Here is a 57,671-nt window from a genome sequence, read left to right as displayed (position 1 = left end):
CGGGCGGGCGGACGAATCGGGGGAGGGACGGGCAGTCAGGCCGCCGGGTCGTCGAGATCGAGGCCGATCAGCGCCAGTGCCTCGCCGACGTCCTGGGTCATCTCGTCGCCGGCTCCGAAGACGAGACACAGGTCGTCGTGCAACGGCCGGAGTATCCGACGGGCCTCGGCCGCCTGTCCCTGGGCGAGCAGCAGCATGCCGATGTCGCGGCGCAGTTCGACGGCCTCCTCGCTGAGATCGCTGTCGACATTCCGTACGACGTCGAGGAGGCCACGCAGCGCGGCGAGCGCGTCGGTGACCTGGCCGATCTTGGCACGGCAGCGGGCCGCCTGGGCGCGGCAGGCGCGGGCCCGTTCGCCGGTGGGGCCGTCGGTGCGCGCGTAGGCATCCGCCAGCGCGTCGAACTCGGGCAGGGCGGCCCGGTAGTCCCCGCCGAGCAGCTGGATCGCGGCCCGGCCGGTCCGCAGCTCCAGGACCCTCCGGCTCTCCGAGCCGAGCGCACGGGCGGCGGGTTCGATGATCTCCCCGAGCACCTCGGCGGCCTGGGTGAACCGCTCCTCTTCCAGGAGCGCGTCGGAGTGCGCGTACGCCTCCTCGATCTCGGCGCGCAACTGCGCCGGTACGGGGACGGGCGCGGCGGGTCCGGCAGCCGGATCGGCGGCCACGGGCCCGGGGCGGCCCGCCCCCGCGCGGGCCCGGGGCGCGTACGGGTTGCGGAAGACTCCCGTCGGGTCCGGCGCCCCCGCCGGTCCCGCCTCGCCGGGTCCGGGCGCCCGGCCGGGCGGCGGCAGGAAGGGCCGCAGCCGCTCGTACACGTCCTGCACATCGGCGGGCCGTGCCTCGGGCGCCTTGAGGAGCAGGTGCAGGACAAGGTCCTCGAGCTCCTGCGGCACCTCGGGGCGCAGTACGCGCAGGGGAGTGGGCGCGGCGTTCACGTGCTGGTGCATCACCATGTACTCACTGTCCGCCGTGAACAGCAACCGCCCGCTGAGCAGTTCGTGCAGCACGCAGCCGAGGGCGTACAGATCGGTCTGCGGTGTGGTCCGCCCACCCCGCACCTGCTCGGGCGCCATGTACTGGTACGTGCCGATGGGCGTGCCGGTCGCGGTCAGCTTGGTGACATCGGTCCGCAGGATCGCCGCGATCCCGAAGTCGAGGACCTTCACCGTCCCGTCGCGGGCGACCAGGATGTTGCCGGGCTTGAGGTCGCGGTGGATGACCGGCACCTCGTGCGCGTACGAGAGCACGGTGGAGACCTGCGCCGCCACCGCCACCGCCCAGCTGACCGGAAGCAGCCGGTCCGGGGCGATGTACGCGGACAGCGACACCCCGTCCACCAGCTCCATGACCAGGAACAGCCGCTCGTAGGTGTCGTCGAGCACCGCGTCGTACACCTGCGGCACACCGGGGTGCTGGATGCGCGCGGTGATCCGCGCCTCGCGGCGGAAGCGCTTGGCGAACTCCTCCGCGAGCTGCTGCGAGCCGCCGACGGACTGCTGCCGGATCAGCTTCACGGCGACGGGCCGGTCGAGCACGGCGTCGTAGCCGCGCCACACGTCCCCCATGCCGCCGTTGTCGAGGGGCTCCAGGAGCTCGTACCGACCTGCGATCGGCTGCTGCTGCGGCACATTGCCCCCGTGTGTGCGTGTGCTGGCCGGTGCGCGCGGCTGGATGGACCGGCTTTCGGCAGGGTGAAGGGCAAGTGTCCCTGGTGAGGAGATCTTCAGTCCAGCGCCGGCGGTGCAGGAGTGTCCGGGACGCCTCTTTCCGGTCAGGTGGGTGGGAACGGTTCCCCGTGGTTGAATCCGCAAGGTTCATGCCGTTCCTGTCGGAGGTCGGCCGTACGCTGTTGTCGGAAATTGGGGGAGACGATGATTGACTACCGCAAGGCGAACGTACCGGTGTGGACGCTGGCGACCGGTGACGTACGGGTGCCCGCAGTGGTCGGGGACGAGCCGATGACGGCGGCGCGCCTGGCCGAACTGCGCAGTGCGCTGGCCGGCTTGGCGGACCAGCCGATTGCCACACTTGAGGCGCATCCGCTTCCCGGCACGCTGGACCGCAGCAAGGGCATGTCGCTCGACGCCGTCAGTCCCCTGGCGCAGCACCTGTCGCAGCTCATCACACAGTCGGCGCGCGGTTCCTCCGCGGCGGCCAGGGCGACCGCTTCCGGTGAGTGCCTGTTCCGCATGGTGGTCCCGGCGAAGGTGGCCGCCCAGTACGGACAGGGTGTCGTCCGTCCGATGGTGGCGAAGGGGGCGATCTGTGGCTTCCGCGGCCCCCTCGTGAATGCCACCACGGGCAAGATCGCCGCCGGCACGACGTTCGTTCCGGTCGGTACGGCAACAGCGGGCGCGGCCGGTGGCGCCGGTGCGGCGGCCGGCGTCGCGGTCGGCGGGAGCGTGGCGCTCACCGTGGCCGCGCCGCTCGTGCTCATGGCCGTGGCGGTGGGCGTGAGCGCGCACGTCGATCACAAGCGACAGCAGGCCATCGAGCACATCACGGAACTGCTGGAGCAACTGCACGAACAGAAGCTCGACGACGAGCACAGCGAACTCGACGGCTGCCGCGACGCCATCGACAAGGCCACCGCCCTTCTGCTCGACCAGGGCAAGCTCGGCCTCTCGCTGGGGCTGGACTCGGCGGTGCATGCCATCAACACGGCACTGGGCGCCGCTGACCGTCGCCTCGCCCGGTGGCGGAGCGCACTCGACAATCTGCCCGAGGGCAAGGCCGTGGAGATCGGCACACTGGCCAAGTCCTTCCCCGGTATCGACGAGGAAGGCGGCAGATTCCGCGCCCACCTCGAACTCGCCGCCCTGGCCATCGCGCTGAAGCGGCGCGTCGTCGTCCTTCAGGCCGTGGAGCACGCCCAGAGCGACCCCGACAACCTGTTCAAGAACTTCGCCGGCGCCCTGAAGAAGGACCAGCACCGCCTCGACGAACTGGAGTCGGGCATGACCGGTGTCCTGGAACGCCTTTCGACGCTGGAGCTGGGACGCCCGAGCGGTCTGCGGCCCGTCTTCACCAACGCTGAAGTCGATCGCCTGATGCGCGCGGCCAACCGGATTCGCAGGCTGGGTGACGGCGCCGCGGCCGACAGCCGTGCGACGGATGTGGCCATTGAGATCGCCCGCGAGAAGGACGGCTCGGTGGTCGTGTTCCCCGCCCTGTCCGCGTCGGTGTAGGCGAGCTCGCAGTACGCGGGTGGGTGCTCTGTCGGTGTGCCTGCAGTCGGATCACGTTGCCGTGATCCGGCTGCCCGACCTCCGGAGGGCGAACCCCAACTCGGCGGTAGCACGGTTGAGTTACTGGTCACACTCATGAATGCTTGCCGCATGGAAGATGACGGGGGCTACACGCGCAGAGAGCTCCGGCGACTGGATCCCGCAGTGCGGGCGGACGTCGTGCGCGTCCTGGACTGTGTCGTCCGAGAGCTCCCGTGTCTCTGGCGGCGTCGCAGGGGAGTGCGTCAGTTCATGGTGTTCCTCGACGGTCCGAAGAACGTGCGCATGGAGAGGTTGGCCCGGGGGGCGCTGAGCGCGTACGGGTATACCGACGAGTTCCACCGCTGGGCCGGCGGCGTCCCGCGGGCCAAGGCCGAGGAGCACGGCTGTGCCGCCCTGGTGCACGGGAACCGCATCCACGCGAGGTTCTGGCAGATCGGCCTCTATGGGGCGGCCCTCTTAAATCCCGACACCTCCGTCATCATCCGCATGGTCCACCGACATGTATCCAGGGACCTCCACTTCGGGTTCAGGTTCGACGTCAAAGGCCGGATCTTCCCGCGCCTCGTCTTCCCCGCCTGGGTGCTCGAGACCCTCGCCAACGCACGGCAGGACTGACCCGGGGCCGGGAACCGCGTGCTGTGACGGATGCGCGCGGCTGTCGAGCCGGCGCGTCGGCACCGGTTCCAGAACGGCCCAGACCGTCTTGCCGGGCCCGTCCGTGCACGGGTACCAGCCCCAGCGATCCGCCAGAGCGGCTACCAGAACGAGCCCGCGGCCGCTGTCGCTGTCTCCGTCCAGCCCGCCCGGCGGTTCGGCGAGGACCGGGATGCGTTCGCCGCGAGTGTCGGTGACCTCGATACGCAGAGCGGTGCCCTCGGCGGACACGCACAGCCGGAAGTCGCGGCCCGGGACGAGCCCGTGGCACACCGCGTTGGCGCTCAGCTCGGCGACGACGAGCGTCAGCGCGTCGTGCGTGTCGCTGCCGTACGGGATGCCCCACGCGTCGAACCGCTCACCGGCCAGGCGCCGGGCGAGGCGGGCACCACGAGGCGTGGAGCTGAAGCGCATCGAGAAGTGGTGCCACGGGAAGCGGTGTTGCGCGGTCGGAAGCGGGCGCACGGGGAGTGAGGGATTGCTGGTCATGACCCCAAGGTGGCCCTCAGTGGCGTAGCGTGACCAGGGGTGACGCGCCGTCGCGGACTGCTTGTACGCGGAGGCGGTCGGCGTGTACGTACGTGAGTGCGTGGGACAGGCGGTGGCGATGACGGTGGTACGGGGCGACGCGGAGCCGGGCACGGGCGCGGAGACCGGGGAACGTCCGGAGGGCGAGCCGGGGTCCGGGGTGATGATGGCGTTCGGACGGCAGCTGAAGCTGTTACGGCTCCGAGCGGGCCTGGACCGGACCGAGTTCGGCAAGCTGGTGGGCTACGCGGCCCAGTCGATCGCGTCGTTCGAGCAGGGGCGGCGGATCCCGCAGCCGGCGTTCATCGACAAGGCGGACCCGGTGCTGGACGCCGGGGGCTTGTTGCTGGCGTTGAAGGACGAGGTGGCGCGGGCGCAGTACCCATCGTTCTTCCGGGATATGGCGCGTTTGGAAGCGGAGGCAGTGGAGCTGTGTGCGTACGACACGCACATGGTCAAGGGCCTCTTGCAGACCGAGGAGTACATGCGCGCGGTGCTTGCCATGCGCCGTCCGCTGCTGGACGAGGCAACCATCGAACTCCGCGTCGCCGGGCGTCTGGCGAGGCAGGAAATCTTCAGCCGCTGGCCTGCTCCTCTCCTGAGCTTTGTGATGGAGGAGTCAGTCCTGCGGAGACCCCTCGGCGGTCGGGACGTTTTGCGAGGGCAACTGGAACAACTCCTGTTGTTCGGCCGGAACCGCAACGTAGAGATCCAAGTGATGCCGCTCGACCGGGAGGACAACGCGGGCGTGGACGGGCCGTATACGGTGATCACTCGCAAGGGCGGGGAGCAGTTCGTATATATGGAGGCCCAGGGGCGCAGCAACCTGCTGACGGATCGGGACGAGACGCGGCTGGCCGCAGCGCGCTATGGGATCATCCGGAGTCAGGCTCTCACTCCGCGAGAGACTCTGGGATTCATCGAGAAGTTGCTGGGAGATCTATGAACACCACCGATACTCCTGCCATGCGGGAGCTGGCTTGGTTCAAGAGCAGCTACAGCGGGGCCGAAGGCGGTCAGTGCGTAGAGATCGCCTGGCGCAAGAGCAGCTACAGCGGTGCGGAGGGCGGCGATTGCGTGGAAGTTGCCGCCGTACCCACCCACGTACACATCCGCGACTCGAAGCAGCTCAGCGGCCCCATGCTGACCGTTGGTCCAGAAGCGTGGGCCGGGTTCGTCGGCCTCGTCACCGGCTGACGCACACAACGACGGGAGGGTCCCGCCGCGGGCCGCGTAGGCGCAATGGCGGGACCCTCCCGTCGTCGTGTGCGGGGGACTACTCGTCCACATTCTCCTCGCGGCGGATCATCCGCCACGCCGCCCGGCGAGCACTGCGGTCCAGGCTGGACCGGAAGTCCTTGTCGGGGCCGAAGTACTGGCGCCCTATGCCGGCGGTCGTCTCGATGTGGTCGGCCATGTTGTCGGCGAAGGCGCGGTCGAAGACCTTGCCGAAGTTCGCCTCGTCGTTGACGACGGCCGCGGCCCGGACCTTCGGGTCCTCGGTCGTCTTCTTGAACGGCTTGCGGACGTCGTCCTCGGTGAACTCCGTGCCGAACTTGGCGTTGAACGCCTCGATCAGTTCAGACAGCAGCGACTTCTCCGCCTCCGCCGCACCGCCCGAGCCGTCGCCGAAGCCGGGGAGTTCGACGGCTCCCTCGGGTGAGAGCGACACGTCGTACTCGCCGGTCCTCTCCACCCGCAGGTGGCTGAGGTCGATCTCCCCTATGTCGACGCCGCCGTCCGCACGGCGGGGGAGTCGGTTGAGGAGGTAGCGGCCGTAGAGGTGCAACCGCTCCAGCTCGGGGTCGCGGTAGGGGACGATCTGCGCGAGGAAGCCGTACTTCCGCACGTAGTCGTTGAGGTCCGCGCGGAAGTCCTCGGCCGTCTCGACATCGTCGTCCTCCTCGCTCTCCAGGAGGGGCGTGAAGCGGGCGACGGCGGGGGAGAGAAGCCGGTACAGCTCGGCGTGCAGCTTCTCCCACTTCGCCTGCGAGCCGGCCGCCTTCTCCTTCGCCGCGAAGTACGCGGTGGCGAACTCGTCCATCTCCGACTCGGAGATGACCGGGGCCGACATGACCCGGCTCTGTGCGGTGTAGAGCAGGTTCGGGTCGGAGGGGAGGGTGTTGGCCTCCTCGAAGTACGGACGGAACGCGTCCTGGATGTCCTGCGCGTCGTTCACGAAGTCCAGGACCGCCAGGTCCGCCTGCGTCTTGCGGTCGGCGGTGCGGTTGAGACGGGAGAGCGTCTGAACCGCGGAGATGCCGGTCAGCGTCTTGTTGACGTACATGGTGGTGAGGAGCGGCTGGTCGAAGCCGGTCTGGTACTTCTCCGCGACGACCAGGATCTTGTACTCCTGCTGGCCCCGCCCGCCCGCGCCGACCGCCTTGTCGTCGGCCCGGGTGTACGCGAACGCCTTCGGCAGTGCGCTCTCCGGGATGCCGCCGTTCTCCTTTGACTCGGTCGTTTCGTCCGTGTCGTCACCGACCGTGAGCGAGCCAGAGAAGGCCACCAGGACGCCGAGGTCCGGGTACTTGGTGTCGTACTCCCTGTCCTTGATGTAGCTCTTGATCGCCCGCGCCATCTCCGCAGCGGACTGTCGTGAGGCGGTGACCACCATGGACTTGGCCCGCCCGCCGAGCCGACCTCGGGAGTGGGTCAGGAAGTGCTCGACGATCACCTGGGCGTGCTGGGTGACAGTGCTCTCGTGGGTGAGTGCGTACCGGGCGAGCAGCGTGTTGGCCTTGGAGGGGTCCACCTCACGCTCGTCCGGGTTCTCGTTCACCAGCTTCCAGTACGTGTTGTACGTGACGTAGTTCCGCAGTGGGTCGAGGATGAACCCTTCCTCGATGGCCTGACGCATGGAGTACGTGTGGAAGGGGCGGTAGGCCGCCTTGCCGTCCACGGTGTCTTCCGTGCCGAAGAGTTCGAGCGTCTTGGCCTTCGGGGTGGCGGTGAAGGCGAAGTAGGAGAGGTTAGCGGCCTGTGAGCGCTCCGCGGCCTTCTTCTTCAGCTTCTCGTCAAGCGTGACGGCCGTCGCGCCCTGCTCGTCCGAGTCGGAGTCCAGGCCGAGGTCGCGGAGAGCAGCCCGCACGGCGGTGGCGGCGTCGCCGGACTGGGAGGAGTGGGCCTCGTCCACGATGATGGCGAAGCTGGTGCCGCTGATCTCGGTCGGATTGCGCTGGATGTAGTCCAGCAGCGCCGGGAACGAGTGCAGGGTGACCGTCACGATCTTGCCGGTGTCGCGGGAGAGCGCGCGGGCGAGCTGCTCGCTCTTCGAACCGTGCTTCTCGTCGACCTTCACGACCAGGCCCTCGGTCTGCGAGAAGCTGCCGACCGTTTCGCGGAGCTGGGCGTCGAGGTTGCGCCGGTCCGTGATGACGATGACCTTGTCGAACACGGGTGAGCCCGGCTTGATCCGGCCGGTCGCGAGGGCGTCGGGGTCGAGTGTGCGGGGATCGGTGTCGGCGTGGAGGTCGCTCAGGCGGTGGGCGAGCCAGCCGATGGTGTTCGACTTGCCGGAACCGGCGGACGCCATCACGAGGTAGTTCTGGCCCACGCCGTGGATGGAAGCGTGGGTGGTCAGCTTCTTGACGACGTCCCACTGGTGGAAGCGCGGGAAGATCGTCGATTTGGTGGTCCCGCCGCCGGGGGTCTTGGTCTTCTGCTGGTGCACGTAACGCTGAAGCAGATCCAGCCAGTTGTCCCGCGCCCAGACCTGCTCCCACAGGTAGGAGGTGGCGTAGGTGCCATACGCGGTCGGGTCCGGGTTTCCGGCACCACCGGGCAGGCCGGCGCCGTTGGAGCCGGTGTTGAAGGGGAGGAAGCGGGTGTTCTTGCCCCGGAGCTGGGTGGCGACGAAGACGAGATCCGGGTCCACGGCGAAGTTGGCGATGACGCGGCGGGTGAAGATCAGCTCGGTGGGGTCGCGGTCGGTGCGGTACTGCTCCTTGGCGTGTTCGACGCCCTGCCGGGTGAGCGGGTTCTTCAACTCGGCTGTGGCGACCGGGATGCCGTTCAGGAACAGGGTCAGGTCGAGCCGGTTGTTCCAGTCCGCCTGCTTGGTGGCGTAGGCGAGTTCCCGTACGACGGTGAGGCGGTTGGCGCGGTAGCCGTCTAGCACGGAGTCGTCAGCGACGAGATTCGGCTTGAAGTAGGCCACGCGGAGACGGACACCCTGGTCCTTGACGCCGTTGCGGAGGACCTTGAGCAGGCCCTCTTCGCTGATGGCCTTGTCGAGCCGCTGGGCGAAGCCGCGCTGGGCGGCGTTGACGTCGTTGCCGTAGAAGGCGAGGAGTTCGTCCCACTCGTGGATCTGACTCTCGCCGAGGAACGTGAACAACTCGTTGGTGTCGAGGCCGAGGTCGGCCTGGTAGTCCTCGGGGCGTGCTTCGTGCCAGCCGCGCTCGGTCATGGCGGCGACGATGGCATCGCCGAAGGCGGACTCGCTGTGGATGGGGCTCATACCGATACCCCGTCCGTTACGTTGCGGCCGCTGGCGGTGGAGACGTCGAACTGGCCGGTTACGGCGGCGGTGATGAGGGCTTGGCGGCGTTCGTTTGCGACGCGCTGGAACCTTGAGATGACTTGTGTCGCTTGCTGTACCTCGGCAAGTTTCGAATCGAGCATCTGTACCGCCGAATCTTGCTCGGTGCGAGGTGGGAGATAGATTGGGAAGGATTTTAGTCCATCATTGTTAATGATGCGAATTCGTGAGTACTGCGCCCATTCCCTCAGTTCCCTTTCGGCAGCTCGAAGCTGCCATGCGATGAATCTGCCATTGACGCCAGGTGACGGAGAGAGTGCGGTTAGTTGCTGATTCCCGGTGGCTTCGTGAGGTAGATAGCCAACTTTGCCGAGAGATTCTCCGATTCCCGTTACGATCACGCTTCCGGCGGGAAACTTCGGCAGTCCACTGCTGTCGCGTGTCACTTTCTCGGCGCTATCGATCAACATCCATTCGTCGATGCTGGCAGGCGTGTACCAAGGGAGATCATTGTGTGCCACGGTATCTACCGTGGGGCGCAGATCGGCGGGTGTTGATCCTGTCTGCACGACTGAAATTGCGCGTCGCAATTGAACCACTCGCTGCTTGCTGCCGAGCATGCCGTTGACTGTGATGCGTCCGGACAATTGTGCAGATGCGTGTGCGAGGCTCTCGCGGATCAATGCCAGTTGTTCGCTCCGCAGAGTCGAGAGCCTGTCAATGCGCGCGGTCTCGGCGTCGAGGAAGTCGGCGATGCGGCGCTGCTCCTCCTGTGGAGGGATCGGTACCTGCACTTCCCGTACGACATCGAGATTGATGCGCGAACGGGTCGTTCCTCGGGTGAGCGTGCGGATCTGCTGCGAAATAGCTGACGAGCTGAGCGCCCAGGCGGCGTAGCGGTGTGTGAGACGGGATTCGTCAAGTCGGGCACGAAAGCAATCGGCTTTGACGATAGCGGGACCCAATGAGTGGGGAGCTAGGCAGGCTCGGCCAACCGGATGGTTGGTATCGCCGAGCCCTGCAATAATTAGGTCTCCCTCCTTGACCTCGTGACGACTCAGCTTTTTGAAGTACTCCAGCGGGATATACGCTTCGTCTGCATCGCGGAAGGTGGCTGATCCGATATTTCCGAGGCGAATTACTCGTGCCCCATTGTCTGAGTAGTGGCTGCTTGTGAGTGAGCTCCCGAACGGGCCATCCGTCAGGTCGTTGATGAATCGCCGAATTGGTACAATTGGGAAGGAACTTGCCATGACATCGGTCATTTCGTTACCTCACCCAGCAGTGCCTGGATCTCCGCCTCAAGCGCCTTCAACTCCGCGTCGATCTCCGCCAATGGCCGCGGCGGCTCATACACATAGAAGTGCCGCGTGAACGGAATCTCGTACCCCACCTTCGTCTTCGTGTGGTCGATCCACGCATCCGGCACATGCGGGTGCACCTCCCGCGTCAGGTACTCCTCCACGTCCTCACCCAGCGGCACGTTCTCGTAATCCCGAAGCTCCGCATCCGGCTCCGAAGCACCGCCCTTGAGGAGCTGCACCTCCCCCTCCGGATCCCGCACCCCCACCGCATCCCGAAACGCCTTGGCGAACGGCGCCCCGGCCGGCCCGGGAACACCAGCAGCCGCCATCGCGTCGCGCACCGCCACCTGAGCCTCGGACTTGGTCGCCCACTCCGAGCCCAGCAGCGGCCTCAACGCATCCCCGAGGACCGACACCTCAGCATCGGCCAGCATCTGGAACCGGACTTCCTCATCCTCCGTGAGCTTCCGCCGGGCCTTCGCCTTCGCGGCGAGCTCCGGCTCACGCGGCAGGAAGCGTTCCTCCGCCCACTTCTGCACCGGCTTCGACGCGAGCAGCGCGGCCAGGGTCTCCTCCGTCAGCTCGAACCGCAGCTTCAACGGGCGCTCCACCGTGATCCGCTGGTAGCCGAACGCCGTGTTGTCGAAGACCTTCACCTTGGCGTGCAGCGGGTGCTCCGCGTCCGCCGCCGCTGCCACCGCTTCCCCGTACAGGCGGGTGATGTCGCCGATGTGGTTCGGCTTGCCACCCGTACCGTCGCCCAGTTCCTTGCGCTTGTCGCCCAGCGACTTGCGCATCTTCACCCACTGGTCGCGCGCGTCCAGCAACACGACCTTGCCCTTGTGCTGGGCGTCCTTCCGGTTCGTCAGGATCCAGAAGTACGTGGAGATCCCCGTGTTGTAGAAGAGCTGGTCGGGCAGGGCGACGATCGCCTCCAGCCAGTCGTTCTCCAGGATCCAGCGGCGGATCTCCGACTCGCCCGAACCGGCCGCGCCCGTGAACAGGGGTGAACCGTTGAAGACGATCGCGATGCGCGAGCCGCCCCCGCCGTTCACGTCCACCGGCTTCATCTTCGAGATCATGTGCTGGAGGAACAGCAGCGAGCCGTCGTTGATACGAGGCAGGCCCGCACCGAAGCGGCCGGAGTCGCCGAGGTTTGCGTGCTCGTACTCGACCTCCTCCTTGACCTTCTTCCACTCCACGCCGAACGGCGGATTCGCCAGCAGGTAGTCGAACCTCTCGCGCTTGTGGCCGTCGTCCGAGAAGGAGTTGCCGAACGCGATGTTCTCCGGGTTCTGGCCCTTGATCATCAGGTCGGACCGGCAGATCGCCCAGGACTCCGGGTTGAGTTCCTGGCCGCTCACCTCCACTGTGGCGTCCTTGTTGTACGCCTTGATGTGGTCCTCGGCCGCGCTGAGCATGCCGCCCGTGCCGCAGGCCGGGTCCATGACCGTGCGGACGACACCGGGCATGCTGAGCGCGTCGCCGTCCGGGGCGATGAGCAGGCTGACCATCAGCTTGATGACTTCGCGCGGGGTGAAGTGCTCGCCCGCGGTCTCGTTGGACTGCTCGGAGAAGCGGCGGATCAGCTCCTCGAAGATGTAGCCCATGTTGTGGTTGGACACGGCTTCGGGGCGCAGGTCCAGGTCCGTGAACTTGCCGATGACCTGATAGAGCAGGTTCGCGCTGTCCAGCTTGCGGATCTGCTGGGCGAACTCGTACTTCTCCAGCACCTCGCGGGCGTTCGGCGAGAAGGCGCCGATGTAGATCTGGAGGTTCGTCGCCGCGTTGTCCGGGTCACCGGCGATCGACTTCAGCGTCAGGCTGCTCGTGTTGTAAAACGAGTGGCCCGCGGCACGTGGCAGGAAGTAGTCCGGGTCGAGATCCTGTTCCTTGCACCGGACGACCGCTTCCGCGACCTTCTCGCGCGTCGGCTCCAGGACGCACTCCAGGCGGCGCAGCACGGTGAACGGCAGGATGACCTTGCCGTAGTCGGACTGCTTGTAATCGCCGCGCAGGAGGTCGGCGACGGACCAGGCGTGGTTCGCCAGTTCCGTGTGCTTACTGCTGTTCAACGCGTTCCCTTCGATGGACCCGGACCGGCCGGGACGGTTGCGCTTCAGTGTGGTGGATGTGTGAAGGCGGCGTTGCCGTTCAGGCCAACGGGCCCTCGGGCGGCGGGCGCAGCGCCCCCGCCGTCAGGCCGGTGAGCAGCGCGTGGGCCGTGGCCTCGGCGAGCTCGGCGGTCCGGCGGGCGGCGGTGCGGAGTTCGTGGGCGTGGCGGAACGCGGCTCCGTAGCGGCGTTGTTCCTCCAGTGGGAGCAGCGGTACGCGCAGCCGGCCCGGGGAGACGTGCAGGATGGTGCTGCCTGTCGAGGCGCCGGCGATGTTGGCCTCGGCGCCCAGGAACCCCGCGAGGAACCAGGGGTCGAGCCGGGCCGGGTCCGGGCGGAGCAGGTGGATGTGGTGGCCGAGGAGGGCCTCGGCGTCCACCTCGTCCGCGACGCGGGCCATGAAGCCGTTGCCGCCGGCTACGCCGCGTACCAGCACATCGCCTGCGGCGACCATGTGCGCCGCGTCGGTACGCAGGTCCTCCGCTGTGCCCGAGGGGCCGGTGCCGCTGCTGATGTCGGACGCGGTGAGCACCGGGTGTTCCCCGCCGCCCCCGGCCGCGGTCTCACCGCGGCTGCCGGGGACAGCTGCTCGTAGCAGGGAGAGCGCGCCTCCTCGGGCGAGGTCGGAGACCGTCGCCGTGCGCCAGGCCCGGGAGGACTCGGCGACCGCTTCCCACGGGCCGACGCCCGCCGCGCTCCCCAACTGGGGGAGGGAGGCGACGAGCAGCGCGCGCCGTTCCTCCGCGCGCCCCGCTACCTCCGCCGGGTCGAGGTCGGCGGGGGCGGTGCGCACCTGCCGGGCCGGCGTGAGGTCGACGAGGTCGTCGACCAGGTCGATCGTCGGGACGGCGCGTGCCGTGCCAGGGGTGTCGGTGAAGGAGTCCGGGGCCTGCCTGTACGCGGACCAGTGGCTCAGGACCTCGGCCGACAACGTGTCCCAGTCCACCCCGCCGCGACGGCTCCGGGGCCGGGAGCCCGTGTCCTGCGGCGGCCCCGCAGCACCGTCGCGCTGGTCCCCGCTCACGTCCACGAACAGCACCGACGCACCGCCTGTGGCCCCCGGCTCCGGGCGTTGGAGCACCCACAGATGCAGGCCGATGTGCAGCGGCGCCGAGGCGCCGACGGGCAGGCCGACAACGGCGCGCAGCGCTCCGCTGCGTACGAGCTCCGCACGGATGCGGCGGCCCGAGGCACGGGTGGACGTGGCCGGCGGGAGCAGCATCGCGGCGTAGCCGCCGGGTTCCAGATGCGCGAGGGCGTGCTGCGTCCAGGCCAGCTCCGACTCGATCCGCGGCGGTACGCCGTAGGCCCAACGCTGGTCGTACGCGAGTTCCTCGTGCCCCCAGTCGCGGTCGCCGTACGGCGGGTTGCAGAGCACGCCGCCCACCCGCAGCTCGGGGAAGGCGTCGGCGCGCAGGGTGTCGCCCGCGCGGACGTTGACCTGTGCGTCGGGTGCCGCGAGCAGCAGGCGTACCGCGCTGCGCTGGGCCTGTACGGGCAGTGAGTCCTGGCCGTACAACTCCGTGGCGCCCCGGCGGGCCGCCGCCGCGAGCAGGCTGCCGCTGCCGCACGCCGGATCGAGGACGCGCGCCGTGCGATCCGGCAGCAGCCGGGCCATGAGGTCCGCGAGTTCGGTCGGCGTCCGGTACGTGCCGCTGGAGGCGGTGTCGTCCAGTTCGCGTTCGGCGAGGACATTGAGCGCGCTCTGCGCACCCTCGCCGCGGACGCACCGCACCAGGGCCCGGAGTGCGGCCACGTCGTCCGGACCGAAACCGGCGGCCTCGGCCTCGGGGACCGATCCGGCGAGCTCTGCCGCAGCCTTGTCGGCCTGGGCGATGACCTCGGAGTCGGGCAGGCCGTCGAGCGCGGCGAGATCGTCCGCGCTTCGGCGCGACGCCGCGAGGACGAGAGGGAACAGGCGGGCTGCCACGCCGGCCCCGGATCCGTGGAGCCGCAGGACGGTGCGCAGTTCCTCCGAGGGGGTGGCGGCGGACGACTGGCCGCGTGCCTCCAGCCATCCCCGTACCGCTTCCAGGTCATAGAGCGGACTGCTGTCGGTGCCGCCCGACGGCGCCGGGAAGTCGTCGTGCCGGCGGCGCCAGTTGCTGACGGTGGCACGCGTGACACCGGCGATCCGGGAGATCTCGGCGGCGGTCACCTGAGCGGGTGGCTGGGGCATGGGGTTCCTGGCCTCTCGGGAGTGAACAGTAAACACAGTACCGCGCTCGTCAAATCTCTCAAGGGGTTTGACAGTGCTTTCACTGGAGTGCTTATCTGATGGAGCTTCCGGTTGGCAGCGCGCTCCTCGCGGTGTGAACCGTCGGCGTGCCTGTTGCTCCTGGCTGCGCCGCAGTGCCGCGCCACGCACCGCTCCTCTGATCCCGAGGGAGACACCCATGCAGATCACCCTGCCGACCACGGTCGTCGAAGGAATCCAGCTCACCGTCATGCCGTTCCGGACCGACGCCGTGATCGGGACCATGTCCGTGGCGACCCTCGTCCAGCTCGTCCCCTCGCCCCGCCGTGAGGAGGACACGAAGACGCTCAAGGCCGCGTCCGGTGCCGTACGGCGCCACGCCGAACTCCGCTCCCTGGTGCAGCGGGCGCTGAAGTCCACGCAGAAGGGGAAGAACGTCGGCTCCTACGCCGAGTACATCGCCGACGGCGTGAAGGGCGAACTGGGCGCCGGCTGGTCCGCACCGCCGATCACCTTCTGGCACGCCGGCCCGCTCGCAGCCCTCAGTGACGAACTGCTGCCCGGAACGGGCCTGCGGACCCTGACCATCACGCCCGGCACCTGCGTCGTCGCCATCGACGGCGAGACGCAGACGACGGCCTGGCACGAGCTGTACGACGACCCCGGACACTACGGGCTCACGTACGCCGAACTCGCCACCATCCGCGTCCCCTTCGAGCTGTACGTGGATCTGTCGGTCGCCGACGCACGGCAGATCTTCTACGACCGCAACGTGCAGGGCGTCATCGTCGCCAAGAACCTGGCCATGTCCATGGACCAGCGGGACTTCGCGACCCGGCTCGCGCACCGCCTCGCCGAATCCGTCAAGGTCGAGGTCGACGACAAGATCGTCCCGTTCACGAAGCTCGTCAACGCCAGCAAGCGGCAGGTCGGCAAGACGGACCCGGAGGTCATCACGCTCTCCGCGCTGCGCGCCCTCGTCATCACCGCGATCTACGGGCGCACGGGACTCTCACGCTCGGCGGAGACCGTCCACGAGGACGAGCTTCCCGCCGGAACGGATGCCGAGCAGGTCGAGGGAAGCGTCGTCCCGTCACTGGCCCGGCTCATCTCCGACCACTTCCCGCACTTCGCCTCGCGCAGTGCCATCACCGCCCCGGCGGTGCTTGCGGGACTCGGCATCGCCGTGCACCACACCACCCCGTGGGCCGACCCGATGAACGCGCTCGGCGTCGAGGACCTGCACCGGCTTCTCGCCGACATCCGGTGGGACCGCGAGCCCCGCTACTGGCACGGCGTCGCCGCCAAGGCGACCGCCACGGGCCGTCTCAACTTCGCCGGCGGTGTGAGGGACTCCGGCGGCCGCGTCGCCGACGCGATCCTCTACCCCGCGACGCCCGGCTGAAGGACGCCAGCGGTGAGTTCGACGCGATCATCGCCAACAACAACCTGGAGGGGCCGGGCCGGGTGACGCTCAACAAGGGGGAGTACTTCCAGACGAACCGCTGCCAGGAGTGGAAGAAGGCCGGGTGACCCCGAGCGCCGGCCGCACGGCCGGGGGAACGGTGACGAATACATCAGGGGGAATCTGTATGGACGCGGCTGAAGAGCCCGAACTGGCGGTGTATCACCGCCATCTGAAGCGCCTGTTGTCGTCCGGCGACAGGGAGACCTTCCGGGCCCTCATGGCTCAGGCCCGGCACATCGTCAACAGGTCGTACGAGACGAGCCTCTACGACCACCAGCAGACGTTCCGCCTGCTCTGGCACCACCTGGACCACGTGGGTCACTTGAGCCGCATGAGCCAGGACGCCCGGAGCCGCCTCGCTTCGGGGCGTGCGAGCGCGGAGGAGAGCGAAGAGCTGGAGCTCTTCCTCACCCTCTACCGCCGGATCACGACGACCGACACGGACGATCGCGGGCCTTCCGGCAGCGGAAGGCGGAGGTAGGACCGGCGCTGCCACGGCCTGCTTCGCACCCGTACCCGCCCGACCGGCCCCCGTGCCACCTGCGCCCCCCGCTCCGCTCACGGACCGGGCACTTGCCCGGCCGACCCGTCACGGTAAGCAATGGATCCCTACGCCAAGTCGGCCTGGGCGGAGTGCGGCACCGAGCAGGGCCTGATGTCTCCGGATGAGTCGCCGGACGATGTGCAGCATTGCCGCGCCGACGGGCCGTTTCCCGTACTACGCCAACCCGAGCCGGGGCGTCCACATCATGTGCTAGGCATGTGGGCATGCAATTTTCCGCCCCCCTACCCCACGTGGACCTCACTGACGCGCAGTGGCGGCTCCTTGCGCAACTGGTCACCGCATCCCTGCGCGACCCGCGCGCCAGCACCGAAGACGCACAGGTCGCTACCGCACGAGGGATCGATCCTGAACAGATGCACGAGGATGTGCCCCTGCTGAGCTGGCTGAAACTGATGGAGCGGCGAGACGGCGAGCTGACGGTCACTGCCCTCGGCGTAGCCGTGCACTATCGGCGTCTCTCCGAGACGTCGGAGGTGCGCCTGAGCGAGGTAGCCCGGCTCGCCGAAGCGCATGAGTCGCAGGCCCCCCAGCTCACGCTGGCTGTCCGACGGCTCGCCCAGGGCTCCGTCACCTTCGAAGAGGCCCTGAGTAGCGCTGCTCGACGCCCGGCCTGAGCCGACGGCCGTCATGTGACATCGTCCGCCGAGAAGAGTCCGTCCATGGGTCGGTGCCGCGGCTTGCGACCGGATTCCGAGCCGAGCCGCACCCCTGCGGAAACCAGCTCGGCGTGCGTGTCCACAGGGCCCGCGAGGATGTCCATCAGAAGAGTGGCCTGTGCCGGACCGAGGTCGGTGATGCGGCGGAGTACGGAGAGCAACTGGATCAACTCTTTGGTCCACTCCGGCGGCCAGCTCTCCACATGGATGTCGTCCAGGGGACTCGTCCGCTTGCTGGTGGGCTTCGCTTTGCGGTAGCCGAACCACTTGTTCACGACTCTCATGCCGCCGACGTGATAGGTCCAGACCGACTCCGGTACCGGAGCGAAGGTCCCCTCGCCCACATGCAGCGTCTGCGTCTCGGCCTCATAGCGCATGCGCTCCGGAACGCCGCTGCCGATATGCGTGAGGTAGCGCACCTGGCGCTCGTCCCCGGAGGGGAACTCGACTGCTTCGGACGGGCGGCCGGCAGCGGGGTCGGCGAAGCGCTCGCCGTACGTCGAGGCCCAGAGGAGCTCCCTGCCGATGGCTGTGGCGCTGCGCCAGAGTCCCGGGTCACGGGTCAGCGGCAGACGTACTCCCGGAGTGAGCAGTTCCTCGGAGAAGCGTTCGGTGAACGCGCTTTGGCCGGTGACGGCAACGGTGTACGCGGCCAGATCCGCCGCCGTCACCGGTTCTGCGCCGAGCGTGCGGGTCAGGTGGGTGAGGAGGCCTTCGGCGACATTGGCGGACCCATCGGGGTGGAGAAGCGGCAGAATGCGGCCGCCCCGGCCGTTGAAGTGATGCGTGTCGGGTATGAGGTGCGTGGCCACGACGGCCGGACCCGAAGCGATCTCGTGCGACGACTGCTGGTTGAGGAAGAGCTGGCCTGGCTGGAGCGCGGCCCAGAGGTCCGGGCGGGGGCGGTCGAGGACGCGGTTGTCAGCGATGAGCCACTGTCTGTCGAAGCTGCGGAGCGCTGCGCGGATCAACTCCGGAAGTGGCTGCGTCTCTTTTCCGATGACAGGCGAGCGGTGTGACCTGCCGGGGAGGGGTTCCTTCTTGCTCGTCAAGGTGCGGTCACTGGTGCTCTTGAAAAGCTTGGCTTTGTCGCCTGGGTCGGATTCCCGGATCAGTGTCGCCCACCGCTGTCGCAAGGTTTCAGCTGTCGGGGCGCTCGTCCAGGAGCGATTAGAAGTCACCCCCAGCGTGCCCCAGGGGAAGACGTCGGTCAGTTCGGGAAAGTCATCCCAGCCGGATTGCGTCGCGGGGGCGAACGGCCGTACTCCCTCGGAATGGGCGTCCCGCCACTCCCCGTCGTCCAGCTCGACCTCGCGTAACTTCCGGAACTTCTCCTCCCGCCTGCCCGACACCGAGCGGTAGTGCACCAGCGCCGCATCACGCGCGCCACCCGCCGCCGCGCTGCGGACGAACACGCAGATGGCCAGCGGCTGAGCCACCCCTGGGAACACACGTGTGGCGACATCCGGGCGCTGTCCCTCCGGCGAGAGGTTGATGATCCAGCCCTCGTCGCATGTCCGGCGCAGATACTCCCGCATGCCTCGTCCACCGGGGCCGGTCGTCCAGCCGGACGGGCTGATAAAACAGACCACTCCGTGCCGGTCGGTCTCGTGGGCGTCGAACACCTTCCAGGCAGCCCAGCGCCAGAAGTAGACGTACATGTTCTTGAGCACATGCTCGTACCGGCCATTGCCTGCCAGCCGGAAGTCGTCGAGCAGCGGCGCCTCGTGGCTGCCGTTGCGCTTCTCGACCCAGCCACCGCGGTTCTCCGCCTTGTCGTCGTACGGTGGGTTTCCGATGACGACGGTCACCGGCGTGTTCGCCTTGATGCGGTTGGCCCGGCGCCGGGCCTCGGACAGTGCGTCGTACGAGTACAGTTGCTCCTCCTCGACGAAAGGATTGTCGAGGGTGTCGGTGACGAAGAGGTTCATCCCTCCCTCGGGCACCGGCGTCCGGTGATGCTTCAGGAGGTCGGAGGTGCGGAGTTCCGCGACGGCGAACGGGCCCATCTGCACCTCGAAGCCGCAGAGGCGTGAGGCGAGCCGGGCGATGGCGTCCGGGGCCATAGCCGGTCCGTAGCGGTCGGCGGCCTGCTCCGCCACGCGCTCGATGATCGTGTGCAGGTACGTGCCGGTGCCCATGGCCGGGTCCACGATGCGCACGTCGTCCTCACCGAAGCCCGCCTCCCGGCCCAGACGGGTGCGCAGCACGTCTTCCGTGAGTCGGACCATCTCCTCCACCACCTCGTGCGGTGTGTAGTAGGAGCCGCTCTTCTGGCGAAGCGCCGGGTCGTAGACTGTGAGGAACTGCTCGTACAGGTGGAGGTAGGCGTCCCGGTTGCCGGCCCGGATGGCGGGCCAGTCCACGCCCGTGATCGTGCGCTGCAGCAGTTCGAGCGTCACCCGGAAGCGGTCGTTGACGTTGTCCGTGAGCAGTTGGAGCGCCCGGCCCATGAGGGCGTGGTCGGCGTCCAGACTGCGGCCGACGTCATGAAGACCGGCACCTGGCACGAGGAGGCCCTCTGAGCGTGCGAGCAGGAGTGCGAAGGTCACCGCTTGGGCGTAGCCGTCTGCGAACGTGGTGTCGTCGGCGGAGGGGAACAGCCGTTTGCGCCATTCGTTCTTGAGGCCGGTGAACGGTCGGGCGCGCAGGTCGTCGTCTGCTGCGGAGGACTCGCGCTCGGCGGCGAGTTGCTCCAGCACGGCCGAGCGCAGCAGTCTGCAGAGCGGCGCGATGTGCTGCACCAGCCGCGACACGTTGGAGATCGCGGGAGGCTTCCAGTTGAGGAACATCTTGAGCAGTGCGTCGAAGGCGGCCGGGTCCGCGGGAGACAGCGTGCTGCCTGCGCTCTTCAGCGCGCCGGTGAACCAGACCGTCTCCCCGAACTGTTGCCCGTCGCGGAACAGCCGCCACTCGGTTCCGTTGGAGTAGAGCACGTTGGGCAGGTTCCGCAGCTTCTCCCACTGCTCCTTGTTCGCCTTGCTGAACGTAGTGGGATCTACGGGGAGGGCGGGCCGCTTGAGCTCGATGTAGCCGGTCAGCTCACCCCCGGCCCGCACGGCGTAGTCGGGCCGGACGCCCAGGTCGGGGAGCGAGTACTCGTCGTGCCAGCTGACTTCGTGCAGCTGCTGCCGCTCACCCACGACCTTGAGCAGGGCTTCGAGCGGACCGCGTATTGATGCCTCGGGGCCGCCACCGCCGGACAGTTTGACCTTTGAAGCCCGGCCGAATTCTGACACGGCAGAAACGAGCCAGCCGTACAGCCCTTCTGACATATGCCCCCCACGGGTCGAGTCAGACGTTGATCCCCACTCCGCATGGTTCGCCGTAGGTGATGGGGTGTCAACGGGGCGTAAGGGGGCGGTCGGTAGCGATCAGACAAGGGGGGCGTGTGTCAGGCGATTGAGACGGACCATAAGGTCTCGGTGCGTTCTCCTCTCCGCGACCTCGTTACAGCAGGAGGTCCCCGGCTCTTTGCGGCACCCCCCGCAGATGGCGACCGTGATCCCCCATTGCGATGAGGAGTCCATGGCCCTCGCGCAGCGGGACCAGGCTCGCCACGACAGCCGCGCGCATGAGGTCGACTGTGTCCTTGACGAGCATCCCCTTGCGCCGCGCGTAGCGGCCCGCCTCCCTGTCATCCGTGATCCATACGGAGTGGGCGAATTCGGTGCGGTGCTCGATGACGACGAGGGTCTCGGCCTCACCCAGGTGCTGCAAGGGGCGGGACGGAGATCCCGCGAAGACGACTCGGCGGATACGGTCCACCAGTGCCGTTTCGGCGGGGTCGTCGATCTCGATGGGGATACCGAGCCACCCGTCGTCGGTCACCTGGCGCAGTTTGGGTAAATGCCGGGTCGACTGAGCCGCCTCTGCGGCGACTGCCTCGGTCCAGCGGCCTCGACCGTCGAGGACCTTCTCCAGCAGGCTCATGCGGTCGACTGCAGCAAAATTGCACAACACGGTGTTGTCGGGAAACCAGTGGTGTCGCGTCATGGCTGGAAGACCAGGTCCCCTTCTTCCACGTCTGGGGCGGCGGAAGCTGCGATGTCCTCCGGGTCGGGCTCGAGTGCCGTGTGGAGCTCGTTGACATCCCAGTCGGTGTAGGCAGCGAGCGGGCGCAGTGTGGTCTCGCCGGCGAGGTATCCCTCGTACAACAACTGACTGGGCCGGAAAGGCAGTCGCATCGCTTGCGACCATGCGGCGGCGGCCGCGTAGACGTCGGTGCGACCCGCGAGTAGGTGGCAGGTCTCCGTGGTGATCCTGCGCAGTCTGCTCCTGGTGCTCGCGTCGATGAAGCCAAGCTGTGCGAGGCGCGCGCCGAGAGCACTGGGTGACACCTTGAAGCGCACGACCAGTGACCTGAGTTCCTCGTCGCTGAGCTCGTGCCCCGCCACCGCGGCGGCGATCTCGCTCCGGGGCATCAGGAAGTTCGCCGCGAACACATTGGCCCGAATCTCCGACAAATCCTTCTGGTGTCCTGGCGACAGGTGAGTCTCTGAGAGGAAGTTCTGCGCGTCCCGGGCCAGGATGTGGCCCAGTTCATGCGCGAGTGTGAAGCGCTGGCGCGTGGGAACCGGCGTCCGGTCGATCATGATGAGCCGGAATCCGTCCGCCTGCCACGCTGCACCGTCGAGGCCGTCAGGCAATGCGACCTTCGCCACGTCGACACCGAACGCGCTCTCCAGGGCTTGGACGAGTTCGGGGGTTTCAAGATCGCAGACGGATGGCGTGCCTGCGGCAGCGAGCCGTTCAAGGGAGTCCTCTGCGAGGGCCACACCCTGGTCGACGTAGCGGTCCAGGTCGGTTCGGACCGCAGGAAGCTCCGGCAGGTCGGGCGATCGGCCGAGGAGTGCCAGCACCTCATGAGCCGTCGTGAACCGCTCCACAAGGTCCTTCAGCTTGTTTCGGGCTTCGCCCTCCGCCAGCGGTGAGCTGGTGCGGGCCGCGAAGGAAGGACGAAGAGGCTCACGCCCTGTCAGCAGCCAGTCGACGGTCGTGCTGCCGAACTCCGCGATCCGGGCGAGGTCGAGGGAGGTGAACCTACGAATGCCATTGAGCGATTTCGACAGTTTGTCGGGCGCGAGCCCTATCGTCTCGGCGAACGCGGCCTGGCTGACAGAGGCGGCGTCCATCACTTTCCGTACGCGATCGGTCACAGATTCCGTCATAAGTGCAGCCTAAGACCTGTGATGCGAAAATCGCAACGCCCGAGGGTGGTGGAATCAGGGGTTCCTTTCGGGGGCGTCGAGGTGAGCGACGAGGTGCTGGAACACGCCATGTTCAAGGTCGAAACGTCTCCCACCACCTGACAGCGAGCGATCACGCACATCGTGCATCCACCTGCGGGGAGATGCGACCGGAGGTATGGCCGGGGCCGTATACCTCCGGTCCGCGTCGGCGTCAGCAGGTGGCCAGCAGGATGGAGATCACCGTGCAGGACGCCGACGACGTGTCGTTGGCGGGGTTGGGGTCGGCCGGGGTCGACGTCGTGCGCGCGGCCTTGACCGTGAGCCGGCCGAGGCTGAGCAGCGGCAGTGGGACCTTGAAGTGGGCGGTGGCGGTGGCGCCCTTGGCGAGGTTCGTGAAGGTGCAGACGACGGAGTTGCCCGTGGTCGTGCAGCCGGGCGAGAGGCCGGTTGCCGTGGTGCCGGTGGGCAGGGTCGCGGTGACAAGGGCCGAAGTGGCCTCGCCCGGCCCCGTGTTGTGCGCCGTCAGCGTGTAGCCGATGGAGGCCGGGAGCAGCGTGTTGGCCTTGGCCTTCAGACCGATGGCGAGGTCGGCCTGCGCGGGACGTACGACGCCTGAGGTGATGCCGAGCGGCGCGGTGCCGAGGGCGATGCCGGAGGTCACCGTGTTGTCGGCCAGGTCGATCAACGAAACGTCATTGCTGCCGCTGTTGGTGACGTAGAGGTGGTCGCCGCCCGGCGGTAGTGACAGCTCCCACGGGTAGGTGCCGACGCCGATCGTGTTGGTCACCGTGTTGGTCGCCGGATCGATCACCGACACGGTGTTGCTGAAGTAGTTGGCCACGTACGCCCGCGAGCCGTCGGGCGTCACCATCACGCCGTGCGGGCTGGCGCCGACGCCGATGGCTGCCGTCGCCGTGTTGGTGGCCGTGTCGATCACGTACAAGGTGTTGGCGCCCGCGCTGGTGACGTAGGCGTGCGCGCCGTCCGGGGCGAACGCGACCGCGAGCGCGCTGCCGCTGACGTTGATGGTGGCCGAAACGGTGTCGGTCGCGGTGTCGATCACTGACACGGCGGAGCCGGAGTCGGTGACGTAGACGCGCGACCCGTCGGGCGAGACCGCTAGACCGCGGGGGTTTCCGCTGACGGGGATGGTCGACGACACCGTGTCGGTGGCCGTATCGATCACCGAGACACTGGCGCTGCCGGCGTTGGCGACGTATACCCGGGAGCCGTCCGGGGTCACCCCCAGCTCCTCCTGGTAGGCGCCGGCGTCGATCGTGGCGGTCACCGCGTTGGTGGTGGTGTCGATCACCGAGACCTTGCCGGTGCTGTAGTTCGTGACGTACGCGCGGGTGCCGTCCGGGGTGAGGGCGACGGAGCGCGGGCTGCCGCCGATGCCGATGCTCGCGGCCGCCGTGCCGGTGGCGGTGTCGATCACCGTCACGGTCCCGTTGCCGTAGCCGGCGACGAAGGCATACGTTCCCGGCGGTACCGCCGCCGTCGGCCCCGCTGGTACCGCGACCACCGCGACGGCCGCCAGCGCCAGTGACGACAGCATGCCGACCGCGCGCCGCGTCCACCGTCCTCCGGTCGGCACCGCTCGGCAATGTCTGGCTTCGGCTATCCGGTCGTGCTCATGTCTTTCATGCGCGGACATCGGTTCCCCCTGACGCGCCGGGCGCCGTCAGGACACGAACGGACCCCGGCCGGTGGTGAGTTGACTGGACTTGGCAGGAACGGGGTGGTGGTCGGTCGCGGCGTTTCCTCACGCGAAGCGGAAGTCTGTCTGCCCTCCGAGAAGGCTACGCAACGTGTTCGGGCGCGTACAGGCGGGCGCGGGGTGCGGTGGTTGCGTGCGGGGAGTGTGTGCGCGTGGTGCGCGCGGGCGGTGCGCCGGAGCGCGTGAAGCGGCGGGCCCCTCGGGTGTAACCGGAACACCTTGACGCGGTTGGTGTTACCGGTAACACTCGCCGAGTGAGTAAACAGACAACCGGCCTCCGTGCCGCCGACGCACCACAACAGGCGCCAGACGGCCCGCTGTTCAGCGCCGCCGCCGTCGTCGCCTCCTGCGCAGGATTCGTCCTCATCGGTGCGCTTCAGGCGCTGTACGGGCCGGCGATCCCGGCCTTCCGTGCGGAGTTCGGCCTCTCGCCCTCGGGTGCCGGACTCGGCCTGAGCGCGCACTTCATCGGCGGCGTCGCCGGAGTGCTCCTCTTCGACCGGCTGTTCGGACGCCTGGGCAACCGGCAGATCCTCGCCTCGTCGTACGTACTGATGGCGCTCGGTGCGGCGGGCGTGGCCCTCGCTCCCTCCTGGCCCCTCGCGCTGACCGCGGCGCTCCTCGCCGGGCTGGGATTCGGCGGGATCGACTACGGCCTCAACCAGCTGTTCGCGGTCGGGTTCGGCCGCCGGTCCACCGCCATGCTGAACATCCTCAACGCGCACTTCGGAGTCGGTGCCATCCTCGGCCCGGCGCTGATCGGCGTGGTGGGTTCCGCGCACTACCCTGCCGTCTTTCTGGGATTCGCGCTGGCCAACCTGCCGCTGTTGCTGTGCCTGCGCGGCGTACGCGACCGCACCCCGCCGACCACGGCGCCGAAGTCGGGCAGTGACGCCGGGGCACTCGGACGCAGTCTGGGTTCGGTGCTCGCGGTCTTCGTCACGCTCTACGTGCTGCACGTCGGCATCGAGGCGGGCGTCGGCGGCTGGGAGCCCACCCATCTGGAGACCGTGGGCTTCACGGCGGGGGTGGCCGCCACCGCCACCTCCGTGTACTGGCTGATGATGACCGTCGGACGGTTCCTGGCCGCGCCCCTCGCGCTACGGTTCTCGGCGCAGAGCATCATCACGGTCTCCTGCGCCGGCATGACGGTGTGCCTGCTCCTCGCGACGGTGCCGGGCCTGGCTCCGTACGCGTACGCGGGCGTCGGCCTGTTCATCGCGCCGATCTTTCCGACCGGCCTGCCCTGGCTGAGCGAGGCGGCTCCCCGGGCCCGCAGGGCCGGGGCCGTGGTGATCGCCGCGTCCATGGCCGGTGGCGTCGCCGCCGGTCCCGTGCTCGGCAAGGCCATCGAGTGGTCGGGGGTCAGGGCCGTCCCCCTGCTGCTGTGCGGTCTCTCGGCGTTGTGCCTGGCCGCGACCCTCTGGCTGATCCGGGCCACCCGGACCCGCTGACCGCGCCCTCGGCCCCGGCCCGCCCGGCCTATCCTGTCTGCCAGCCGGGCGGGCCCAGCACCGCCGCCCCGAGCAGCCGAACCGAAGGACCCGCCTCATGCCCCGAAGCGCCGCCGACGGCATGCCCCCCAAGGGGCGCAGCCGCCGCAATTTCGCGGGCGCCCGGCCCGTGATGGACGACGTGGCACAACTGGCCGGGGTCTCCAAGCAGACGGTCTCCCGCGTCCTCAACGACCACCCGTCCGTCCGCCCCGGAACCCGGGAGGTGGTTCGCGACGCCATGCGCACCCTCGGCTACCGTCCCAGCCGCAGCGCCCGCTCCCTGGCCAGTGGCAAGACGCGACTGCTCGGCGTGGTCTCCTTCGAGGCGTCCCGCTACGGGCCGGCGTCGGCTCTCACCGCCATCAACACCGCGGCGCGTGAGGCCGGTTACCTGGTCAGTTCCATCGCCGTCGACACCGCCGACCGCGACACCGTGGCCGACGCCGTCGCCCGGCTGGCGGCGGAGGGCGCCGACGGCGTGATCGCCATCATGCCCCAGAAGCACATGGGTGAGGCCCTCGCGCAAGCCCGGCTGGACACCCCCCTCGTGGTCCTGGACAACGACCTCGGGGATGGCACACCCATGGTCACCGCGGACTCCCGCACCGGGGCACGCGAGGCCGTCGAACATCTCCTGAGCCTCGGTCACGCCACCGTCCACCACATCGCCGGCCCCACCGGCTGGATCTCCGCCGACCGCCGGGCGGAGAGCTGGCGCGCCACTCTGCGGGCTGCGGGAGCCGAGGTCCCCGCGCCGCTCATCGGCGACTGGAGCGCCGATTCCGGATACGACCTCGGCCGCCGCCTCGCCGAACGCCCGGGCGTCACCGCGGTTTTCGCCTCCAACGACCAGATGGCGCTCGGCGCCCTGCGCGCCTTCCACGAGGCGGGACGGCCCGTCCCCGACGAGGTCAGTGTCGTCGGTTACGACGACATCCCCGAGGCGGCCCACCTGCTTCCCCCGCTGACCACGGTCCGCGCCGACTTCACTGCGATCGGCACCCGCGCGCTGCGCCTGCTCCTGGACCGGATCGACGGCGCGCCCGTACCCGAGACCGAGACGGTGATCCCCGTCGAACTCATCGTCCGCCGCAGTACGGGGCCGGTTGTTTCGAGGGAGCGCCGGGAGACGGGCACGGCATCGGGCTAGATTGAGGGCGTCCCTCAACATCGTTTGTGCCAGGAGGCACCCGTGAGCGAGCAGCAAGTGCCTTCCCAGGCGGAGATATCGGCGCGCATCGACACCACACGCCCTCACTCGGCCCGCTTCTGGAACTACTTCGTGGGCGGCAAGGACAACTACGAGGTCGACCGCGAAGTCGGGGACCAGATCAAGGCGTTCTTCCCCGGGCTCGTCGATGTGGCCGTGGCGGGGCGGCAGTTTCTGCGCAGGTCCGTGAGCCATCTCGTCCGGGAACACGGCATCCGGCAGTTCCTCGACATCGGGACCGGACTGCCCACCGCCGACAACACCCACCAGGTCGCCCAGGACATCGCCCCCGACGCGCGCATCGTCTACGTCGACAACGATCCCCTGGTGCTCACGCACGTGCGGGCTCTGCTCACCAGTACGCCGGAGGGCGTCACCGACTACATCGACGCCGACCTCTACGAGCCGGAGGCCATCCTGGCCGGGGCGGCGAAGACCCTCGACTTCGAGCGGCCCGTCGCGCTCATGCTGCTCGGCATCCTCGGCCACGCCGGTGACTTCGGCCGCGCGCGTGAGGTGGTGCGGGCGCTCATGGCCGGGCTGCCGTCGGGGAGCCTCCTGGTCGTGTACGACGGTACGCGGACGAGCGAGGGCATGATCGCCGCGGAGAAGGCGTACATCGAGAGCGGCGCCGTGCCGTACTACGTCCGTGAGCCCCAGGAGATCGCGACGCTTTTCGACGGTCTGCGCATGATCGAGCCCGGGTTCGTACGGCTCAGCGCATGGCACCCCGATGCCGAGAGCGCGACGGTCGCGGACGACGTGGACGCGTTCGGAGGCGTCGGGGTGAAGGGCTGAAGGGCTGAAGGGCTGAAGGCGGCGTAGGGGAGCGGCGGGCGGGATGCGCGGGGGTGATCGTACGTAAGGGCGCAGGGCCTCGGGCAGCGGTGTCGGTCATCTGTTCCGTTGCCGTCTGTTCGGCCGATCGCCACCCCATGCACACTGCACGGGTCTTCCGCGGGGCCGTCCGATTCTGGAACACTCCTGTCGTTTTCGCCCCCACATCCCCTCACCCCGCAGAGGCCCCCACTCATGGCAGAACTCAACCGTCGCCGGCTCCTGCAACTCGCCGGCGGCACGGCCGCCGCCACCGCGCTGTCGAGCAGCATCGCCCGTGCCGCGTCCCTCCCCCCGCGCGGCCGTTCGGGTTCGCTCCAGGACGTCGAGCACATCGTCGTCCTGATGCAGGAGAACCGCTCCTTCGACCACTATTTCGGCACCATGAACGGCGTGCGAGGCTTCGGTGATCCGCGGCCCGTCACGCTGCCCAGCGGGAAGCCGGTCTGGCACCAGAAGGACGGGCTCGGCAAGGAGGTGCTGCCGTTCCGGCCGCCCGCCGACGACCTCGGGATGCAGTTCCTGCAGGATCTGAACCACGACTGGGCCGGCGGTCACCGGGCGTTCAACAAGGGTGCGTACGACCAGTGGGTGCCGGCCAAGACCGCGACGACGATGGCTCACCTGACCCGTGAGGACATCCCTTTCCACTACGCCCTCGCCGACGCGTTCACCGTCTGCGACGCGTACCACTGCTCGTTCATCGGCAACACCGACCCGAACCGCTACTACCTGTGGAGCGGGCACACGGGGAACGACGGGTCCGGCGGCGGTCCCGTGCTCGGGAACGACGAGGCGGGGTACGGCTGGACCACCTATCCGGAGCGGCTGGAGAAGGCCGGGGTGTCGTGGAAGGTCTACCAGGACATCGGTGACGGCCTCGACGCCGCCGGGTCGTGGGGATGGATCAGCGACGCCTACCGGGGTACGTACGGTGACAACTCGCTGCTCTACTTCAACAGTTACCGCAACGCCGCGCCCGGCGATCCCCTGTACGACAAGGCCCGCACCGGGACCGACATCAAGAACGGCGGCGGGCTCCTCGACGACCTGTTGGCCGACGTCCGGGCCGGGACGCTGCCGAAGGTCTCGTGGATCGTCTCCCCGGAGGCGTACAGCGAACACCCCAACTGGCCCGCGAACTACGGCGCCTGGTACATCTCGCAGGTCCTGGACGCCCTGACCTCCGATCCCGAGGTCTGGGGCCGCACCGCCCTGTTCATCACGTACGACGAGAACGACGGCTTCTTCGACCACATCGTGCCGCCCTTCGTGCCGTCGGGTCCCGCGCAGGGGCTGTCCACCGTCGACACCTCGGCCGACTACTTCCCCGGCGACCTCAAGTACACCGCCGGCCCTTACGGGCTCGGTCAGCGGGTGCCCATGCTGGTCGTCTCCCCTTGGAGCACCGGCGGGTTCGCCTGTTCCGAGGTCTTCGACCACACCTCCGTCATCCGGTTCATGGAACAGCGCTTCGGCGTCCACGAGCTTCACATCTCGCCCTGGCGGCGCGCCGTCTGCGGTGATCTCACCTCCGCCTTCGACTTCCGCCGTACGGACACCACCGGCGCCACGCTGCCGCCGACCGGCGCCTATGAGCCGCCGGACCGCCTCCGGCACCCCGACTACGTGCCCGCGCCGCCCGCCACCGGCAGCGTGCCCAAGCAGGAGAGGGGCGCCCGGCCCGTCCGGCCGCTGCGCTACGCGCCCTTCGTCGACGGCTTCGCCGAGACGGCCAGCGGGAAGTACCGCCTCACCTTCAGTGGCGGCGCCGCCGCCGGGGCGCAGTTCCTGGTGACCTCGGCGAACCGCACCGACGGGCCCTGGACGTACACCACGGAGGCGGGCAAGTCCCTCGCGGACAGCTGGAACACCGCCTACTCCAAGGGCGTGACCGACCTCACCGTCCACGGCCCCAACGGCTTCCTGCGCACGTTCCGGGCGGCGGGGAAGACGGCGGGGCCGGAGGTGACGGTACGTCACGACGCTGCCACCGGTGGCCTTCAGCTGACCTTCGTCAACAGTGGTCCGACGACCGTACGTCTCACCGTGCGCAGTGCGGTCGCGTACGGGGGAGCGGTGCGGACCTTCGCGGTCGGTGCGGGCACGACGGTCAAGCACGCGCTCGATCTTCGGGGCAGCAGGAACTGGTACGACGTCACCGTCGTCTCCGACCTGGACGCCACCTTCCTGCGGCGCTTCGCCGGACACGTCGAGACCGGCCGGGCCGGCAAGAGCGACCCGGGACTCGTCACCGAGTGAGAGGGGAACGGCGGACCGCGGGGAGGTGCTCGCGGTCCGCACGGCGCGGCACTGTGCGGTTCTTCGTGATGCTCAGCAATTGTGCGGAGTTGTCGCGACGTTGTTCTGCTCAGGATGCGAAACGGAGCGTGGATGACCGTTCCGGCGTCACAAAAAATCCTTATAGTGAACGTGCGTTGATCGCATGATCATGACGCTTGCAGCTGTCGCCACAGGAGTCAGGACTCATGACGCGCCCTTCTTCCGCCGAACCCGCGCTGTCCACTCCCGCTCCTTCTCCGCCGCCCGGCTGTCCGGCTCACGCCGGGGCCGTGCCGCTCGGCGGGACCGGCTTCCAGACCGACCCGCACGCCGCCTATCGCGCCATGCGGCGCGACCACGGGTCCGTCGTCCCCGTCGAGCTGCCGGGCAAATTCCCCGCCTGGCTGGTCATCGGATACCGCGAGCTCCACCAAGTCACCAGCGACGCCGAGCTGTTCCCGCGCGATGTCGGCCTGTGGAACCAGTGGCCGCACATCCCCGACGACTGGCCGCTGCTGCCGATGGTGGGGCGCCCCCTGCCGTCCATCTACTTCAGTGCGGGGGAGGAACACCGGCGGCACGTCCGCATGGTCGGGCCTGCCCTCGAAGGGGCCGACCCGTTCGAGATCCGCAGCCACTGCGAGCAGTTGGCCGACCGGCTGATCGACGCCGTCTGCAGCCGCGGCACGGCCGATCTCGTCGCCGACTTCTGCGAGCCCCTTCCCGTCCTCGTACTCGCCCGGCTGGTCGGGTTCCCCGACGACCAAGGCGCCGACATCGCCCAGGTGTTGAAGGACCTGGCCGACGGCGGCCCGGACGCGCAGAGCGCCCATCTGCGGTTCGGTGAGCACATGGCCCGGCTGGTGGCCGCGAAGCGGGCCGAGCCGGGGGTCGACGTGACCTCCCGCATGCTCGCCTTCCCGGAGGCGTTCACCGACGAGGAGTACATGCTCGACCTGATGGCCATCACGGCCGCCGGGCACCTCACCACCGCCGACTGGGTCAGCAACTCCCTGCGGCTGATGCTCACCGAGGACGAGTTCGCCGACTCCATGGCGCGCGGCCGGCGCAGCATCGGCGAGGCCATGAACGAGGTGCTCTGGGAGGACACCCCCACCCAGATCCTCGCCGGACGCTGGGCCGTACGGGACACGCAGCTGGGCGGGCAGCGCATCAAGGCCGGGGACATGCTGCTGCTCGGGCTCGGCGCCGCCAACACCGATCCGCTGATCCGCCAGAACATGTCCGGCACCGGAGCGTCCGGCCAGGGCGGCAACGGCGCCCATCTCGCGTTCAGCCACGGCGAGTACCGGTGCCCCTTCTCCGCGCAGGAGATCGCCGAGATCATCGCCCGTACCGGCATCGAGGTCCTGCTCGACCGGCTGCCCGATCTCCAGCTCTCCGTCCCCGTCGACGACCTCGTACGACGGCCTTCCGCCTTCCTGCGCGGCACCACCTCGCTCCCCGTCCGGTTCACCCCCGTTCGTACGACAGGAGACCTCTCGTGAACTGCCCCCACGCCGCCGGCCAGGCAGCAGCCCAGGACGGCGGGACCGTCGTCATCGACCCGATGGTCCAGGACCTTGACGGTGAGACCGCGCGGCTGCGCGACGCCGGGCCGCTGGCCCGGATCGAGCTGCTCGGCGTACCGGCCTGGGCCCTCACCCGGCACGCCGACGCCCGGCAGTTGCTGCTCGATCCCCGGCTGGTGAAGGACCTCGACGCCTGGGGTCTGTGGCAGAGCGGCGAGGTGACGCACGCCTGGCCCCTCATCGGGATGATCGACGCCGGCCGGTCCATGTTCACCGTCGACGGCGACGAGCACCGCCGGCTTCGGACCAAGACCTCCCAGGCGCTCACGCCCCGCAGGCTGGAGGCGATACGCCCCGACATCGAGAAGTTCACCGAGGAACTGCTGGACGCGCTCGCCGAAGGCGGCAAGGACGGGGCCGTCGTCGACCTCAAGTCCGTGTTCGCGCAGCCGCTGCCCATGCGGGTCGTCGGCATGCTGATGGGCGTCGACCCGTCCGCGAACGCCATGCTGACCCGCCAGTACAAGGCCTTCTTCTCGATGCTCACCCCGCAGGACGAGCGCCTCGCCCTCCTCGCGGACCTGGACGTCTTCTACGCGGGGCTCGTACGGGAGAAGACCGCGCAGCCGACCGACGACCTGACCTCCGCGCTCATCCTCGCCGACGAGGGCGGCGAGCCGCTGACCGAGGAAGAGGTGGTCGGCAACCTCAAGGCGATGGTCGCCGCCGGGCACGAGACGACGATCGGGCTCATTCTCAACGCCGTACGCGCCCTGCTGGCGCACCCCGACCAGTTGCGGATGGTCCTCGACGGGGAGGTCTCCTGGGAGACCGTGATCGAGGAGACCCTGCGCTGGGACACCCCGACCACCCACCTCCTCATGCGGTTCGCGACCGAGGACATCCAGGTCGGTGACGGTGTCATCGCCAAGGGCGAGGGTGTCGTCATCTCCTACCGGGTGATCGGCCGCGACCCCGAACAGCACGGGCCCGACGCCGACGCGTTCGACATCACCCGCCCCACCCCCATCCGGCACATGACCTTCGGCCACGGCCCGCACATCTGCCCCGGCGCGGCGCTCTCCCGCGTCGAGGCGGGCATCGCCCTGCCGGCGCTCTTCGCGCGCTTCCCGCAGCTGCGGCTCGCGGTGCCGGACGCGGAGATCCGCAAGCTGCCCGTGATGACGCAGAACGACATGGAGGCGTTTCCCGTCCTGCTCGGTGTCTGACTCCGCCGAAGCTCCGGAAAGCGGCGAGAAGCAGGGGGCACGGCCCCCGAATGCGCAGGCCCTGTTCCTCGGCGAGGAGCAGGGCCTGCTCCATGAGCACCGCCGTCGCCTCGTCCGCCGCCGGGCGTCTCATCCGGACGGCAACCTTTCGGCCACCGGCGGCAACCCGTACCTGAACGTCACATCTCCTCAAAGGGACTGGTCTCAGGTCATGACAGCGGATCGCCGAACGGCCCAGCACGCCCCCCACAAGCCGACAGGCGGCAGCCACCGCAGCCGCACCCGCAGAACCCGGCCGATGCTCGTCGCAGCGGTCGCCACCGCCCTGGCGGCCGGGATCGCCGCCACCACCGCGACCGGCCTGCCCGGCACGCAGGACGCCACGGACGTCAGTGCCGCCCCGGCGGCCGCCACCCCGGCCCGGGCCGACGAGGCCGCCGACGGCTTCGCCTCGGTCGACGCCCTGGGACAGGACGGAACGTACGGAGGACGCGGCGGCGCGACCGTGACCGTGCGCACCCTCGCCGACCTGGAGAAGTACGCGACGGCGACACAGCCCTACGTCATCGTCGTCGCCGGGGCCATCACCATGGACCCCAAGGGCAAGGAGATCAAGGTCGCCTCCGACAAGACGATCATCGGCTCCGGCACCTCGGGGCACATCGTCGGCGGCGGTTTCTTCCTCGGCCAGGGAGTGCACAACGTCATCATCCGCAACCTGACGATCCGGGACTCCTACGCCGGGACCTGGAACGACAAGGACCACGACTGGGACGCCATCCAGATGGACGGCGCCCACCATGTGTGGATCGACCACAACGACCTGCGGAACATGGCCGACGGGCTGATCGACAGCCGCAAGGACACCACCTACCTCACCGTGTCCTGGAACCGGCTCCAGCACGACAACAAGGCCTTCGGTATCGGCTGGACCGAGAACACCACCGCCGACATCACGATCCACCACAACTGGTTCCACGAGACCGAACAGCGCAACCCCTCGACCGACAACGTGGCCCACGCCCACCTGTACAACAACTACCTCCAGGACGACCCGGGCACCGCCATCACCGCCAGCTACGGCAACTACGCCCGAGGGCACACGAACATGGTCCTGGAGAACAGCTACTTCGACGGGCTGAACAACCCCGTCACCCGGGACAGCACCGCCACCCTCGTCCAGCGCGGCAGCGTCTTCGCGGGCACGAGTGGGCGCAACGAGAGCGGCGGCGGAGCGTCCTTCGACCCGCGCGGCTTCTACGCCTACACCCTCGACCGCGCCGCGGACGTGCCCGCGCTGGTGAAGGCGGGCGCGGGGCCGCGCGCCACCATCGGGACCACCGCCACCACCACCGCAGCGGCCGCGAAGACGCTCACCGTGGCCAAGGACGGCAGCGGTCAGTACCGCACCGTCCAGGCCGCCGTGAACGCGGTCCCCGCGGGCAACACGGCCAGGACCGTCATCGCCATCGCGCCCGGCACGTACCGCGAACTGGTGAAAATTCCCTCGACCAAGCAGAACGTCACCCTCCAGGGCACCGGACCCAGCCGCAAGAGCACCGTCATCGTCTACAACAACGCCTCCGGCACCCAGAAGCCCGACGGGTCGGGGACGTACGGCACGGGCGGCAGCGCGACCGTCGCCGCCGAGGCGGACGGTTTCCAGGCCCGCAACCTCACCATCGCCAACGACTTCGACGAGGCCGCCCACCAGGACATGAACGGTCAGCAGGCGGTCGCGCTGCGCACCGCGGCCGACAAGGTGTTCCTCGACTCGATCATCGCCGAGGGCGATCAGGACACCCTGCTGCTCGACACCGCCGCCAAGGACAAGCTCGGCCGCGTGTACATGAAGAACTCCTATGTCGTCGGCAACGTCGACTTCGTCTTCGGCCGGGCAAGCGCGGTCATCGACGCCTCGGTCATCACGCTCAAGAAGCGGTGGGACGGCAGCTCCGCCGGATACATCACCGCCCCGAGCACGGCCGCCGGCCGCAAGGGCTTCCTCATCAACGACTCCACGTTCAACGGAGACGTCTCCGCCGCCACCTTCTACCTGGGGCGTCCCTGGCACGCCGGTGGCGACGCCACGCTCGACCCGATGACGACCGTCCGCGACACCACCCTGAGCGCCGCGATCCGGCCGGCGCCCTGGACCGACATGAGTGGCTTCTCCTGGAAGGGCGACCGGTTCGCGGAGTACCGCAACGACGGGCCGGGGGCCGGGAAGGCCGGCAGCGACCGGCCGCAGCTCAGCGACGACGCGGCGGCCGGGCAGGAGGTCGCCGACTGGCTGGGGGGCTGGACCCCGTCGGCGTCCTGAGCCGCTGAAGCTCCTGGGGCATACTCGTGGCGGCAGCCGATACGGCTGCCGCCACGACCGGCGGGGAGACGAGTCTCCTCGAAGGGGGCTGTCGAAGCGCTTCGACAGCCCTATGGACACGCTGTGCAGGCAGGTCTAGGCTCGCACCATCCAGCACGGCGCAGGCGGACAGGACGAAGTCGAAGCGCTTCGCCGCATCCGGCCCAAGCTGCCGATGCAGGCCGGTCCCCGTGCCGGTGTCAGACGATGTCCCCTTGATGGAGAGCTGAGCCGTATGGTCACCCTTGCCGAGGTCGCGCAGCACGCCGGAGTCTCCGCGAGCACGGTGAGTTACGTCCTCAGCGGGAAGCGGTCCATCTCGGTGTCCACCCGGGAGCGGGTGGAGCTGAGCATCCAGCAGCTCGGCTACCACCCCAACGCCGGCGCGCGGGCGCTCGCCAGCAGCCGGACGAACATCATCGCGCTCATGGTTCCGCTGCGCACCGACATGTACGTCCCCGTGATGATGGAGATCGCCATCGCGGTCGCCACCACGGCCCGCGCCCACGGCTACGACGTCCTGCTCCTCACCGGCGAGGAGGGCCCCGCGGCGGTCCGCCGCATCGCCGGCAGCTCGCTCGCCGACGCGATGATCCTCATGGACGTCGAACTCCACGACGAACGGCTGCCGCTCCTGCGCGACACCGACCGGGCCGCCGTGCTCATCGGGCTCCCCGCCGACACCGACGGACTGACCTGTGTGGACCTCGACTTCGAGGCGACCGGCGCGCTCTGCGTGGAACACCTCGCCGGACTCGGCCACCGCGAGGTCGCCGTGATCGGCGAGGCGGCCGCGGTGTACGAGCGGCACACCGGATTCGCCGAGCGGACGGTCGACGGCATACGCGCCAAGGCGCAGGAGGCCGGGGTGCGTGTGCTGCACCGGCCCTGCGAGGGCGGTTACGCGGCGATGGCGCAGACCCTGTCGCGGATCTTCGACGAGCGCCCCGGCACCACCGGGTTCATCGTCCAGAACGAGTCGGCGGTGGAGCCGCTGCTCAATCTCCTGCGCCAGCAGGGCCGGGCGGTGCCCGAGGACGTGTCGGTGGTCGCGATCTGCCCCGAGCAGGTGGCCTCCCAGGCGTCGGTGCGGCTGACCTCCGTGGCGATTCCCGCTCAGGAGATGGGGCGCCGCTCGGTCGAGCAGGTCGTCGCCAAGCTCTCCGGCCGCGGCACGGACGAAGTCGAGCTGCTGGGACCCGAGTTGACGGTACGGGAGAGCACCGGGCCCGCCCCGAGGTAGTGCCTCGCGCGAAAGGAGCCGGCCCCGTGCGGGGCCGGCTCCTTTCGCGTACGGACTAGGGCCTCTCGTTTGGATCCGGCCTGATCCAAACGAAAGACCCTAGCTGGAGGAGACGCCGAACGCGTTCGTCCGGAAGTCCAGGCCGCCCGACGACGACGTGATCTCGTAGCCGAACTGGACGTCACCGATGGTCTCGTTGCCCCACCAGCCCTTGGTGTCCTTGATCCACTTCAGGATCGGCAGGATGTTCACCGTGCCCGAGGCGGAGTCCGAGGTGCGCAGGAACGAGAAGACCTGGTTGGCCCCGTTGTCGCCCTTGTAGACGGTCCAGGTGTGGCCGCCGAGCGTCACGTTCCCCTGCGAGGTGCCCAACGGGCCCACGGCGCCGTTGTAGTTGACCCAGAGCATGACCTCGTAGTCGTAGTCGCTGTCCCAGATGTCGTACGAGGTGTTGTACGCACCCGACGACGGGACGGTGACGTTGTACGTGCTGGTGAGCGACCGCAGCGAGGTGATCGACTTGTTGACGACCTTCTTGGCGTTGGGGTACGACTTGATGCCGCCCGTGTTCGGGTGGTCGGCCCAGACCCCCCAGTTGCTGGAGGAGTTGGCCCAGATGGACTGTGCGCCTGCGCCGGAGCCCCAGATGTTGTTGTAGAGGGTGTAGCCGTCCGAGGTGGTGTAGTTGCCCCACTGGTCCGAGGAGGACCAGATCGCGGCCTGGGCGGGGGCGGCGGCGAAGCCGATGAGGGCCGCCACTGCCGTGGCCGGGGCCAGTACGAACCTGCTGAGGGAGCGGGTGCGTTGTGCCATGGGTGTCCCTTCCATGGTGGGGGGATGGGGTGGGGGGAGCGCTACCGCGGCCCCAGTTCGAGGACGCGGTCCACGCCGGCCGTCAGTTCCAGCGGGGCTGGGGGCGGGTCGGCGGAGTCATGGGTGAGGGTGTGCCCGTCGCCCGTACGGAGGTCGATCCGGGCATCACGGGTGGGGTGGAGCACCGCGGTGGCGGCGCCGTCGGCGGACCAGCGCAGATCCAGCGAGGCGCCGAACCGAGTGCGCACACCGCGCAGTTCACCGCTCGGGCAGCCGGAAAGAGGTGCGGGTAGCAGGACCAGCCGGTGGGGTGTCGACTGGACGAGCGACTCGATGACGGCCGCGGGCAGCGCGTGGGCGGCGTCCGCGTTGTAGACGTTGCGGGACGGATAGTGGGCGCTCATCAGCGAGTCGTGGAAGAAGTCGCCCGCCAGTACGGCGTCCAGGGCCGCCGAGACGCGCGCGCCGTCCCGTAGCCGTGCCGCGATCAGCGCGTGGTGCAGATGGCCGTGGGCGGAGTCGTTCTCCGACCCGCGCAGCTCCAGCGCGCGGTGTGCGGCGGTCGCGAGCTCCGGGGTGTCGTACGGATTGATGACGTCCAGTGGCCACACCGGGTAGAGGTGGCTGAGGTGGCGGTGGTCGTACGTCTCCGCCAGCCCCGGCCACGCCCATTCGGCGAGCGCGCCGTCCTCGTTGACCCGGTACGCCGGGAGCCGGTCCGCGAGTGCCCGCCGCCGGGCGGAGGACGGGGCGGCGGGGGAGTGGTCGGCCGACGTGGTGAGCGCGTGGCGGGCCGCCGCGAGGTCCATCGTCGCGTTCACCGTCCCCCAGCTCGCGTTGGCCGGACGGTTCTCCGGTGAGTACGAGGGAACGACGGCCACCGTGCCGTCCGGCGCGGTGCGGGTCAGGAAGTCCTCGTAGAACTGGGCGGCTTCGTGGAGCGCGCCGATGAGCCGGGGATCCGTCGCCCCGCTCGTTTCGGCGTGCTCGATCAGGGGTTCCAGGAGCCAGTCCGCACCCGCCGTCCACAGGTGCAGCGGGTAGGCGCGCTGGTAGTGGCGGGTGTGGCCGGACTCGCCGTCGGTGTGAGACGGGGCGACGATGCCCCGCGCACCGAAGATCGCCCTGGCGTTGTCGCGCCAGTCGGCCAACTGCCCGTACACCAGGGCGGCGTGCGCCTCGGACACCTCGGGCAGTGCGGCGGCCGCCGCCGAGGCGATCTGGAGGTTGAGATTGGCGTTGGTGGTGAACGCCCCGGACCAGGCGGTGTCCCAGTCGCCCGTCCACAGGCCGGTGAGCCGGGGTGGCAGGACGCCGGAGGCCGAGTACAGGTGGTAGCGCCCCGCCGCGAACAGCCGCTCCAGCAGGGCGGGGCTGCCCGGCCGGCGAATCAACTCGCTGCCGGGGAGCGTGCGTTCCGCCGGATCGGCGTCCAGGGTCAGGGAGGCCCGCTGGAAGGCCGGGGTGTGCAGGCTGCAGTGCCGGGCGAGCAGCGTCGCGTAGTCGTCCGCCGGCAGGGCGGCGCACTCCGCCGCGACGTCGAGGTTCCCCGCGTGGCGCCGCACCCGGGTGAGCAGGAGCAGGCTGCGGGCGCCCTCGATCCGGAAGCCCTCGCCGGAGACGGAGACCTTGCCGCCCTCCGTCCGGACCACGGTCACGCCCGTGTAGGCGAGGTCGCTGTCCGGGTAGCCCGCCCGCAGCGTCAGCCGGCCGCCGTCGGGCGTCAGCACGGCGCTGCGTCCGAGGGCCAGGTGCGGCGGGGCGCCCGGCAGCGCGTGGTCCAGAGCCAGGTCCACCGCGGGCCCGGGGTCGGTGACCTGCTGGACGATGATGTCGTCGGCGCGGGAGACGAAGACCTGGCTGCGCCGGCCCTCGCACACCGCCGTGATCTCGCCCGTGGCGAAGTCGACCGTACGGCGGTAGCCCGGGGGCACCTCCGTGCCGGAAGAGGAACCGGCCGAGGTGTCGGATACGGGCCGGATCCTCGTCTGGAACGCCGGATGGAAGGGCTGCACCCACACCAGCGGGCGGCCGTCACCGAACCCCTCGGCGGCCCTGGTGTCCCCGGCGAGCAGCGCGCTCTGCAGCCGGTCCAGCCGGTCCGCGAGCTCGGGCGGACGCAGGTGCTCGCTGCCGTTGGGCCGGACCAGGGTGTGGTGGTTGACGACGACCCGGTCATCGGCCGGGTCGCCGTACACCATCGCCCCGTGCCGGCCGTTGCCGCCGAGGAAGGCGTCCTCCCAGCGGGTGGCGGGGCGTGGCTCCCACGTGCCGTCGATGTGCGTGCGGACGGTCATGGCGCGGCGCTCCGCAGCACGGCCACGCCGTGGCGGCCCAGCTCCACCCGGCCGTCGGCCGTCGAGCCGGTCAGCAGGTCCTCGTACGCGCCCGGGACGGTCACGGTGACGGTGTCCCGGCCGTGGTGCAGCAGGAACAGCAGGTCACCGCGGCGGACCGCCTCCACGCCCTCGGGCAGCCCGGCCAGCACCGGCTCCACGCCGGCCTCCCGCACCACGTCGCCGAGCAGCGCCCGCAGCGCCGCCGGCTGCGGCAGCGTCGACAGATAGTGCGCCCTGCCCCTGCGCAGCACCGCGGGCAGCCCGGCCAGCTCGCCGTCGCGGTAGGCGGCGACCACCTCGGTGCCCTCCGTGGCCTCCAGCTCCTCCGACCACAGGGTGCCGTTGAAGCCGTCGCACGCCACGGCCGCGCCCGCGTCCAGCGGCCACCACTCGTGGAGCGTACGGATCCCGAACAGCTCGCGCAGCCGCGCGTCCATGCCGCCCGGACGGATGCGGTCGTCCACGTCCGCGATACCGCTGAAGAAGCCGCAGACCAGCGGCCCGCCGCCCTGCGCGTACGCCACGAGATTGTCGACGGCCTCGTCCGTGAGCAGATACAGATGAGGCACGGCGACCGCCTTGTACCGGCTCAGGTCGGCGTCCGGGCGGGCGAAGTCGGTGGCGACGCCGTTCTCCCACAGCGCCCGGTGCCAGCGCTGGACGACCTCGGTGTAGTCCAGCAGCGAGGACGGCCTGCCCTCCTGCGCACCGGCCCACCACGAGTCCCAGTCGTGCAGGATCGCCACATCGGCCGGTACGTCACTGCCGCCGACGGCCGGGCCGATCGTGGCGAGTTCCGCACCCAGGCGCCTGATCTCCCGGAACGTGCGGCCCTGTTCGCCGGCGTGGGTGAGCATCCCGGAGTGGAACTTCTCCGAGCCCTGTCGGGACTGCCGCCACTGGAAGTAGCACACGGCGTCGGCGCCGCGCGCCACGGCCTGCAGCGACCAGAGCCGGTTCAGGCCCTCGGGCTTGGGGTGGTTGACGCCCCGCCAGTTGACCGGACCGGCCGCCTGTTCCATCAGCATCCACGGGCCGGCGGCCTGCGAGCGCGTCATGTCGGCGAGCATCGCGTTGTACTGGCCGCCCTGTGGGTCCCGGGGGTCCGGATAGATGTCGACGGAGACGATGTCCTCCTGCGCCGACCAGGCCCAGGCGTCCTGGCCCGACCACAGCGGCATGAAGTTCGTCGTCACCGGAACGTGCGGGGTGTGCCGGGCGACGATGTCGCGCTCGGCGACGTAACACTCCATCAGCGCGTCGGAGGTGAACCGCTTGAAGTCCAGCACCTGTGCCGGATTCTTCATGTACTGCGCCTTGCGCGGCGGCAGGATCTCCGTCCAGGAGTCGTAGCGCTGACTCCAGAACGCCGTCCCCCACGCCTCGTTGAGCGCGTCGACGGTGACGTAGCGGCTGCGCAGCCAGCGGCGGAAGTGAGCGGCCGTCTCGTCGCACCAGCAGTGGGTGCAGTACTCGTTGTTGATGTGCCACACGGTCAGCGCCGGGTGGTTCGCGTACCGCGCCGCGAGGTCCTCGGTGAGGGCCGCGGCGTAGCGCCGGTAGACCGGGGAGCTGGCGCAGAACTGCTGGCGCGAGCCGTACCAGACGACCGAGCCGTCCTCCGTGCGCGGCAGGGTCTCCGGGTGCCGGGCCCCCATCCAGGGCGGCGGGGACGCGGTCGGAGTGGCGAGAACGACGCCGATGCCGTGTGCGTGCATCAGCTCCATCAGCCGGTCCAGCCAGCCGAACTCCCGGGCGCCCGGACGCGGTTCGATCTTCGCCCAGGAGAAGACGCCGAGGGTGACGGAGTTGACCCCGGCCTCCTTCATCAGCCGGGCGTCGTCCTCCCACACCTCCTCGGGCCACTGCTCGGGGTTGTAGTCGCCTCCGAAGAGGATGCGGCCACGGGCTGCGTCGCGCAGGGACGGCATGGGCGTGTCTCGATTCTTACTTCGGGTCTGCGTACTGGATGCCGCGGCCGTTGGTGCCCAGATAGACACGGCCGTGGAGGCGGGGGTCGCCGGTGATCACTTCGCCGGTCCAGCCCCACTGGTGGGAGTCGTCGTTGATCCGCACCCAGGTGGCGCCCGCGTCGTCGGAGCGCAGCACCGCCACGCCGTCGTGCGTCGCCGAGACCCTGCCGGTCTGGAAGACGGCCGGGTAGCCGGCGCCCGGCCGCTTACGGCCCCGCACGGGCGCCGCCTTGCCGAATCCGAGGGCGTGCGAGGCCTGGCAGCCGGCCACCGGCGTGAACGTCAGCCCGCCGTCCGTCGAGCGGAACAGCCCGTTGTCCTTCGCGGAGAGCCACAGGTCGCCGCTGCGTCCGGGCGCCGCCGCCACCTTGAACTGCACGTCGCCGGACGGGAGTCCGCTCGCGCCCCGGGTGAACGTCGCCCCGCCGTCCGTCGAGCGGAAGACCGCGCCGGTGTCGGTGTCGTAGACGTAGAACCGCCGCGGGTCGAGCGGATCGGCCACGGGGGTCGCGCCCTTGGGGAACGTGGCGACCTCGGTCCAGCTCGCGCCGCCGTCGGTGGAGCGGTGGGCCGGGTACTTGGTGCCGTCCCAGTGGACGAACGACCAGAGCAGCACCGACCCGTCGGCGGAGACCGCGACCGGCCCGGGGGCGGAGGCGGCGATCTCCGGCTGGGAGGCGAAAGGCTGCCAGGTCCGGCCGCCGTCGTCCGAGGACGCCCCGGCGGACGTCGATCCCGACGGCCAGCCCGTCCGTACGACGTACGAGGGCTTGAGCGCGGCCAGGGCGAGCCCGGTGGCCGTGCCGAAGACCGGGTTGGTGGCCATGCCGCGCGAGGGGGAGGAGGTCAGCGAGTCGTGGTACATCACCCCGATGTCGCCCAGGCCGCTGAGGAGCCGGGCGCCCTTTGTGGGCGGGGCGACGAGGAAGCGTACCGACGTCTCCTCCAGTCCCCGGATCTCCGGGGCCCAGTGGACGAGGTCGCGGGTGCCGAAGAGCGTCGCGCCGGTCCCGTAGACGATGTGCCGTGAGTCGAACGGGTCGACGGCCACGGCCTGGATCCACCAGCCGAACTTGGGCTCCCCGCCCCAGCGGAGATACGGGGTCTCCGCGACGTCGAGGACCGCGGTGTCCTTCAGCGAGTTCCAGGTGGCGCCGGCGTCGGTGGAGCGGAACACCGTGTCGATCTGCGACCAGCGGTTGTTGGTCGTGACGACGAGGGTGCCCGTGCGCCGCGCGTCGACCGCGACACCGCCGTAGCCGAAGCCGTCACCGGCAGCGGCGTCGGGCTTCACCGGGGTCACCTCGTTCCAGGCGCCCGTCACCGTGTCGAGCCGGTGCACGGAGCCGGCGGACTGCCCGTTGGGGCCCGGGGCGTCCGCGTAGGTGACGTACAGCGCCCGGCCGCGCGCGTCGTACGCGGCCCGGACCGGCACCTTCGTCGCCGCGCTCCCGGACGGCTGCCCGGGGACGGCCTCCCAGCCGCCGGAACCGTCCGTACGGTAGAGCGCGCTGCCGCCGTCGCCCCAGCCCGCGTACACCGACCGGCCCGCCGCGACGAGGAACATCACGCCCTGGCCGCTCGCCGAGGCGGTGGCGGGGAAGTCGACGGGTGCCCAGGTCGCACCCCGGTCGGTGGAGCGCAGCAGCCCGTCGTGCCGGGTGCCGAGCCACAGCGTGTCGCTGTCCCGGGGGTCCACGAGCAGCCGCTCACCGGCGCCGCGCCCGTCCTCGTTGGCGCCCAGACGCGCCGTCAGGTCGGCCCGCTGCCAGGTCGCCCCCCGGTCCTCGGAGCGGAGCACCGCACCGGGGCTCGCCCAGGACTGGGCGTACGTACCGCAGGCGAGGTAGAGGCGGTCCGGGTGCGCCGGGTCGACGGCCAGGGCCTCGATGCCGAGCAGGTTCCAGTCGTCCCAGCCGAGGTGGTCGGTGAGCGGGGTCCAGCGGGCCTTGGCGTCGTCCCAGCGGTAGGCGCCGCCGATGTCGGTGCGGGCGTAGGCCAGGCCCTTGACCGACGGGTGGAACAGCACGCCGGTGATGAATCCCGTCCCCCCGATCGCGGCGGTCCGCCAGCGGTGCGGCTCGGCCGTCCCGTCCCCGTGGTGGGCCGAGGCGGCGGCGGGGCCCGCGGCCGGCAGGGCGACCGCCGCGGCGGCGACGGCCGCGGAGGCGAGCACGGTTCTGCGGCTGGGTGCGGACGCGGACGAAGTGCGCATGGCGAACACCTTCCGGACAAGGACAAAAGGGAGACGGGGGAGAGGCAGGAGCGGGGGCGGGTGGCGGATCAGCCCTTCACGGCGCCGGTGAGCATGCCCTTCTGGAAGTGCTTCTGGACGAACGGCGACAGGATCGCGACCGGGATCAGGGCGAGGATCATGACCGCCATCTGCACGGCGAGGCTGTTGATCGTCCCGTTGCTGACCGCCGCGCCCATGGCCCCCGGGGGCACCTGGTGCTGGAGGACCAGCTGACGCAGGATCATCTGCAGCGGGTACTTGTCACTGTCCTGGATGTACAGCATCGCGTTGAACCACTGACTCCAGTAGCCGACCGCGTAGAACAGCGAGATCACCGCGATCACCGCACGCGACAGCGGCATGATGATCTGGAGCAGGATGCGCCACTCGCCGGCACCGTCGATGCGGGCCGCGTCGATGAGTTCGGGCGCGGTGTCCATGAAGAAGCCGCGCAGCACCAGCACGTTGAAGACGCTGATCGCGCTGGGCAGGATCATCGACCAGTAGCTGTCGCTCAGACCGATGCCGGTGACCAGCAGGTACGTGGGGATGAGGCCGGCGCCGAAGAACATCGTCGCCATCAGCGTCATCAGCAGCGGACGGTGGGCGAAGGAGTCGCGCCGGCTCAGCCCGTACGCGCAGAGGATCGAGACGACCATGCTGACCGCCGTGCCGACGACGGTGAGGCCCACGCTCACCGCGGCCGCGCGGGTCACCGCGCCCCCGCTGAGGAGCTCCTTGTACGCGACGAAGGTGATGCTCTTGGGCCAGACGACCAGACCGCCCGCGTCGTTGATCGCCTTGGTGTCGGAGAGGCTGGTGACGAGCACCACCCAGATCGGGATGATCACGATCGCGCAGATCGCGAGGAGACCGAAGCCCTTGAAGGCGAGTCCCGCCTTGGTCGGCTCCTCCTCCCATACGGGGCGGGGTTCGATCCGCAGGGCGCGCTGAAGTGGAGTCTCGGCGCGCGGAGCGGGCTCTGCCGGGTCCTTCTCAAGTTCCAGGAGAGTTGTCATTTCTTGGAGTACACCCCCTGCTCGCCCAGCATGTGGGCGACCTTGTTGGCACCCAGCACCATGGCGACGCTGAACAGCCCCTTGAAGATTCCGGCGGCGGCCGCGTAGCCGAAGTCGCCTGTCTTGATGCCCGTCCACCAGATGTAGGTGTCCAGGATTTCCGAGGCCCCCGCGCCCACCTGGTCGCGCTGGAGCAGGATCTGCTCGAAGTCGAGGTTCAGCGCGCTGCCGACCCGCAGGACGAGCAGGAGCGCGATGACGGGACGCAGCGCGGGCAGCGTGACGTGCCACATCCGCCGCCAGCGGCCCGCGCCGTCGACGGCCGCGGCCTCGTACAGATCGGTGTTGACGGCCGCGAGCGCGGCGAGGAAGACGATCACACCCCAGCCGGCGTCCTTCCACACGGCCTGGGCGGAGACCAGGAACTTGAAGAAGCCCGGGTTGGTCATCAGGTCGAAGCCCTCGTGACCGTGTTCGCGCGCCCACTGGGCGACGAGTCCCGCACCGCCGAACATCTGCTGGAAGACGGTGACGACGAGCACCCAGGAGAAGAAGTGCGGCAGATAGACGACGGCCTGGACCCAGGCCCGGACCCGCGCGCTCATGATCGTGTTGACCAGCAGCGCGATGGCGATCGGGATGGGGAAGAACAGGACGAGCTGGGTGACGAAGATGACCAGCGTGTTGATGAGGACTTCCCAGAAGCGGTAGTCCTCGAAGATGCGGGTGAAGTTGTCGAACCCGACGAACGGGCTGCCGGTGATGCCCAGGTCGTACACGTCGTAGTCCTGGAAGGCCACGATGTTCCCGAGCAGCGGGATGTAGTTGAAGAGCAGCAGCAGTCCGATGGCCGGCAGCGTCATCAGCACCAGGGTGCGGTCGCGCCGCAGCCGTTGGCGCCAGGTGATGCCGCCCGCCAGGGGTCCGGTGCCCGCCGGTCCGCTCTTCGCCGACGCCTTCTTCGACGTCACCTTCTTCGCCGTGCGGGATCCGCGTGCGCCGATCGCACGGGACCTGTCCGTGCGTGTGCCGCCCGCGTCGTCCGTGCCGTCACCGCCGCCGGCCGGGATGCCGGCCCCGTCGGAGGTGCGGTCCGGGTCGGTCGTGACCGTGGCCCGTGGCTTCACCGTGTGCTCCCCATGTCGTGCTCTCCGCCCCGGCCGCCGGGCTTCCTGCGCCCGGCGGCCCTTGTGCTGTGCTGCGTACGGTCGGTGTGCGTCGTACGCGTCAGACGCCGGAGCCGTTCTTGTCGAGGATGTCCTGGTACCAGTCGCGCAGCTTGTCGCCGCCGCTCTTCTTCCAGGTGTTCACGGCCTCGTCGACGTCGCTGACCTTCTTGCGGCCGCGGCGGATGTCCTTCTGGAGGTCGTCGAAGGGCGTGTAGAGCGAGGCGTACCGCTGCGGCTCGACGACCTGCATGCCGAAGAACATGGGCTTCTTGACGTTCGGGGCCTGGCGCGCCATCCAGCCGGCGTAGTCCTTGGCCAGCTGCGGCTGGTCCGGGTAGGCGATGACGTGGGGCGGTGAGGCGAGGAACAGGAAGGTGGAGGGCTGCGACTCCTGGACACCCTGCGGGGTGTAGGTCGGGGTCCCGTCCTTGATCGTGTAGTGGGTGCCCTTGACGCCGTAGTTGGTGAGCATGAACTCCTCGGTGCCGAACGGCGCGGCGGCGTAGTCGGCGATCGCGAGGAACTCCTCGATCTTCTCCTTCGGCAGCTTCTTGCTGAGGAAGGTGAAGATGCTGGCCGGGTCGGACTGCCACAGGGTCGGCTTGCCGCCGTCGGCGCTGAAGAAGTCGAGCGCCTGCATGTCGAACTTGGGGTTCGCGGCCGCCTGCTCGGTGACCATGCCCTTCCAGCCGCCGGTGCCGTCGTTGTACATCAGGGTGTGACCGCTGGTGAAGCGGATCTTGGCGTCGGCGTCCTTGCCGGCCTCGGCGTCCGGGTGGACGTACCCGCCGTCGTGGAGCTTGCGGGCGAAGGCCAGCGCCTCGCGGTACTCCTTCGTCTCGATCTTGTGGACCAGCTTGCCGTTCTCCAACTGCCAGTAGTGCGGCGCGTCGGGGAGCACACCGAAGATCATCTGGATGCAGGTCCAGAGGTCGTCGAAGGCCCAGACCTTCTGCTTGGGGGCGGTGTGCTCCTTGCCGAAGGCCAGCAGGTCGTCGGCGCTGGCCGGTACGGCCCCGGAGCCGATCAGGTCCTTGCGGTAGAAGAGCGCGTTGCCGATGATCGACGTCGGCATGGGCAGGCCGCGCAGCTTGCCGCCGAAGACGGAGTACTGCCAGGCACCCGTGGGGATGTTCGCCAGGTTCGGGTACTTCTTGGCGGCGTCGCCCGCCAGGTAGGGGGTCAGGTCCGCGAACTTGGCGGTGATCGCGTTGCGGATCTGCCCCTGCATGTTCCAGCCGGGGATCGTGACGACGTCCGGGATGTCCGAGCCGGCGAGGACCGCGCCGATCTTGTCCTGGTACGTGTTGCCGTCCTGCGGGTCGAAGTTGAGCGTCGCGCCGACCGCCTTGTTGACGGCCGTGTAGTACGGGTTGTTCTTCTTCGGGACGGTGCCCCACAGCGGCGTCATGACGCGGAACGCCGAGCCCTTGCCCGGGACCGACTTCACGGAGACGACCAGCGGGTCCGGGAGCTTGGTGAAGCCGGGGCTCGATCCGTTGACGCCCGGGACGTCGGGCTGGACCAGGTTCAGCGGGGCGTAGGACGGCACGACCTTCTTGAGTGCCTTGCCCGTTGTCGTGCCTTCCTTGTCCTTCGACCCGGAACCGGACCCGCCGCACGCGGCGAGCAGCGGGACCCCGCCGGCCACGGCGACCGCGGCGACCGCGCCCGTGGCGAGGAAGCTTCTCCGGCTCGGAGCCGTGGAGGAGGGGGTGGAATTCGGCGTCATTGCGTCAACCCTTCGAGGCGCACCAGGACGACACGTGGCGGGCGACCGCCGCTCGGTTCCTGTGTCTGAGGTGGAGCGTTGCTGACTGGGCCGGCGTGACCGGCCGCAGGTGAAGCGGTTCAACAGGGAAGCGGCAGAACCTGTCGCCGTCCCGGGGAGATCACGGGCGCCGGGCGCCCCATCGAAGCTCCGTCGAAGCGCTTCGATGTTGCAGCGAGGTTAAGTGAAGGGCTCCGGCCGCACAAGAGCCCGTTTCCAGATTCCTCCGACCTGTTTCCGAACCGTTTCCTGGCGCATTGACGGGTTGTCGCGTACGGAGGTTGCGGGCGGGGCCTTGACATTGGCGGTGTTGGGCACGGAGCATCGAAGCGCTTCGAAAGATCTTCCCGGGCCTCCTCGCCTGCTCGTCCGAGGCTCTGACGCCGGAATACCTCCCACCTCTCCAAGGGGACCCGCACGTGACGGAACAACCGCAGCCCTTCCGCGACCCGCAGCTGCCCTTCGCCAAGCGCGTCGACGATCTGCTTCAGCGGCTGACTCCCGACGAGCGCATCGCGATGCTGCACCAGTTCGCACCGGCGGTGGACCGGCTCGGGCTCGGCGCCTTCCGGACCGGCCAGGAGGCCCTGCACGGCGTCGCCTGGATGGGCCCCGCGACGGTTTTCCCGCAGGCCGTGGGGCTCGGCGCCACCTGGAACGGTGAACTGGTGCGCCGGGTCGGCGAAGCCGTCGGCAACGAGGTCCGCGCCAAGCGCGCCCAGGACGACCGCGTCGGCCTCAACGTCTGGGCCCCGACCGTGAACCTGCTGCGCCACCCGCTCTGGGGGCGCGGCGAGGAGGGGTACTCCGAGGACGCCGGGCTGACCTCCGCCATCGCGGTCGCGTACACCCGGGGGCTGCGCGGCGACCACCCGCTCTACTGGCGGACCGCCCCCGTCCTCAAGCACTGGCTCGCCCACAACAACGAGACCGACCGCGACACCACCTCCTCGTCGGTCCGCCCTCGGGTCCTGCACGAGTACGACCTCAAGGCCTTCCGCGACGCCGTGCGGGCGGGTGCGGTGGCCGGGGTCATGCCGGCGTACAACCTGGTCAACGGGCGGCCCAACCACCTCTCGCCGCATCTGTCGCAGCACCTGCGCAGCTGGACCGACCGGTCGCTGGTCGTCTGCTCCGACGCCGGGGCGCCCTCCAACCTCGTCGACTCCGAGCACTACTTCGACACCCACGAGGAGGCCACGGCCGCCGCCCTGCGCGCGGGTGTCGACAGCTTCACCGACCACGGCCAGGACTCCGACATCATGACCGGCCGCATCCGCGGCGCCCTGGAGCAGGGCCTCCTCGACGAGCACGACATCGACACGGCCGTCCGCCGGCTGCTCGAGCTGCGCTTCTCGCTCGGCGAGTTCGACCCGGAGGCCGATCCGTACGCGAACACCACGGACTTCGACACCGAAGAGCACCGGGCACTCGCCCTGGAGGCCGCCGAGCAGGCGGTCGTCCTGCTCAAGAACGACGGCCTGCTGCCGCTGGACCCCGCCGCCGGAAAGACCGTCGCCGTCGTCGGGCTCCTCGCAGACGCCTGCAAGCTCGACTGGTACAGCGGCTCGCTGATCCACCGCTCCACCCCGCTCGACGGGCTCCGGGAACGCTTCGGGGCGGAGCACGTCGTGTACGCCGAGGGCGTCGACCTGGTTCGGCTGAAGTGCGCGGAGGGTTGGCTGCAGATCCCCGCCGCGGACGAGAGCCAGGAGCCGGTGCGCGGCGCGGAAGGCGCCCTCGACCCTGCGCTCCTCGCCGGCCGCACCGACCTCCCGCCGCTGACCTGCGGGGACACCCCGTCCGAGCTGGCGCTCGTGGACTGGGGCAACGGCGTGATCACCCTGCGCGAACCGGCCGGCCGCTACCTGTCGGTCGCCGAGGACGGCTTCGTACGCGCCTCCGCCGACGAACCGGGCGGCTGGATCGTCCAGGAGACGTTCCGCTGGGAAGCGGTGGAGGGTCATGCCGGCGGTCACCGCCTTCTGCACGTGGGAACGGGTAGGTATGTCTCTGTCGCCGCCGACGGCGTAAAGGTTGCCGCCCCCGGCGAAGAGATCTCCGGCTCCGCCGACGCCCTCGGAACGGTCTTCGAGATGGAGGTGACCGAGCGCGGTGAGGACGCCGTCGCCCGTGCGGCGGCAGCCGCCGACGTCGTGATCGTCGTGGCCGGGAACGACGCCCACATCAACGGCCGGGAGACCGAGGACCGCACCACCCTCGACCTCCCCGCCCAGCAGGAGCGCCTGTGGCGCGCCGCCCACGCCGCCAACCCGCGCACGGTCCTCGCGGTCACCTCCGCCTACCCGTACGCCCTCACCGACGCGGCGGCCACGCTTCCCGCACTGCTGTGGACGGCCCACGGCGGACAGGCCGCCGGAACCGCGCTCGCCCGCGTCCTCGCCGGCGACGTCTCCCCGGCGGGCCGCCTCCCGCAGACCTGGTACACGTCCGACGCGGAGCTGCCCGGGCTGCTGGACTACGACATCATCGGCTCCCGCCAGACCTACCTCTACTACGAGGGCGCCGCGCTCTACCCCTTCGGCCACGGCCTCTCGTACAGCGAGTTCGCCTACAGCGCCCTGAACGCCGAGCGCGACGGCGACCTGGTGCGGGTCTCGCTCACCGTCACCAACACCGGGGCCCTCGCCGCCGACGAGGTCGCGCAGTTGTACGTGCGCGCGGTGGCCCCGTCCGTCGTCCGGCCACTGCGCCAGCTGGCCGGGCACCGCAGGCTGCGCCTGGCGCCCGGCGCCGCGGAGCGCGTCGACTTCCTCGTCCCCGTCACCGAGCTGGGCCACTGGGACGTGGCGCACGGCCGCTGGACCGTCGAGCCCGGCTCGTACGAGATCCAGGCGGGAGCCTCCAGCACGGACATCCGGCTCGTCACCGTCGTCGAGGTCGGCGGCGAACCGTCCGGCCCGCGCCCCGTCCTCGTACGGGGTCTGGAAGCGGCCGACTACGACGAGCAGCTCGGTACCGAGATCGTCGACCGGACGAAGGTGGACGGTGACGCGGTCACCGCGGTGGCCGAGAGCAACGAACTCCTCTACCGGCGCTGCGACTTCGCCGCCGGAGTGCGGGACGCCGAGGTGCTGGCCTCGGGGGAGGGCGCCGTACTGATCACCGCCGGCGGGACCACGGTCACCGTCCTGGTCGCCGCCACCGACGGACCGTACGACTACCGCACCGTGCGGGCCGGTCTGGACGCCTCCGGCACCGGAGACCTGCGCATCACCCTGCGCGGCACCGTGCGCCTGGCCCGGATCACCTTCACCGGGGACAGCGAGTGAACCGCACCGCTCCGCGCCCGCGCGTCCCCGCCCCTCACCACCCCGTTGCCCCCGGCAAGGAGTCCGCATGAAGTTCACCGACGGCTTCTGGCTCATGCGTGAGGGCGTACGCGCCTCCTACGCGACCGAGATCCGCGATCTGCGTGTCGGCGACGGCCAGTTCACCGCCTACGCGTCGGTCAAGCACGTCGCCGAGCGCGGCGACACGCTCAACACGCCCCTCATCACCGTCGACTGCTTCTCCCCGGCCGAGGGCATCATCGGCGTCCGCACCACCCACCATGCCGGACGGGTGAACCGCGGACCCGACTTCGCCCTCCCCGGCCTCGATCCGGCAGCCGCCGGAGCCCGCACCCGCCGCCACGGGGCGGTCACCGAACTGACCAGCGGCCCGCTGACCCTGCGCATGGACGGCGACGGCGCCTGGGGCCTGACCTTCCTCGACGCGGACGGCCGACGCCTCACCGGGGTCGACGCCAAAGGCACCGCCTTCGCCACCACCCCCGACGGCGCCCACCACATGATCGCCCAACTCGCCCTGGACGTCGGCGAGAACGTCTACGGCCTCGGTGAGCGGTTCACCCCGTACGTCAAGAACGGACAGACCGTCGACATCTGGCAGGCCGATGGCGGCACCAGCAGCGAACTGGCCTACAAGAACATCCCGTTCTACCTCTCCTCGCGCGGCTACGGCGTCTTCGTCAACCACCCGGGCAAGGTCTCCTTCGAGGTCGGCTCGGAGTCCGTCGGCCAGGTGCAGTTCAGCGTCGAGGACCAGTCGCTGGAGTACTACATCGTCGCCGGGCCGACGCCCAAGGAGGTGCTGGCCCGCTACACCGCGCTCACCGGCCGCCCGGCCCTCCCGCCGGCCTGGTCCTTCGGCCTCTGGCTCACCACCTCCTTCTGCACCGCGTACGACGAGGAGACCGTCACCTCGTTCGTCGACGGCATGGCCGAGCGCGACATCCCGCTCTCCGTCTTCCACTTCGACTGCTTCTGGATGCGCGAGTACCAGTGGTCGGACTTCCTCTGGGACCCGGACGTCTTCCCCGACCCGGAGGGCATGCTGGCCCGGCTCAAGGAACGCGGGCTGCGGATCAGCATGTGGATCAACCCGTACATCGCCCAGAAATCAGCCCTGTTCGCCGAGGGGGCCGAACTGGGCTACCTGGTGCGCCGGCCCAGCGGCGACATCTGGCAGTGGGACCTCTGGCAGCCCGGCATGGCCCTGGTCGACTTCACCAACCCCGCCGCGCGCGAGTGGTACAACAGCAAGCTCCGCCTCCTGCTCGACCAGGGAGTCGACTGCTTCAAGACGGACTTCGGCGAGCGCATCCCCACCGACGTCGTCTGGCACGACGGCTCCGACCCCGAGCGCATGCACAACTACTACGCGCAGATCTACAACCGCACGGTCTTCGAACTCCTGGAGAAGGAGCGCGGCCACGGCGAAGCGGTGCTCTTCGCCCGCTCGGCGACGGCGGGCGGCCAGCAGTTCCCCGTGCACTGGGGCGGCGACTGCTTCGCCTCCTTCACGGCGATGGCCGAATCGCTGCGCGGCGGCCTCTCGCTGTCCCTGTCCGGCTTCGGTTTCTGGAGCCATGACATCGGCGGCTTCGAAGGCACGCCCGACCCGGCGGTCTTCAAGCGCTGGCTCGCCTTCGGCCTGATGTCCTCGCACAGCCGGCTGCACGGAAACGTGTCCTACCGGGTGCCGTGGGCGTTCGGCGAGGAGGCGGTGGACGTCGCCCGGAAGTTCACCCTGCTCAAGCACCGGCTGATGCCGTACCTGTACGGGGCCGCGGCCACCGCCCACCGCACGGGTATCCCGATGATGCGCCCCATGCTGCTGGAGTTCCCCGGCGACCCGACGACCCGGATGCTGGACCGCCAGTACATGCTCGGGCCGGACCTGCTGGTCGCACCGGTCTTCACGGAGGACGGCCAGGTCGAGTACTACGTCCCCGAGGGCGACTGGACCGTCCTGCTGACCGGTGAGACCGTCACCGGGCCGGTCTGGCGCCACGAGACCCACGGCTTCGACAGCCTGCCGGTCCTGGTGCGCCCGGGTGCGGTGCTCCCGTGGGGCGCCGACGACCAGCGCCCAGACGGCGACTGGCTGGACGGGCTCACGCTGCGGGTCTTCGGCGGGGCGCCCACCGGTGACGGTACGTCCGTCACGGTGCCGGACCTGACGGGCGCGACGGCCGCCGAGTTCCGGGTGGTGCGCGAGGGGGAGACCCTGACCGTCACCGCGCAGGGCACGGACCGCCCCTACCGCGTGGTCGCGGAGGCGACGGGGGCCACGGCGGAGGGGACGGGGACGGTGACGGTGACGGTGTAGGGCGGCTGCGGGCGGGGGGCTGACAGTCGCGGCTCCCCGCCCGGCTGCGGGGCGGGGCCATGTCCGCCATGGACCCCGCCCCGCTTCTCCGCCGCTCAGCGCGTCGCCGCGGCCAGGGCCCGGTCCGCGGCGCCCCGCGTGGTGTGCCAGAGGGTGGTCACCGGCTCCCACACCCGGATCCCGCGGTCCATGCCCACGGCGGCCGCACCGAAGGTGACCCCGTAGTGCGCCGGGTCCGCCGCCACGGAGAGGCTGCGGACGACATGACCCTGGCGAGTGCCGCGCTCCGCCGTGCGCACGGCGCCGTAACCGCGCTCGCCCGGCGACAGCACATAGGGACCGCTCCCGGCCGGCGGGACGGGCTGGGCCGAGCCGTCGAGGCCCCGGAAAGTGACCGTCGGGATGCGGTCCACCACGCAGGCGCGGCCGCCCCGGTTGGTCACGGCGATCCGCGCCACGTTGCGGTGCCCGCCGGGCGAGGCGGAGATCCTGAGGGACTTCTCCTGGCAGTGCGCCGGGCGGACCGACGCCCCCTGGGCGGTCGCGGCGGCGGTGGCCGACGCTCCGGTGACCGTCAGGGCCAGGGCGGCGGCCGCGGTGAGGACGGCGGTGAGAGTGGAGCTCGGACGCATGATGCTTCTCCCCTTGGATCGACAGCCTGCGGTCGTGACCGGAGGGCCCCGGCGGCCGGAACGGCCGCAAGGGACATTCTGAACGTTATGCCCGGTTCATGGCGATAGATCGGACATATCGGTTCAGCATCTGTCGCTCCATAGCTCCACAGCTCCATCGCACCTCTCGCTACCGCGCCCGGACCGTGGCCATCACCTCGCGGTCCGGTTGCAGCGTCAGCGTCGGCACGGGGTTGACCGTGCCCGGATCGACGTCCAGCTCGAAACGCCGCGCGAGCACCGCCAGGATCAGCACCGCCTCGACCATCGCGAACCGCGTGCCCAGGCAGACCCGGGGGCCGCCGCCGAACGGGAACCACGCGTACTCCGCGATCTCGTCACCCGTCTCCGCGTCCCAGCGCTCCGGGCGGAACTGCTCCGGCTCGGGGAACCACCGCTCGTCCCGGTGCGTGGCCCACTGGCTGCTCCACACCCTGGTGCCCTCCGCGATCGGCAGGCCGCCGATCCGCGCCCCCTCCTTCGCGACCCCGGTGACCAGCCAGATCGTCGGGTAGAGCCGCAGCGTCTCCTTGACCACCGCCTGGGCGTACGTGAGCTGCGCGTAGTCGTCGAATCCCGGTTCGCGGTCACCGAGGACCCGGTCCAGCTCCGCGGCCAGGGCGGCGCGTGCCCCGGGGTTGCGGGAGAGCAGGTACCAGGCCCACACCAGCGTCGAGCTGGTCGTCTCGTGACCCCCGATGTACAGCGTGACCGTCTCGTCGCGGATTTCCCGGTCGTCGAGCTTGGCGCCCGTCTCGTCGACGGCGGTGAGCAGCCGGCTGAGCAGGTCGGGGCGCTCGTCCCCGCCGTCACGGTGCCGGGCGACGACCCGGGCGACCTCGGCGTCGATGACCGCGGCGGCCTTCCTGATCCTGGCCCGGCCGGGGGTCGGCACCCAGTCGGGCAGCAGCGCTCCGATGCCCGCGAACTCCTTGCCGATCTCCGCCTGGGCCACATCCATGGCCCGGCCCATCGCGTCGGCGTCGGCGGGGGTGTCGACGCCGAAGATCGTACGGACGGCGATCTTCTGCGTCAGCGCCGCCATCTCCCGCTTGATGTCGATGCGTTCGCCGCCCGACCAGGTGTCCGCGAGCTCCACCGTGCTGCCCGCCATGGTCGCCGCGTACGACCGCACCTGCTTGGGCCGTACGGACGGCTGCACGAGCGACCGCTTGCGCCGCCACTCGGTCCCGCGTGCCACCACGACGCCGTTGCCCATCACCGTACGGAACGCGATGCCGAGCGCGGGCTGGTCGAAGGTGCGTTCCGTCTCGGTGAGCAGCTCGCCTATGCACTCCGGATCGGCCACGAACAGGCAGGAGTTGGGGCCGAAGCGCCACTGGACCAGATCACCGTGGGAGCGCAGCCGCTCGAAGAACGCCAGGGGGTTCTTCCCGAACTGCGGCATGTTCCCGAGGAAGGGGAGCCCCTTCGGGCCCGGGACGATCCTGTGGCCGCGCGGCGCGGCATCGACGGCCGGGCCGGTCTCCGTGGACATGAAAGGTCTCCGCTCTGACGGTCAGGCCGGCCGGACGCCCGCCACCGGCCTTGTGGAGTACGTGAGTTGCCGAGGTTAGTCGTGCAGGGTGCCGGAGCACGAGGCGGCCGTGCGTCGCTGTGGAGCTCAGGTGGCTGTCGTGCCGGGCTTGAGCCGAGGGTTCCGAAATGATCAGTTGTGGTCGACTTCGCCGGTGAATTCCAGGAACGTGGCCGCGAGTGCTTCAGGGGCTTCCTGCGCGATGAGGTGGCCGACCCCCTCAAGTTGCACCGCGGTGACCTCGCCTGCGGACACCTGCCGGAAGGTCGTCTCGGTGATTTTTCCGTGGCCGGCGCCCTCGACGGTGAGTACGGGGACGGTGATCGGGTGCGAGGCGGCCAGGGCCCTGGTTGCGGCTCCGTCGGTGAAGACGCCTCGGTAGAGGCCCTCCGTACCTCGCCAGGCGTTCGGTCGCGCGTAGCTTCGAACGAACTCGTCGATGTCGCTTTCGTCGATGGAGCCAGCTGTCCCGTTCATCAGCGGGAACGCCCAGTCGGCCAGGAGGGCGCGCTCATGGCCCGGAAGGAGCATTCCGGGTATGCCCGGAGCGCCGAGGAACCCGACATGCCAGGAACCGTGGTTGTTCACGTCGGCAAGGGCCTCGAATCCGAAACCGGCCAAGGCGGTCTCGACTCCGGTGAAGCTGACGACGTCCTCGGGGTGTGTTGCCGCGAAGCGGAAGCCTGTGCCGCCGCTTATGTCCTGACAGAGGAGGTGGACAGGACCCGCGCCGATGTGCTGGACGAGATGGTGCAGGTCCTCGGCTGCGACCGCCTCGCCGTACTCGGTGTCGGCGTTGCTGGAGTCGCCGAATCCGCGGAGGTCGAGGGCGAAGACGCGGTGCGCCCGGGCGAGCAGCGGAATCAGCTTGCGGAACGCCCACCAGGTCTCCGGCCAGCCGTGCACCAGCAGGACCGGAGAACCGTGGGTGCCGGCGGACACGTAGTGCAGTCGCGTTCCGTTGACGTCCGCGAGGTGATGCGTGACGCCGGGAACGGTCGCACCGGAGGGTGTGATGGTGGGCACGAGATACTCCCGAAGTAGGCAACCTGGTTGCCCTTCAAAGTAGGCAACTGGGTTGCGTACGTCAAGTGTGGCTGGCCGTATGCTGGCCGCATGTCCAGATCAGGCGCCGATCTCGCCCTGCTCCTGCTCGCCGGTTTCCGCACTCTGGCGGATCGAGCCACGGCCGAGCTCGCCGAGCGCGGATACGAGGACGTACGGCCGGTGCACGACTTTGCCCTCCACGCGATTGTGTCCGGCGCCGACAGTGCGACCGAACTGGCCCGCAGGATGTCGGTGACGAGGCAGGCGGCCGCCAAGACGATCGCCGCACTGGAGGAACGCGATTTCGTCGTGCGCCAGACCGACTCCGCCGACCGGCGGCGGGCGCGCATTCGCGTCACCGAGCGCGGACTCGCGATGATGCGACAGGGCGAGGAGATCTTCGACGAGATGCGTGAGCAGTGGGAGAAGCAGGTGGGCGCGGCCTCGGTCTCGGCGCTCGAAGCTACTCTCCGGTCGCTCGTCGGGGACAATGCCGTCCGGCTCGATTCGCCGGGTTGGATCGCGCAGGACCCAGAGGGAGATCGCTGACCATGGTGCGTGCGGGGCTGACCGCGGAGCGTCTGACCCGGGCGGGGGCGGAACTGGCCGACGAGGTCGGCTTCGACCAGGTGACCGTCTCGGCGCTCGCCCGCCGGTTCGACGTCAAGGTCGCCAGCCTGTACTCGCACGTGAAGAGCTCGCACGACCTCAGGACCAGGATCGCCCTGCTCGCCCTGGAGGAACTCGCCGACCGCGGCGCGGCCGCTCTGGCGGGCCGGGCCGGCAAGGACGCCCTGGGCGCGTTCGCCGACGTGTACCGCGACTACGCCCGTGAGTATCCCGGCCGTTACGCCGCGGCCCAGTACCGGCTCGACCCGGAGGCGGCCGCCGCCAGTGCCGGTGGACGTCACGCGCGGATGACCCGGGCGATCCTGCGCGGCTACGACCTGACCGAACCGGATGAGACGCACGCCGTCCGGCTGCTGGGCAGCGTCTTCCACGGCTACGTCAGCCTGGAGATGCAGGGCGGCTTCAGCCACAGCGCCCCCGACTCCCAGGAATCCTGGTCCCGCATCGTGGACGCGCTCGACGCCCTGCTGCGGAACTGGCCCGCGCCGTGACCGCTGCGCCGGCCCGATCGTTCGCGCCCTGACCG

At 69.7% G+C, this 57,671-nt stretch carries 38 protein-coding genes and 1 pseudogene; 19 read left to right on the top strand and 20 right to left on the bottom strand.

Annotated elements, in window-relative coordinates:
- Positions 1-35: 35 nt before the first annotated feature.
- Positions 36-1,628, bottom strand: coding sequence for a serine/threonine-protein kinase (locus tag ABTX18_RS03320; protein ID WP_352121018.1), 1,593 nt, complete (start codon positions 1,626-1,628; stop codon positions 36-38).
- Positions 1,629-1,871: 243 nt separating this feature from the next.
- Here ABTX18_RS03320 and ABTX18_RS03315 point away from each other — a divergent pair, with 243 nt between their 5' ends.
- Positions 1,872-3,188 carry a hypothetical protein gene (locus tag ABTX18_RS03315; protein WP_352121017.1) on the top strand — a complete coding sequence of 439 codons (1,317 nt, stop codon included), beginning with the start codon at positions 1,872-1,874 and terminating at the stop codon, positions 3,186-3,188.
- A 723-nt stretch (positions 3,189-3,911) separates the two neighbouring features.
- Here ABTX18_RS03315 and ABTX18_RS03310 read toward each other — a convergent pair.
- A pseudogene (locus ABTX18_RS03310) lies at positions 3,912-4,373 on the bottom strand (ATP-binding protein); the annotation flags it as partial.
- Positions 4,374-4,491: 118 nt separating this feature from the next.
- Between ABTX18_RS03310 and ABTX18_RS03305 the strand changes: the two are divergent.
- Entirely contained in the window at positions 4,492-5,358 is an 867-nt protein-coding gene (locus ABTX18_RS03305; RefSeq protein ID WP_352121158.1) for a helix-turn-helix domain-containing protein, read from the top strand.
- 20 nt (positions 5,359-5,378) lie between these two features.
- Positions 5,379-5,609 carry a DUF397 domain-containing protein gene (locus ABTX18_RS03300; protein ID WP_352121016.1) on the top strand — a complete coding sequence of 77 codons (231 nt, stop codon included), beginning with the start codon at positions 5,379-5,381 and terminating at the stop codon, positions 5,607-5,609.
- A 79-nt stretch (positions 5,610-5,688) separates the two neighbouring features.
- Here ABTX18_RS03300 and ABTX18_RS03295 read toward each other — a convergent pair whose 3' ends face one another.
- From ABTX18_RS03295 to ABTX18_RS03280, 4 genes are all read right to left on the bottom strand, one after another.
- Positions 5,689-8,874: a type I restriction endonuclease subunit R gene (locus tag ABTX18_RS03295; RefSeq protein ID WP_352121015.1), complete on the bottom strand. Its 3,186-nt coding sequence runs from the start codon at positions 8,872-8,874 to the stop codon at positions 5,689-5,691.
- Complete coding sequence (locus ABTX18_RS03290) at positions 8,871-10,160, bottom strand: restriction endonuclease subunit S (protein ID WP_352121014.1); 1,290 nt, start codon at positions 10,158-10,160, stop codon at positions 8,871-8,873. The genes ABTX18_RS03295 and ABTX18_RS03290 overlap by 4 nt, the downstream gene beginning before the upstream one ends.
- A complete protein-coding gene (locus tag ABTX18_RS03285; protein WP_352121013.1) occupies positions 10,157-12,274 on the bottom strand; it encodes a type I restriction-modification system subunit M in 2,118 nt (705 codons plus the stop codon). Before ABTX18_RS03285 ends, ABTX18_RS03290 begins: the two co-directional genes overlap by 4 nt.
- A 79-nt stretch (positions 12,275-12,353) precedes the next feature.
- A complete protein-coding gene (locus ABTX18_RS03280; RefSeq protein ID WP_352121012.1) occupies positions 12,354-14,492 on the bottom strand; it encodes an N-6 DNA methylase in 2,139 nt (712 codons plus the stop codon).
- A 217-nt stretch (positions 14,493-14,709) separates the two neighbouring features.
- On the opposite strand from ABTX18_RS03280, the gene ABTX18_RS03275 reads away from it, so the two are divergent.
- From ABTX18_RS03275 to ABTX18_RS03265, 4 genes are all read left to right on the top strand, one after another.
- Positions 14,710-15,915: a DNA sulfur modification protein DndB gene (locus ABTX18_RS03275; protein ID WP_352121011.1), complete on the top strand. Its 1,206-nt coding sequence runs from the start codon at positions 14,710-14,712 to the stop codon at positions 15,913-15,915.
- Positions 15,798-16,043: an Rv1352/Rv1906c domain-containing protein gene (locus tag ABTX18_RS35810; protein WP_503061089.1), complete on the top strand. Its 246-nt coding sequence runs from the start codon at positions 15,798-15,800 to the stop codon at positions 16,041-16,043. The genes ABTX18_RS03275 and ABTX18_RS35810 overlap by 118 nt, the downstream gene beginning before the upstream one ends.
- Before the next feature lie 59 nt (positions 16,044-16,102).
- A complete protein-coding gene (locus tag ABTX18_RS03270) occupies positions 16,103-16,459 on the top strand; it encodes a hypothetical protein (protein ID WP_352121010.1) in 357 nt (118 codons plus the stop codon).
- Between the two features lie 314 nt (positions 16,460-16,773).
- Positions 16,774-17,157, top strand: coding sequence for a hypothetical protein (locus ABTX18_RS03265; protein ID WP_352121009.1), 384 nt, complete (start codon positions 16,774-16,776; stop codon positions 17,155-17,157).
- 11 nt (positions 17,158-17,168) lie between these two features.
- Here ABTX18_RS03265 and ABTX18_RS03260 read toward each other — a convergent pair whose 3' ends face one another.
- The 4 genes from ABTX18_RS03260 to ABTX18_RS03245 form a co-directional block, all read right to left on the bottom strand.
- Positions 17,169-20,474 (bottom strand): type ISP restriction/modification enzyme, encoded by a 3,306-nt coding sequence (locus ABTX18_RS03260; RefSeq protein ID WP_352121008.1) that lies wholly within the window; start codon positions 20,472-20,474, stop codon positions 17,169-17,171.
- A gap of 175 nt (positions 20,475-20,649) precedes the next feature.
- Positions 20,650-21,195, bottom strand: coding sequence for a PIN domain-containing protein (locus ABTX18_RS03255; RefSeq protein WP_503061082.1), 546 nt, complete (start codon positions 21,193-21,195; stop codon positions 20,650-20,652).
- Complete coding sequence (locus ABTX18_RS03250) at positions 21,192-22,358, bottom strand: helix-turn-helix domain-containing protein (RefSeq protein WP_352121006.1); 1,167 nt, start codon at positions 22,356-22,358, stop codon at positions 21,192-21,194. The genes ABTX18_RS03255 and ABTX18_RS03250 overlap by 4 nt, the downstream gene beginning before the upstream one ends.
- A gap of 244 nt (positions 22,359-22,602) precedes the next feature.
- A complete protein-coding gene (locus ABTX18_RS03245) occupies positions 22,603-23,988 on the bottom strand; it encodes a beta-propeller fold lactonase family protein (protein WP_352121005.1) in 1,386 nt (461 codons plus the stop codon).
- Positions 23,989-24,428: 440 nt separating this feature from the next.
- Between ABTX18_RS03245 and ABTX18_RS03240 the strand changes: the two genes are divergently transcribed.
- The 8 genes from ABTX18_RS03240 to ABTX18_RS03205 all read left to right on the top strand — a co-directional run bounded on the left by ABTX18_RS03240 (position 24,429) and on the right by ABTX18_RS03205 (position 36,303).
- Positions 24,429-25,565 carry an MFS transporter gene (locus ABTX18_RS03240; RefSeq protein WP_352121157.1) on the top strand — a complete coding sequence of 379 codons (1,137 nt, stop codon included), beginning with the start codon at positions 24,429-24,431 and terminating at the stop codon, positions 25,563-25,565.
- A gap of 97 nt (positions 25,566-25,662) precedes the next feature.
- On the top strand, positions 25,663-26,757 hold the full coding sequence (locus tag ABTX18_RS03235; protein WP_352121004.1) for a LacI family DNA-binding transcriptional regulator: 1,095 nt from the start codon (positions 25,663-25,665) through the stop codon (positions 26,755-26,757).
- Between the two features lie 42 nt (positions 26,758-26,799).
- Positions 26,800-27,615 (top strand): SAM-dependent methyltransferase, encoded by an 816-nt coding sequence (locus ABTX18_RS03230; protein WP_352121003.1) that lies wholly within the window; start codon positions 26,800-26,802, stop codon positions 27,613-27,615.
- Between the two features lie 234 nt (positions 27,616-27,849).
- Positions 27,850-29,916, top strand: coding sequence for a phosphocholine-specific phospholipase C (locus ABTX18_RS03225; protein ID WP_352121002.1), 2,067 nt, complete (start codon positions 27,850-27,852; stop codon positions 29,914-29,916).
- A 227-nt stretch (positions 29,917-30,143) separates the two neighbouring features.
- Entirely contained in the window at positions 30,144-31,445 is a 1,302-nt protein-coding gene (locus ABTX18_RS03220) for a cytochrome P450 (protein WP_352121001.1), read from the top strand.
- Positions 31,442-32,698, top strand: a complete 1,257-nt coding sequence (locus tag ABTX18_RS03215; RefSeq protein ID WP_352121000.1) for a cytochrome P450 family protein — start codon at positions 31,442-31,444, stop codon at positions 32,696-32,698. The genes ABTX18_RS03220 and ABTX18_RS03215 overlap by 4 nt, the downstream gene beginning before the upstream one ends.
- A gap of 298 nt (positions 32,699-32,996) precedes the next feature.
- A complete protein-coding gene (locus ABTX18_RS03210) occupies positions 32,997-35,021 on the top strand; it encodes a pectinesterase family protein (RefSeq protein WP_503061088.1) in 2,025 nt (674 codons plus the stop codon).
- Between the two features lie 274 nt (positions 35,022-35,295).
- A complete protein-coding gene (locus ABTX18_RS03205) occupies positions 35,296-36,303 on the top strand; it encodes a LacI family DNA-binding transcriptional regulator (RefSeq protein ID WP_352120998.1) in 1,008 nt (335 codons plus the stop codon).
- A 99-nt stretch (positions 36,304-36,402) separates the two neighbouring features.
- On the opposite strand, the gene ABTX18_RS03200 is transcribed toward ABTX18_RS03205, so the two are convergent.
- The 7 genes from ABTX18_RS03200 to ABTX18_RS03170 all read right to left on the bottom strand — a co-directional run bounded on the left by ABTX18_RS03200 (position 36,403) and on the right by ABTX18_RS03170 (position 47,584).
- Entirely contained in the window at positions 36,403-37,116 is a 714-nt protein-coding gene (locus ABTX18_RS03200) for a glycoside hydrolase family 12 protein (protein WP_352120997.1), read from the bottom strand.
- Between the two features lie 41 nt (positions 37,117-37,157).
- Complete coding sequence (locus ABTX18_RS03195) at positions 37,158-39,413, bottom strand: glycosyl hydrolase family 95 catalytic domain-containing protein (RefSeq protein ID WP_352120996.1); 2,256 nt, start codon at positions 39,411-39,413, stop codon at positions 37,158-37,160.
- The gene (locus ABTX18_RS03190; protein WP_352120995.1) at positions 39,410-41,386 is read right to left on the bottom strand and encodes a beta-galactosidase; all 1,977 of its coding nucleotides are present in this window, start codon (positions 41,384-41,386) and stop codon (positions 39,410-39,412) included. Before ABTX18_RS03190 ends, ABTX18_RS03195 begins: the two co-directional genes overlap by 4 nt.
- Positions 41,387-41,402: 16 nt before the next feature.
- Entirely contained in the window at positions 41,403-43,643 is a 2,241-nt protein-coding gene (locus ABTX18_RS03185) for a beta propeller repeat protein (RefSeq protein WP_352120994.1), read from the bottom strand.
- 68 nt (positions 43,644-43,711) lie between these two features.
- Complete coding sequence (locus tag ABTX18_RS03180; RefSeq protein ID WP_352120993.1) at positions 43,712-44,683, bottom strand: carbohydrate ABC transporter permease; 972 nt, start codon at positions 44,681-44,683, stop codon at positions 43,712-43,714.
- Positions 44,680-45,810: an ABC transporter permease gene (locus ABTX18_RS03175; RefSeq protein ID WP_352120992.1), complete on the bottom strand. Its 1,131-nt coding sequence runs from the start codon at positions 45,808-45,810 to the stop codon at positions 44,680-44,682. Before ABTX18_RS03175 ends, ABTX18_RS03180 begins: the two co-directional genes overlap by 4 nt.
- 100 nt (positions 45,811-45,910) lie before the next feature.
- The gene (locus tag ABTX18_RS03170; RefSeq protein ID WP_352120991.1) at positions 45,911-47,584 is read right to left on the bottom strand and encodes an extracellular solute-binding protein; all 1,674 of its coding nucleotides are present in this window, start codon (positions 47,582-47,584) and stop codon (positions 45,911-45,913) included.
- Positions 47,585-48,042: 458 nt separating this feature from the next.
- Between ABTX18_RS03170 and ABTX18_RS03165 the strand changes: the two genes are divergently transcribed.
- Together ABTX18_RS03165 and yicI are read left to right on the top strand one after the other, a co-directional pair.
- The gene (locus ABTX18_RS03165; RefSeq protein WP_352120990.1) at positions 48,043-50,916 is read left to right on the top strand and encodes a glycoside hydrolase family 3 C-terminal domain-containing protein; all 2,874 of its coding nucleotides are present in this window, start codon (positions 48,043-48,045) and stop codon (positions 50,914-50,916) included.
- 67 nt (positions 50,917-50,983) lie between these two features.
- Positions 50,984-53,260: an alpha-xylosidase gene (gene yicI, locus ABTX18_RS03160; protein WP_352120989.1), complete on the top strand. Its 2,277-nt coding sequence runs from the start codon at positions 50,984-50,986 to the stop codon at positions 53,258-53,260.
- A gap of 95 nt (positions 53,261-53,355) precedes the next feature.
- Here the strand turns inward: yicI and ABTX18_RS03155 are convergent, their stop codons facing one another.
- The 3 genes from ABTX18_RS03155 to ABTX18_RS03145 all read right to left on the bottom strand — a co-directional run bounded on the left by ABTX18_RS03155 (position 53,356) and on the right by ABTX18_RS03145 (position 56,494).
- Positions 53,356-53,892, bottom strand: coding sequence for a DUF4232 domain-containing protein (locus ABTX18_RS03155; RefSeq protein ID WP_352120988.1), 537 nt, complete (start codon positions 53,890-53,892; stop codon positions 53,356-53,358).
- Positions 53,893-54,061: 169 nt separating this feature from the next.
- On the bottom strand, positions 54,062-55,429 hold the full coding sequence (locus ABTX18_RS03150) for a cytochrome P450 (protein WP_352120987.1): 1,368 nt from the start codon (positions 55,427-55,429) through the stop codon (positions 54,062-54,064).
- Positions 55,430-55,600: 171 nt separating this feature from the next.
- Entirely contained in the window at positions 55,601-56,494 is an 894-nt protein-coding gene (locus ABTX18_RS03145; protein ID WP_352120986.1) for an alpha/beta fold hydrolase, read from the bottom strand.
- A 90-nt stretch (positions 56,495-56,584) separates the two neighbouring features.
- Here ABTX18_RS03145 and ABTX18_RS03140 point away from each other — a divergent pair, with 90 nt between their 5' ends.
- Both ABTX18_RS03140 and ABTX18_RS03135 read left to right on the top strand, forming a co-directional pair.
- Positions 56,585-57,064: a MarR family winged helix-turn-helix transcriptional regulator gene (locus ABTX18_RS03140; RefSeq protein ID WP_352120985.1), complete on the top strand. Its 480-nt coding sequence runs from the start codon at positions 56,585-56,587 to the stop codon at positions 57,062-57,064.
- 2 nt (positions 57,065-57,066) lie between these two features.
- The gene (locus ABTX18_RS03135; RefSeq protein WP_352120984.1) at positions 57,067-57,636 is read left to right on the top strand and encodes a TetR/AcrR family transcriptional regulator; all 570 of its coding nucleotides are present in this window, start codon (positions 57,067-57,069) and stop codon (positions 57,634-57,636) included.
- Positions 57,637-57,671 lie beyond the last annotated feature (35 nt).

Source organism: Streptomyces sp. NPDC096323, assembly GCF_040302845.1.
In the GTDB taxonomy this organism is placed as follows: domain Bacteria; phylum Actinomycetota; class Actinomycetes; order Streptomycetales; family Streptomycetaceae; genus Streptomyces.
The sequence above is the reverse complement of the archived record's forward strand: the minus strand, read 5'-3'. Positions and strand labels throughout refer to the sequence as shown.

Excerpts from the sequence above, each read along its gene's own strand:
- ABTX18_RS03315 (WP_352121017.1), top strand. The coding sequence starts at position 1,872 with ATGATTGACTACCGCAAGGCGAACGTACCGGTGTGGACGCTGGCGACC.
- ABTX18_RS03305 (WP_352121158.1), top strand. The coding sequence starts at position 4,492 with ATGACGGTGGTACGGGGCGACGCGGAGCCGGGCACGGGCGCGGAGACC.
- ABTX18_RS03300 (WP_352121016.1), top strand. The coding sequence starts at position 5,379 with ATGCGGGAGCTGGCTTGGTTCAAGAGCAGCTACAGCGGGGCCGAAGGC.
- ABTX18_RS03295 (WP_352121015.1), bottom strand. The coding sequence starts at position 8,874 with ATGAGCCCCATCCACAGCGAGTCCGCCTTCGGCGATGCCATCGTCGCC.
- ABTX18_RS03290 (WP_352121014.1), bottom strand. The coding sequence starts at position 10,160 with ATGACCGATGTCATGGCAAGTTCCTTCCCAATTGTACCAATTCGGCGA.
- ABTX18_RS03280 (WP_352121012.1), bottom strand. The coding sequence starts at position 14,492 with ATGCCCCAGCCACCCGCTCAGGTGACCGCCGCCGAGATCTCCCGGATC.
- ABTX18_RS03275 (WP_352121011.1), top strand. The coding sequence starts at position 14,710 with ATGCAGATCACCCTGCCGACCACGGTCGTCGAAGGAATCCAGCTCACC.
- ABTX18_RS03270 (WP_352121010.1), top strand. The coding sequence starts at position 16,103 with ATGGACGCGGCTGAAGAGCCCGAACTGGCGGTGTATCACCGCCATCTG.
- ABTX18_RS03260 (WP_352121008.1), bottom strand. The coding sequence starts at position 20,474 with ATGTCAGAAGGGCTGTACGGCTGGCTCGTTTCTGCCGTGTCAGAATTC.
- ABTX18_RS03255 (WP_503061082.1), bottom strand. The coding sequence starts at position 21,195 with ATGACGCGACACCACTGGTTTCCCGACAACACCGTGTTGTGCAATTTT.
- ABTX18_RS03235 (WP_352121004.1), top strand. The coding sequence starts at position 25,663 with ATGCCCCGAAGCGCCGCCGACGGCATGCCCCCCAAGGGGCGCAGCCGC.
- ABTX18_RS03225 (WP_352121002.1), top strand. The coding sequence starts at position 27,850 with ATGGCAGAACTCAACCGTCGCCGGCTCCTGCAACTCGCCGGCGGCACG.
- ABTX18_RS03220 (WP_352121001.1), top strand. The coding sequence starts at position 30,144 with ATGACGCGCCCTTCTTCCGCCGAACCCGCGCTGTCCACTCCCGCTCCT.
- ABTX18_RS03210 (WP_503061088.1), top strand. The coding sequence starts at position 32,997 with ATGCTCGTCGCAGCGGTCGCCACCGCCCTGGCGGCCGGGATCGCCGCC.
- ABTX18_RS03205 (WP_352120998.1), top strand. The coding sequence starts at position 35,296 with ATGGTCACCCTTGCCGAGGTCGCGCAGCACGCCGGAGTCTCCGCGAGC.
- ABTX18_RS03200 (WP_352120997.1), bottom strand. The coding sequence starts at position 37,116 with ATGGCACAACGCACCCGCTCCCTCAGCAGGTTCGTACTGGCCCCGGCC.
- ABTX18_RS03195 (WP_352120996.1), bottom strand. The coding sequence starts at position 39,413 with ATGACCGTCCGCACGCACATCGACGGCACGTGGGAGCCACGCCCCGCC.
- ABTX18_RS03190 (WP_352120995.1), bottom strand. The coding sequence starts at position 41,386 with ATGCCGTCCCTGCGCGACGCAGCCCGTGGCCGCATCCTCTTCGGAGGC.
- ABTX18_RS03185 (WP_352120994.1), bottom strand. The coding sequence starts at position 43,643 with ATGCGCACTTCGTCCGCGTCCGCACCCAGCCGCAGAACCGTGCTCGCC.
- ABTX18_RS03180 (WP_352120993.1), bottom strand. The coding sequence starts at position 44,683 with ATGACAACTCTCCTGGAACTTGAGAAGGACCCGGCAGAGCCCGCTCCG.
- ABTX18_RS03170 (WP_352120991.1), bottom strand. The coding sequence starts at position 47,584 with ATGACGCCGAATTCCACCCCCTCCTCCACGGCTCCGAGCCGGAGAAGC.
- yicI (WP_352120989.1), top strand. The coding sequence starts at position 50,984 with ATGAAGTTCACCGACGGCTTCTGGCTCATGCGTGAGGGCGTACGCGCC.
- ABTX18_RS03155 (WP_352120988.1), bottom strand. The coding sequence starts at position 53,892 with ATGCGTCCGAGCTCCACTCTCACCGCCGTCCTCACCGCGGCCGCCGCC.
- ABTX18_RS03150 (WP_352120987.1), bottom strand. The coding sequence starts at position 55,429 with ATGTCCACGGAGACCGGCCCGGCCGTCGATGCCGCGCCGCGCGGCCAC.
- ABTX18_RS03140 (WP_352120985.1), top strand. The coding sequence starts at position 56,585 with ATGTCCAGATCAGGCGCCGATCTCGCCCTGCTCCTGCTCGCCGGTTTC.
- ABTX18_RS03135 (WP_352120984.1), top strand. The coding sequence starts at position 57,067 with ATGGTGCGTGCGGGGCTGACCGCGGAGCGTCTGACCCGGGCGGGGGCG.